Here is a 57671-nt window from a genome sequence, read left to right as displayed (position 1 = left end):
TGACCTGAATCAACGTTGTGACGATTGCCGCAGGGAGGAAATCAACTTTCGCCACATGTGTGTCCTTTTGCGAACACACGAAGCCGCAGCCACTGTCTTTCGGCGCGACATGTCAGCGCTTGCTGCTTGGCCTCTCGCAAGGCCACCGGACGCGGGACGTCGGCTGCGCCTCCGCCGTCCGGCAGATGCCGTCAGATGTCCAGGGTCGTGTCGCGCTCCCAGGCGGTGAAGTGGCCGCAATAGGCGTCCCAGTCGTCATGCCTGAGTTTCAGGTAGGCGGAGGAGAACGCCGCACCCATCGCTGCCGTCAGGCGCGTGTCGGCCTCGAACGCGCGCAGGGCATCGAGCAGGTTCAGCGGCAGCTTCGGCGCGTCTGTGACGAGGTGGCCGTCGCGGTACATGTCGATGTCGTGGTGCGGGCCGGGATCGGCATCGGTCGCGAGCCCGTCGAGGCCGGCGGCGATGATGGCCGCCTGCAGAAGGTACGGGTTCGCCGCGCCGTCCGGCAGCCGCAGTTCGAACCGCCCGGGGCCCGGCACACGCACCATGTGTGTTCGGTTATTGCCCGTCCAGGTCACGCTATTGGGCGCCCATGTTGCACCGGAGAGCGTCCGGGGCGCGTTTATGCGCTTGTAGGAGTTCACCGTCGGGTTGGTGATGGCGGCGAGCGCGGTCGCATGGGCCATGATGCCGCCGAGGAAGGCGCGCCCCTTGGCCGAAAGGCCGAACGGCATCGAGGGATCGGCGAAGGCGTTGGCGGTGCCGTCGCCGTTCCAGACCGACACGTGGGTGTGGCAGCCGTTGCCGGTCAGCCCCTTGAACGGCTTCGGCATGAAGGTCGCGCGCAGCCCGTGCTTCTCGGCGACCGACTTGACCATGAACTTGAAGAACGAGTGCTTGTCGGCCGTCGCCAGCGCGTCGTCGAACTCCCAGTTCATCTCGAACTGGCCGTTCGCGTCCTCGTGATCGTTCTGATAGGGCTTCCAGCCGAGCGCGAGCATGGCATCGCAGATCTCGGCGATCACGTCGAAGCGCCGCATCACCGCCTGCTGGTCGTAGCAGGGCTTCTCGGCGGTATCGAAGCCGTCGGAGATCGCCGAGCCGTCGGGCAGGATGAGGAAGAACTCCGCCTCTACACCGGTCTTCACCCGCAGTCCCGCCGATGCCGCCTCGGCAACAAGACGCTTCAGCACCACTCGTGGCGCCTGGGCGACCGGCTCGCCCTCCATGAAGCAGTCGGCCGCGACCCAGGCGACGTCGGGCTTCCACGGCAACTGGATCACCGAGGCCGGATCGGGCATCGCGAACAGGTCGGGATGGGCCGGGCTGAGATCCAGCCAAGTGGCGAAACCGGCGAACCCGGCTCCCTCGCGCTGCATGTCGGCGATCGCCGCCGCCGGCACGAGCTTGGCGCGCTGGCCGCCGAACAGGTCGGTGTAGCTGATCATGAAATAGCGGATGCCGCGCTCGGCGGCATAGGTCGAAAGATCGGTGGTCACGGCGCATTCCCCTCGAATGGCGGCGTCACGGACAGGCGGTGGAAGGCTTATCGTTGTCTCCTGATCGGTTTGGGGCGCCCGGTCTTCACGCCGAAAAGTCCCCGTACCGCCGTCTTCCGCGCAGTCTGCCGCCGCGCTCGAAGAAGCGAACCGTTATCGCGGACCCGGCCGGCGCCCTCTCCCGGGGCACCGGTCCGGCCCGTCAGAACCCGCTCTTGCCGGGATACCAGTCGGTGCCGGCGAGCGGCACCCGCGCCATGGCCGCGGCCTCCATGGTCAACGCGCAGAGGTCCTCCGGTTCCAGATTGTGCAGGCTGTTGTGGCCGCAGGCCCGCGCGATGGTCTGGGCCTCCAGCGTCATCACCTTGAGGTAGTTGGCGAGCCGGCGGCCGGCGGCGACGGGATCGAGGCGGCTCGCGAGCGCCGGGTCCTGCGTGGTGATGCCCGCCGGATCGCGTCCCTCGTGCCAGTCGTCGTAGGCCCCGGCCGTCGATCCCAGCGCCTGGTATTCGGCCTCCCATTTCGGATCGTTGTCGCCGATCGCGACGAGCGCGGCCGTTCCGATGGAGACGGCGTCGGCACCGAGCGCCATCGCCTTCGCCACGTCGGCGCCGTTGCGGATGCCGCCGGACACGATGAGCTGGACCTTGCGGTGGAGGCCGAGGTCCTGCAGCGCCTGCACGGCGGGGCGGATGCAGGCGAGCGTCGGCTGGCCGACATGCTCGATGAATACATCCTGCGTGGCCGCGGTGCCCCCCTGCATGCCATCGAGCACCACCACGTCCGCGCCCGCCTTCACCGCGAGCGCGGTGTCGTAATAGGGCCGCGCGCCGCCGACCTTCACATAGATCGGCTTCTCCCAGTCGGTGATTTCGCGCAGTTCGAGGATCTTGATCTCAAGATCGTCCGGGCCGGTCCAGTCCGGATGACGGCAGGCGGAGCGCTGGTCGATGCCCTTCGGCAGGATGCGCATCTCCGCGACGCGATCGGAAATCTTCTGCCCGAGCAGCATGCCCCCGCCGCCCGGCTTGGCGCCCTGCCCCACCACCACCTCGATGGCGTCGGCGCGGCGCAGGTCCTTCGGGTTCATGCCGTAGCGCGAGGGCAGGTACTGGTAGACGAGGATATCGGAGTGCCCGCGCTCCTCGTCGGTCATGCCGCCGTCGCCGGTGGTGGTCGACGTGCCGGAGAGCGTCGCCCCGCGGCCGAGCGCTTCCTTGGCCTGCGCCGAAAGCGCGCCGAAACTCATGCCCGCGATGGTGATCGGGATCTTCAGATGGATCGGCTTTTTCGCGAAGCGCGTGCCGAGCGTGACCGAGGTGTCGCAGCGCTCGCGATAGCCTTCGAGCGGATAGCGCGAGATCGAAGCCCCGAGAAACAGCAGGTCGTCGAAATGCGGCAGCTTGCGCTTGGTGCCGCCGCCACGGATGTCGTAGATGCCGGTCGCCGCGGCACGCCGGATTTCCGCGAGCGTGTGGTCGTCGAAGGTGGCCGACTTGCGCGGCGGCGTCTGCGGGTTGTGGTAGCTCATGGACCGCGATCCTCGCTTAGAGCGCCTTCCGATCGGACAGTGTCATCCGATCGAGAAGAAATCGCTCCAGATTCAAAAGCTTGCGCATATCCTTGTCGCTCAGACCGGTTCGATCTGAACGGGTCATGCTCAGTACGCATCCGCGTTGTCGATGTGGAAGGTGTAGAGCCGCCGCGCCGAGCCGTAGCGGCGGAAGGACGCCGGATCGGCATCAGCGCCCGCCCGGGCGAGCAGGTCGGCGAGGAGCGCGAGGTGCTCAGGCCGCATCTCCTTCTCGATGCAATCGGCCCCGAGGCTCTTGACGCTGCCGCGCACGAACAGGCGCGCCTCGTAGAGGCTGTCGCCCAGCGCCTCGCCGGCATCGCCCAGCACGACGAGGTTGCCCGCCTGCGCCATGAACGCCGACATGTGGCCGATGGAGCCGTGCACGACGATGTCGATGCCCTTCATCGAGATGCCGCAGCGTGAGGCGGCGTTGCCCTTGACGACGAGCAGGCCGCCGCGTCCGGTCGCGCCGGCATATTGCGAGGCATCGCCCTCGATGACGACGGTGCCGGACATCATGTTCTCCGCCACGCCGGGCCCCGCCGACCCGTGGACCGTGACGTTGCCGCCGTCGTTCATGCCGGCGCAATAGTAGCCGACCGAGCCGTGAACCTTCACCGTCACCGGCGCATTGATGCCCACCGCCACGGCGTGATGGCCGCGCGGGTTCGTCACCTCGAACACGGTGTCGTTGGCCCCGTCATTGAGGCCATGGAGCGCGCTGTTGAGGTCGCGAAGCGGCGTGACCGAGAGATCGAAGACGGGCATGGCGATGCTCTGAAAGGGCCGGAGGAAGCGGAGCGCGGGCGAAAGGCGGGCGGGCTCGCGGGAACGCGGACGCGGGATCAAGCGGCCGTGCGGTGGTCCCAGAAATAGACGGTTGCCGGCTCAGGCTCCCAGATCCGCGCGGTCTCTATGCCGGGCAGACCGACGAGTGCGCGATACTCGGAGCCGAATGCGACATAGCGGTCGGTCTCGGCCATCACCGCCGGCTTGCAGGCGATCGGATCGCGCAGCACGCCGAAGCCGGAGCGGGTGCCGACCACGAAAGTGTAGAAGCCATCGAGATCGCCGAGGGCGCCCTCCAGCGCCTCGCCGAGATTCTTGCCCGAGGCCATCTCGGCCGTGAGATAGGCGGCGGCGACCTCGGAATCGTTCTCCGTCTCGAAGCGCATGCCTTCCCGCGTGAGTTCGCGGCGCAGGTTGTTGTGGTTCGACAGCGAGCCGTTGTGCACGAGGCACTGGTCCGGCCCGGTCGAGAACGGGTGGGCGCCGAGCGTCGTCACCGCGGATTCCGTCGCCATTCGGGTGTGACCGATGCCGTGGGTGCCGGCCATCGCCGCGATGCCGAAGCGGGCGAGCACATCCCGGGGCAGGCCGACTTCCTTGTAGATCTCGACATTCTCCCCGACGCCCATCACGCGGATCGCCGGGGCGACCGTGCCAAGCGCCGCGCGGACGGCTTCCGCATGAGCAGCGGGAACGGTGATGACGGCGTGGGTGCTCTTGATCGCGACCCTCGCGGTGCCCTCGGACGCCGGCGCGAGCGCCGCCTCAAGGCCCGGGAAGTCCGCTTCGGGCTGCGGCGACTGGACCGTGATCTTCACCGCGCCATCCGTGCCCGCACCGTAGATCGCGATGCCGGCGGAGTCCGGTCCCCGGTCGGTCATGGTAACGAGCATCGCCGAGAGCAGCGCGCCGAGTTCAGGCTCCAACGTCCTGTCCTTCAGGAACAACCCGACAATGCCGCACATGGCGCCTTCCTCCGGCCTCGCATCCCTTCACGAGGGATGCCAAAATTCCGGCAACGCCGCAAGCCTTCAGGCGAATATAATTTTCACTGAAAGAATAATTTTGCCCGCCTCAGGCAGGCGCGTCCGGTGGCACGGCGGGACGGGCGCCCCGGGCCATCGCGGGCGACTGGCCGAAAGCGCTGCGGAAACACCGGGCGAAATGGCCGGGGCTGGAGAAGCCGACAGCGAAGGCGATTTCGGCGACCGAGAGCGGGCTTTCCCTGAGCAGCCGGCCGGCATGTTCCAGCCGCAGCCGGCGGTGGATTTCCGCGGCCCCCGCGCCGAGGTGGCGCGCGAACAACCGGTCGAGCTGGCGCGGGCTTACCCCGGCGAGGCGTGCCATCGCCGCCCTCGGCAGCGGCACCGCGATGCTCGCCTCCATCTTCTCCAGCACCGCGACGAGGCCGGGATGGCTGACGCCGTAGCGTTCGCACAGCGAGGCGCGTTGCGGACCGGCCGCGCCCGCAACCTCGGTGTGGAGATACCAGTCCGACACGCGGCGCGCGAAGCCCTCTCCCATCCGCGCCGCAATCAGGGCGTGCATCATGTCGAGCGGCGCCACGCCGCCGCCGCAGGTCAACCGGTCGCGGTCGATCACAAAGCGGGCTTGTTCCGGCACGAGCGCCGGGAAGGCTTCGCGCAGGGCCGGCGCGTGCTCCCAATGAACGGTGAAGCGCCGCTCGCGCAACAGCCCCGCCGCCGCCAGCACATAGGGGCCGCCGGAGATGCCGCCGATCCGCACGCCCTCGCTCGCAAGCTGCCGCAGCGCGGCGTGGACCGCCGGCCGGTGCCATGCAGCCGGCGAGCCGCCGGCGCAGACGAAGGCGATATCGAGACCGGCCTCGCGCCCCGGCAGCGGATGCACCGGCACCGTCGCGCCGCCGGAGCTTGCGACCGGGCCGCCCGCCTCGCCGAACGCTGCGACCTCGAACAACGGCCGGCCGGCGAGGATGTTGGCCGCCCGAAGCGGCTCCGTCGCCGCCGCATAGGACATCAGCGCGAAGCCCGGCAGCAGGATGAAGCCGATGCGCTGCACCGGCCCGGTGGCGGCGCCGTTCGGCAGCGAAGGACGGGCACCAGCGGCCGGAGAATCCGAACGAGCCATGGCGGAGGCAGCTTTCCCGAGGAGATGTCTCGAAACTATCGCGAAGCGTCTCTTTCCTGCAAGCCAGCGACGACCGTCCGCGCGATGATGGCCCACCCCAACCGGCGGAGCCGCAATGCGTTATTCTGCCCTGTCCCTGTTGCTGAACGGCCTTTCCGGCAACCGCGGCTGGAAACCGGCCTGGCGCACGCCCGCGCCGAAACCCCGCTACGACGTGGTGATCGTGGGCGGCGGCGGGCACGGCCTCGCCACGGCCTATTATCTCGCGAAGGAATACGGCGTCGCCAACGTGGCGGTGCTGGAGAAGGGCTGGCTCGGCAGCGGCAATATAGGGCGCAACACCACCATCATCCGCTCGAACTACCTGCTCGCCGGCAACAATCCGTTCTACGAGCTTTCGATGAAGCTGTGGGAGGGGCTGGAGCGGGACTTCAACTTCAACGCCATGGTCTCGCAGCGCGGTGTGCTGAACCTGTTCCATTCCGACGCCCAGCGCGACGCCTACACCCGCCGCGGCAACGCCATGCGCCTGCATGGCGTCGATGCCGAACTGCTCGACCGCGAGGCCGTGCGGGAACGGCTGCCGTTCCTCGATTTCGACAATGCCCGCTTCCCCATCAAGGGCGGCCTGCTGCAGCCGCGCGGCGGCACCGTGCGCCACGATGCCGTGGCGTGGGGCTACGCGCGCGGTGCCTCGGCGCGCGGTGTCGACATCATCCCGCACTGCGAGGTCACCGGCATCCGCCGGGAAGGCGGCCGCGTCACCGGGGTGGAGACGACACGCGGCTTCATCGGCGCGGGCAAACTGGCGCTCGCCACCGCCGGCAATTCGAGCCAGACCGCCGGAATGGCCGGGCTGACGCTGCCGATCGAAAGCCATGTGCTGCAGGCGTTCGTCTCCGAGGGACTGAAGCCGATGATCGACACGGTCATCACCTTCGGGGCCGGGCACTTCTACGTCTCGCAATCCGACAAGGGCGGGCTCGTGTTCGGCGGCGATATCGACGGCTACAATTCCTATGCCCAGCGCGGCAACCTCGCGCTCGTCGAGCACGTCGCCGAGGCCGGCGTTGCCATGATCCCGGCGCTGTCGCGGCTGCGCATCCTCCGGTCCTGGGGCGGCATCATGGATATGTCGATGGACGGCTCGCCGATCATCGACCGCACGCCGCTCGACAATCTCTATCTCAATGCCGGCTGGTGCTATGGCGGCTTCAAGGCGACGCCGGCCTCCGGACTGTGCTTCGCCCACCTGATCGCGCGCGGCGAGCCGCATGAGACCGCGCGCGCGTTCCGCCTCGACCGCTTCGCGCGCGGCGCGCTGATCGACGAGAAGGGTGCCGGCGCCCAGCCGAACCTGCACTGAGAACCTGCACTGAAACGACCGACACTCACCCGACCCGCACCGTGACGATGCCGATCTTCCGGGGACGACGACGATGGCGAGCCTGATCCACTGCCCGCATTGCGGCCCGCGCCCGCGGGAGGAGTTCACCGTTCGCGGTGCCGCCATGCAGCGGCCGATGCCGGATGATTCATGGGATGATTGGTTCGCCTATGTCTATCTGCGCGAAAACCCGCGCGGACCGCACCGCGAGCACTGGCAGCACACCGGCGGATGCCGCCGCTGGCTGGAGGTGACGCGGAACACCGCGACGCACGAGACCCTGTCCGTCCGCGACGCCGCGCTCGGAACGGAGGCGCGGCCATGACCTCCTTCCGCCTGCCCAACGGCGGCCGGATCGACCGCGGCCGCACCCTCGCCTTCCGCTTCGACGGCGAGGCGCTGTCCGGCCATCCCGGCGACACGCTGGCTTCGGCGCTGCTCGCCGGCGGGCGGGTGCTGATGGGGCGCTCGTTCAAATATCACCGTCCGCGCGGCGTCTACACCGCCGGAGCGGCCGAGCCGAATGCGCTCGTCACCGTCGGCAGCGGCGGGCGCCGCGCGCCGAACACCCGCGCGACCATGGTGGAACTCACCGACGGGCTCGTCGCCGAAAGCCAGAACCGCTGGCCGTCGCTCGGCTTCGACCTCGGCGCGGCGAGCGGGCTCGTCGCGCCGTTCCTCTCGGCCGGGTTCTACTACAAGACCTTCATGTGGCCGGCGGGGTTCTGGGAGAAGCTCTACGAGCCGCTGATCCGCCGCGCCGCCGGCCTCGGCCGGGCGGGCATCGATCCGGACCCCGACCGCTACGAGAAGACGTGGGCGCATTGCGACCTGCTCGTCATCGGCGCCGGCCCGACGGGCCTCGCCGCCGCGCTCACCGCCGGCCGCGCCGGAGCGAACGTCATCGTGATGGACGAAGGCAGCGAACCCGGCGGCTCGCTGCTCGCCGAGAGCGCGACCGTCGGCGATCTGGCGGCGGACCGGTTCCTCGCCGGCACGCTCGCCGAACTCGACGGCCTCGACAATGTCCGCGTGCTGCCGCGCACGACGGTGTTCGGCTGGTACGACGACATGGTGTTCGGCGCGGTCGAGCGGATCGGCGCGCCGGAGGGCGCTTCCCCGACCGCGCCGGCCGAGCGGCTGTGGCGGGTGGCCGCCCGCCGCGCGGTGCTCGCGACCGGCGCCGAGGAACGGCCGCTCGTGTTCGGCGGCAACGACAGGCCGGGCGTGATGCAGGCCGGCGCCGCAATCGGCTATGCCCGCCGCTACGGCGTCGCGGTCGGCCGCAGGGTGGCGGTGTTCGCCAACGGCGACGCCGGTGCGCGCGCCGCCGCCGATCTCGCAGCCGCCGGCATCGACGTCGTCGCGCTGATCGATTCCCGTGCGGAGAGCCGCACGGCGTCGCTGCCGGGCGTGGAGCGTTGCCTCGCCGGCGCCGTGGTCACCGGCACGTTCGGGCGCAAGGGGCTGACAGGTCTCGCCATCCGCGACGGCAGCCGCACGGAGCGCATCGCGGTGGACGCCCTCGCGGTTTCCGGTGGTTTCAGCCCGCGCATCCATCTCGCGTGCCACCGCGGCGCCAAGCCGCGCTGGAGCGAGGACCACGGCGCGTTCCTCGCGCCCGCCGATCTCGGAGGCCTCCGGCCGGCCGGCGCGGCGGCGGGAGAGACGACGCTTGCCGCCTGCCTCGCGGACGGCGCGGCGGCGGCCGTGGCGCTGCTTGCCGATCTCGGCCGCACGGCCGCGCCGGCCGCATTCCCGGTGATCGGGGGCGACTGGTCGCCCGCGCCGGCGCGTCCGCTGTGGCAGGTTCCGGGAGCGCAGGGAAAGGCGTTCGTCGATTTCCAGAACGACGTCCACACCGGCGACCTCGCGCTCGCGGTGCGCGAGGGCTACGGCCACGTCGAACTCGCCAAGCGCTACACCACCAACGGCATGGCGACCGACCAGGGCAAGCTTTCCAACCTCAACGCCATCGGCATCCTGGCGCAAGCGCGCGGCGTCTCCCCGGCGGAGGTCGGCACCACCACCTTCCGGCCGTTCTACACGCCCGTGTCGTTCGGTGCGCTGGCGGGGCCGGCGCGCGGCCCGCAATTCCAGCCGGTGCGCCGCTCGCCGCTGCACGGCTGGGCGGAGCGGCATGGCGCGCTCTTCGTCGAGGCGGGGCTGTGGTATCGCTCGGCCTATTTTCCGCGGCCCGGAGAAACGGAATGGCGCGAGAGCGTCGACCGCGAGGCGCTGGCGGTGCGCAGGGACGCCGGCCTCTGCGACGTCTCCACCCTCGGCAAGATCGAGATCGCCGGGCCGGACGCGGCGCTGCTGCTCGACCGGGTCTATTGCAATGCCTTCGCCTCCCTGCCGGTCGGCAAGGCACGCTACGGGCTGATGCTGCGGGAAGACGGCTTCGTCTATGACGACGGCACCACCAGCCGGTTCGGCGACGGCCACTTCTTCATGACGACCACCACCGCCCAGGCGGCGGGCGTGCTGGCGCACCTCGAATTCGCGGCGCAGGTACTGTGGCCCGATCTCGACGTACGCATCGCGAGCGTCACCGACCAGTGGGCGCAGATGGCGATCGCGGGGCCGAAGTCCCGCGCGATCCTGCAGGCGGCGGTGGACGAGGACATCTCCGAAGGAGCGATGCCCGCGCTCGGCGCCCAGGAGGTGACGCTGTTCGGCGGCCGCATCGCGGCGCGGCTGTTCCGCATCTCGTTCTCCGGCGAACTCGCCTATGAGCTCGCGGTGCCCGCCGGGGATGGCGCCGCCGTCGCGGAGGCGCTGATGCAGATCGGCGCGCCCCACGGGCTGACGCCCTACGGCACGGAAGCGATGGGCGTGCTCCGGATCGAGAAGGGCCACGTCACCCATGCCGAGATCAACGGCACCGTCACCCCGCAAGACCTCGGCCTCGGCCGGATGGTGTCGAAGACGAAGCCGGATTTCATCGGCAAGGCGATGCTCGTCCGGGAAGGGCTGCAGGCCGCCGACCGCCCGGCGCTCGTCGGCGTGCGCCCGCTCGATGCCGGGGCGGCCTTCAAGGCCGGCGCCCACATCCTGCCGAAAGGCGCGGCGCCGTCGCTCGAGAGCGATCTCGGCTATGTGACGTCGAGTTGCTTCTCCCCCCATATTGGCACGACCATCGGGCTCGCCCTCGTCAGCGGCGGGCGCGAGCGCCATGGCGAGGAGGTGGTGGTCTGGAACGCGCTCGCCGGCTCGTTCGTGCCGGCCGTCCTCACCGAGCCGGTGTTCGTGAATTCGGGCGGCGATGAGCTGGACCGCCCGGCCTCGCTCGTCGCGCCCGTCGATACGGGGGAAATGGGCCGCGAACCGGCGCTGCCGGCGAGCCCCCTCGGCGATCCGGGAACCGTGGTGCTGACGGCGCTTCCCGACGGCCACGTTCTCCAGATCCTCGCTCCGCCGGCGATGGATGCCGGCGGGCTCGCGCCGCGGCTTGCTGCGGCCGGCAACCGCAGCCCTCATGCGGTGCGCGGGCTTGCGCCCGGCCAATGGCTCGTGGTGGGCGATGCTCCGCTTTCCGCGGAAGAGGTCCGCGCAAAGGCGAGCGCCCTTGCCGATGTCGCCACGGTGCTCGACCAGAGCCATGGGCGTGTGCGCCTGTCGCTGTCGGGGCCGATGGCGGAAGCGGTGCTGGCACGGGGCAGCGGTCTCGATGTCTCGCGGGCGTCATTTCCGGTCGGCCGTTGCGGGCAGACGCTGTTTGGCGCCATCGGCATCCACCTCACCCGCGTCGGCACGGAGGCATTCGAGATCATGGTGCTGCGAAGCTATGCCGGAAGCCTGTGGCGGGCCCTTGCCCCGCTCGTGGAGGCGCCGGCGGGCTGATTCACCCGGCCAGCGCTCTCAGTCGTGGATGTAGGGCACGGGCTCGATGGCGTTCACGGCGTGGAAGGCGTCGAGACGTTCCATCGCCTTCTGGCGCGACGCACTGAGATGATGCAGCAGGCCACCAGCGGCACGCTCGCCGTCGGTCTCCATCAGCGCGCGGATGATGTCGAGGTGCTCGTCCATGAACGGATCGATGTGGCGGTCGTGCGAGAGCGCCGCCTGGATGTGCTTGCCGGCGACGAGAAGGCACCGCGCGCGACGCAGCGCCTCCAGGATCTCGGAATTGCGGCCGTAGCCGATGCAGCGGACGTGGAGATCGGTCTCCAGCACATCGAGTTCGGCGACGTCGAGGCGCGGATAGGCCGCGTTCACGGCTTCGAGCCGTGCCGCCATCGCCGTCAGTTCAGCAGGCGGCACATGCCCCGCGGCGCTGCGGATCGCCACCGGCTCCAGAAGCTCGCGCAGCTCATAGAGATCGTTGAAGCGGTCGGCGTCGAGCGGTACCAGGTACCAGTGGGACTTGTCGTCCTTGGCGATGATGCCCGCGGCCTGCGCCTGCATCAGCACGTCGCGCGCCACCGTGCGGCCGACGCCGAAATGGCGGGCGAGGGCGAGTTCGTTGACGCGGAACCGGCCGAACACCGAACGCAGGATCAGCGCCCGCTCGACATCGTAATAGAGCTTCCGGCCGGCATTCTGCCAGCTTCCGACCTTGCCGCCGTTCTCGCCGTCCGCCGCGTCGAGCCCGAGCATCGCCGCCGTCACCGGCACGCGGTTCGGCGGCGCGCCGCCGTCTCCGACCATCATGCCGCGTCCGTCGAACCGGCTGACGAGCCCTTCCTGCGCAAGCAGCGCGAGCGCCTGCTTGATCGGCGAGCGGCTCGAGCCGAACAGCGCCGCGAGCGGCCCTTCCAGCAGGACCGTGCCCATGCCGAGCGCGCCAATGGCAATGGCGCCGCGCAGCACGCCCGCGATGGTGGCATAGGCGGGCCCGTCCCGCTCGAACGCAGGGGCGGGCCCGTCGCCCGCCGCCGTCCCGCCCTCTGCTTCGCCGGTCACGCCCTCGTCCATGTCTACGTCATGTCCACGCTTGCCCGCGCGCGCCGGCCGGACAGGCCGGCCGTCAGGTGACGGCGCCGAGCGGCCAGGGAACGAACTCGTTGTCGCCGTAGTCGAAGGTTTCGCTCAGCGAGTGCTCGCCCGAGGCGACCGCTAGGACACGCTCGAAGATCCGTCGCCCGGCGGCCTCAATGGTGTCGTCGCCCGTGACGATGCCCCCGCAATTGATGTCCATATCCTCTTCCATATGCTCGTACATCTCGGTGTTGGTCGCAATCTTGATGCACGGCGCGGGCTTGTAGCCGGAGACCGAACCCCGGCCCGTCGTGAAACAGACGATGTTGCAGCCGCCGGCTACTTGCCCCGTCACGGCGACCGGGTCGTAGCCGGGCGTGTCCATGAACACGAAGCCGGTGCGGTCGATCAGTTCGGCATATTCGTAGACCGCCTCCAGCGGCATCGAGCCACCCTTGGCGACGGCCCCGAGCGACTTTTCAAGGATGGTGGTCAACCCGCCTGCCTTGTTGCCGTGGGAGGGATTGTTGTTGAGCTCCGCGCCGTTCTTCGCGGTGTAGTCGCGCCACCACTCGATGCGGCTGATCAGCTTCTCGGCCACGTCAGGGGTGACTGCGCGGCGCGTGAGGAGGTGTTCCGCGCCGTAGATCTCGGGCGTCTCGCTCAAGACCGCCGTTCCGCCGTTCTGCACGATGAGATCCGCCGCATAGCCGAGCGCGGGGTTCGCGGAGATGCCGGAATAACCGTCAGAGCCGCCGCACTGCAGCGCCACCTTGAGGCCGGACAGCGGCTGGGTGGTGCGCGGCACCTTCGCAGCCTCGTCCAGCATCTCGTTCACGATCTCGATGGCGGCCGCGATGGTCTTGCGGGTGCCGCCGCTGCGCTGGATCGTGAGGCTGCGCAGCATCGGCCCCTCGGTCAGGGCACTGCGGCCCATGACGAGGTCGATCTGGTTGGTCTCGCAGCCGAGGCCGATCATGACGATACCGGCGAAGTTCGGATTGCGGGCGTAGCCGCCGAGGGTGCGCGACAGGAAGCGATAGCCCTCGCCGGCCGTGTTGATCGCGCATCCGCCGCCGTGGGTGAGCGCCACGACACCGTCGACGTTCTGGCGCCCGGCCATGCCGCCGCCGCGGTTGAAGTGATCGGCGACCGCCTTGGCGACCGTCGCGGAGCAGTTCACCGAGGTGACGAGGCCGATATAGTTGCGCGTGCCGACCTGGCCGTCTGGCCGCAGATAGCCCTGGAAGGTGGCGCGCTCCGCCTCCGGCAGCAGCGGGGTCGGCCGGGCATCGGCGCAGAACTCATGGGCGACGTCGCCGTCGCGCATTTCCATGTTTTGGAGGTGGACGTGCTCGCCCGGCGCGATGGCGCGGGTGGCGTAGCCGATGAGCTGGCCGTACTTCCGCACCACGGCGCCGGCCGCGATCGGCGCGATGGCGACCTTGTGCCCGCGCGGCACGTCGCCGGCGGCGACACCCCCCTCCTGCCCCAGCGGCGTACCGGCCGCAACCGCCCACCGGGCCACGGCGACATTGTCCTGCGGGTTCAGTCGAATGACCGGCGAACTCACGGACGGCGCGGCGGACGTCGAGGCGGAAGACATGGAAGCAGAAGACATGAAAGCGTCCTCGGGGGGCTGGCCCGTCCCCGGACGGGCATGGAGTGATCAGGCCCGCCGGCGGCGGATCCACGGTTACCGGCCTGCCTGGGGCCGCTGACGTCAGTGTCGATCTCTGGTCCGCCCTCGCGGGCCGTCGCCAAGGATGACGACCGGGGCAAGAGCGATGATACCATCCATTTTATGGCTATTGCACGCAATGTTCAATGATGTTGGATCGATTCAAGTCAAGCCTCATCATCCACGGCGCGTGGCTGACGATCGCCATGACACCGTGCTCGATCGTTGCCGGCTTTGTCGTCGGCACGTTTTGCGCGGTCGGCGGCATGCACGATCCGCAGCCCTCGCCCACGGGGCGAACCCCCGGCCGGAAGGGGGATCGGGCGTTTAACATTAATCCCATCTAAACACGACCATCTTCGCCGGAGGGGACATCTCATGGGAGCCGGAAGGCGGCATCTCAGGGGAGGAAGACCATGATCTTCGCCCCTCCCCCCAACTTTCGCACCGCCTCGTCACGGGCTCGCCAGCGCGGCGGCCTCCGCCGCAGACACGCTCGCCACCGTCAAGGAGCGCGGTCGGATCATCGTCGGCATGGCCGTGGTGCACCCCGCCCTACGGCGTGCCGGACGCCATCGCCAGGGAGACCGGGGTCGGATGTCGACACCCCCACAGGCCGCTCGTCGAACACCTCGGCGTGACGCTGGAGATCGTCCAGACCTCGGGCTCGAACCGCGTGGCATTCCTGCTCGCCAGGAAGAATCGACGTCGTGATCGTCTCGTTCACGATCAGGCCGGCCCCCAAGGAAGGTGGCGGACTCTTCCCCGCAGGCGTGACGGCCGCTCCGCGGGACGGCAGCAAGCCCCACCGCCCGGGCACTCGTGCGGGACAGCGGCCGGGCGCGGGCGAGCGGCCGGTGGGCCTTGAAGCGGTGCGGCATCGCACCGAGCCCTGCGCAGGCTGTGCATCGCGCGGCCGTTTCAGTGCTTTTCGGCAGCCGCCAAGGTGGCCTTCGCGGCGCGAACGCCTTATTGATGAGCGGCGGGATGATCCGCAGCGATGCCGTGCGCCCTCCCCTGGACGCACCGCATCGGATGACCCGCGGGGCTTCTGGACCTGGCAGACGAGGTGCGGCCGCCGGCGCGGCGCTTGGGATGACCAGCGCGGCGCTTGGGACGACGCACCTCCGCGAGCCTGTCCACCCGCATGGCGGCCTCTCAGAAACAAGGAAGACATCATGGCAGTCGCAGAGTTGGCGATCGAAGGCGCCCTGCTGATCGGGAGCGACATCCGTCGCGGCACCGCCGGCGAAATCCGCGCAACCGAGGCGCGCACGGGCACGAAGCTGTCCCCCGGCTTCGGCGGCGCGACCGCGGCCGACCTCGAACAGGCCTGCGCGCTTGCGGAGGCGGCGTTCGACACGTTCCGCAATGCGCCCCTCGAAACCCGCGCCCGTTTCCTTGAGACGGTCGCCGAGGAGATCCTCGCGATCGGGGATATCCTCGTTGAGCGCGCGATGGCCGAGACCGGGTTGCCGCGCGGCCGCATCGAGGGCGAGCGCGGCCGCACCGTCGGCCAGCTTCGCCTGTTCGCCGGCGTTGTCCGCGACGGCGGCTTCCTCGACGTCCGCATCGACCCGGCGCTGCCGGATCGCAAGCCGCTGCCGCGTCCCGACCTGCGGCTGATAAACCAGCCCCTCGGTCCCGTCGCGGTGTTCGGCGCGTCGAATTTCCCGCTGGCGTTCTCTGTCGCCGGCGGCGACACCGCCTCGGCCTTCGCCGCCGGCTGCCCGGTGATCGTGAAGGCGCACTCGGCCCATCCCGGCACCTCCGAGCTGGTCGGCCGTGCCGTGCAGCGTGCGGTTGCCGCCTGCGGCCTGCCGGAAGGCACCTTCTCGCTCCTGTTCGACAGCTCCCGCACCATCGGGCAGGCGCTGGTCGCCGACCACCGCATCAAGGCGGTGGGCTTCACCGGCTCGCGCGGCGGCGGCACCTCGCTGATGGCGATTTCGGCCGCCCGCGCCGAGCCGATCCCGGTCTATGCCGAAATGAGCAGCATCAATCCGGTGGTGCTCCTGCCCAGCGCACTCGCCAGCCGCGGCGCGGCCATCGGCAAGGCGTTCGTCGGCTCGCTCACCCTCGGCGCCGGCCAGTTCTGCACCAATCCGGGCCTCGTGCTCGCCATCGACGGCCCCGGCCTCGACAGCTTCATCGCGGCCGCGAGCGAGGCGCTTGCCGCCTGCGAGGCGCAGACGATGCTCACCCCGGGCATCCTGTCGGCCTATTGCGCGGGCGTCGAAGCGCTGGCCGGCCATGCCGCGGTGAAGACCGTCGGCAAGGGCAAGGCGGGCGAGGCGCTGACCGGCGGCGCGCAGCTGTTCGAAACCACCGCGGAGGCGTTCCTCGCCGACCATGCCCTGCAGGCCGAGGTCTTCGGCGCGGCCTCGCTGGTGGTGCGCTGCCCGGACGAAGCGGCGCTGCACGCGGTGCTCGCCGCGCTCGAAGGCCAGCTCACCGGTGCGATCCACCTCGACGACGCCGACACCGAGATCGCCGCCCGTCTGATGCCGCTGATGGAACGCAAGGTCGGCCGCGTGCTGATGAACGGCTTCGGCACCGGCGTCGAGGTCTGCCATGCCATGGTGCACGGCGGCCCGTTCCCGTCCACCGCCGATGGCCGCTCGACGTCCGTCGGCAGCCTCGCCATCGCCCGCTTCCTGCGCCCGGTCTCCTACCAGGACGTGCCGCAGAAGCTCCTGCCGGAAGCCCTCCGCGACGGCAACCCGCTGCGTCTTCCGCGCCGCATCGACGGCCGGCTGACGCTTCCGGAAGCCTGACGACCGGCCACCCCGGAGCCTTCCATGCGGAGGCACCGGGGCGCCCCGCACCCCGGCGGAAAGCCGGCCGTTCTCAGACCCGCTCGATCAGCGCCATGGCGGCCGCAGGGTTCGCGACCTTGTGGCCGCTGATGACGTAGAGATAGACGTCCCGTTCGACGCGCTCGACGGCGTCGCGGTCGACATAGTCGAGCCCGTCCGGCGCCTCGCCGGCGGCCCACGCGGCGGCGCGCTTCGCCCAAAGGTCGAGCGCGTCATCCGGGTAGCCGCGCTCCTCGCCCTCGGTCGTCCCCATCACGCGGGCATAGACGAACGGCGCCGTGGGGTCGGCGATCTGGGGATAATGGCTGTCGCCGGCCATCACGATCGCCACGCCATGAGCCCGGGCGAGCGCGGTGAATTCGGGCACGCGAAAGCTGTCGTGCCGCACTTCCACGGCGTGGCGCAGCCTGAGGCCGTCGACGCTCTCCGGCAGCAGCTTCAGGAAGGCCTCGAAGTCCTCGGCATCGAATTTCTTCGTCGGCATGAACTGCCAGTTGATCGGGCCGAGCTTGTGCTTCAGCTCCGTCACGCCGCTTTCGAAGAAGCGGGCGATGGTCTGGCCCGCATCCGCCAGCACCCGGCGGTTCGTAGAAAAGCGCGGCGCCTTCAGCGAGAACACGAAGTCGTCCGGCGTTTCTTCATACCACTTGGCGAAGCTCTCGGGCTTCTGCGAGCCATAGTAGGTGCCATTGACTTCGATCGAGGTGAGCCGGCGGCTGGCATATTCCAGCTCGCGCTTCTGCGGATGCTTCGCCGGATAGAACGGTCCGCGCCACGGCTCGTAGGTCCAGCCGCCGATGCCGATTCTGATCATGGTCGCCGCTCCATTCCGCCCGCCGCCATTTCGGTTCCAGCCGCGATGCCCGCGACCCTCGCCTGAAACCGCATCGTCCACAACACGGTTCCGGACGGCGGACGGTAGCGGCACGGAAGCCCGTGGGAAAGCCCCGCGGGCAGTGAGGTTGCCGGCGCCGGTGGAGAAAGACCGGCGGCCGTCGACCCTGGAGCCTCCCGACGATGTCGGCGCCACACGGCGCCGGACGTCAGCCGAAATAGCGGACGCGAACCGCGTCGATCGCCACGGCGATGAAGATCATGCAGCCACCGATGATGCCGACATAGAACGAGGGCACCGAGATGATCGCGAGGCCGACCTGAATGACGGTGAGCAACAGCACGCCGCCGAGCACGCCGATCACGTTACCGCGGCCGCCGAACACGCTGACGCCGCCGATGATGGGCGCCGCGATGGCATAGAGCAGGTAGCTGGACCCCTGGTTCGAGGTGATGGCCATCTGCCACGAGGCCAGCAGGAAACCCGCGACGCCGGCGAGGAAGCCGGAGAGCGTGTAGGTGATGACCTTGATGCGGTCGACGCGGATGCCGGCCGATTTGGACGCGACCGGATTGCCACCGACGGCATAGATGCTGCGGCCAAGGATCGTGAAGCGCAGCAGCACGCCGAGCCCGACGAGCGCCACCACGAACACCAGCGGCATCACGGGCCAGCCCCCGGCGAAGGTCGCCTGACCGATCCAGATATAGCCGTCCGAGAAGTTCGTCAGCGTCTTGCCCTGGGTGATCGCGAGTAGCGCGCCCTGGAGGATGATCATCATCGCCAGCGTCTCGATCAGCGAGACCATCTTCAGCTTGGTGATGCACAGGCCGTTGAAGAAACCGATGGCGGTGGCGACCGCGATGCCGAGCAGCATCGCCGGCATCCAGGGCAGGCCGAGATCGGAATAGGCGAGCGCCCCGATGGCGGCGGAGAAGCCGGCATTTGCGGGAATCGAGAGGTCGATCTCCGCCACCAGCAGCGGCAGCGCCACGGCAATGCCGAGCGTACCGAGCACGGTCGCCTGGACCATGATGTTCTGGAGGTTGAAGACCGTCAGGAAGAACTCGTTGAAGAAGCCGAAGATCAGCACGAGTGCGACCAGCCAGATCCACACCACGTTGTGGAGGATCCAGCCGAGCACGCTGTGCGACTCTCCCGAGCCGCCGCGCGGGGCCGCCTTCGGCGCTGCCAGGGTGCCATTGGTCATTTTGTTTCCTCCTGTAGTGTCCCGCCGCGGCGTCATTGCGGTGCGTCCGCACATCGGGCGCGGCCGGACCGGCCCGGCATCGCCGTTTCGAACGGCAGAGCTGCGGGCGCCGTCATGCCTGGACCATGCGGCGCAGGCGCTCGGTCGAGATGGCGTCGCCGGAGAGCGTCTCGCGGATCGCGCCGTGCTCGAAGATGCAGATGCGGTCCGCGGCGCGGACCAGTTCGTCGGTGTCGGTCGACACCATGATGACCGCGACCCCGGTCCGGCTGAGCCGGTCGATGATCCGCAGCACGTCCTGTTTGACGCCGATGTCGATGCCGCGTGTCGGCTCGTCGACGATCAGCAGGCGCGGCTCGGTGGCGAGCACGCGGCCGAGGCAAACCTTCTGCTGGTTGCCGCCGCTCAGCGTGTCCACCGCGACCTGGGGGCCCGGCGCCTTGATGCCCATCGCCTGGAAATAACGCTCGACGACACGGGCCTCCGCCGCGCTGTCGATGAACCCGGCGCGGCTGCGCGAGCCGAGCGAGGACATGGCGATGTTGTCGGCGATCGACATCTGCGACACCGAACCTTCGCGGCGGCGGTCGTCGGAGAGATAGGCGATGCCGGCCGCAAACGCGTCGCTCGGATCACGCGGCAGCGCGACCGCGGCGGCATCGCCGAGCCTGATCGTTCCCGCGCGCGTCGGATTCAGCCCGAAGATGGCGCGGGCAAGTTCTTTAGCGCCGGCGCCCGGCAGGCCGGTGAAGCCGACGATCTCGCCCGGCGCGATATCGAGCGCGGCGAGGTCGACATGCTCCGCCACGACGCCGCGCAGGGAAACGAGCGGCGCCTTGCCATCGTGGGAGACGCGCTCGCGCTGGAACAGCGCCAGCCCGCGGCCGAGCACCAGTTCGGAAAGCTGCTCGGAGGTCATGGCCCCGATATCGTCGGAGCCGCCCGCGAGCGAGCCGTCCCTGAGCACCGAGACCGCGTCGCAGATGTCGAGGATCTCGTCGTTGTAGTGCGAGATGAAGATGAAGGTGACGCCTTCGGCCTTGAGGCGGCGCATGAAGTCGAACAGCACGCGGCGGTCGGTGACCGTGAGAGCCGCCGTCGGCTCGTCGAGGATGATGACCTTGCCGCCGGAGAACATCGCCCGGAGGATATTGAGCTTGCGGCGCGCCACGGCATCGAGCCTGCCCGCCCGGGCCTTCGGGTTGATGCCGCTGCCTTCGAGCATCCGCGCCGCATCCGCATTGAGCCTGCGCCAGCTGACGAAGCCGCCGGGCCCGCTCGGCCAGATGCCGAGCATCAGGTTCTCCGCCGCCGACAGATGGTCGACGATCATCGGCTCCTGGGTCACCAGGAAGACGCCCGCCTCCTCCATCGCCCGCACGTCGGTGTTCTCCAGCACCCGGCCATTGAGCGCGATGGTGCCGCCGCTCGGCGTGTGCTGGCCGGAGATGATGCCGACGAGCGTGCTCTTGCCGGCACCGTTCTCGCCGAGCAGGCCATGGATGGAACCCCGCCGCACAGCGATCGAGACGCCGCGCAGCGCGTGCACCGCGCCGTAGCTCTTGCTGAGATTGTCGACCCTCAGGATGAAATCGTCTTCCGGCGCAGGCCGGGCATTGTGCAGCATCGGATGGTTCTCCTCGCGCCGGCGGACGGGCAGAAGATGCGTGCCCGCCCGGGATCGGCCCAACGCCGGGCGTGAAACGCCGCTATGCGACACGGCGGGCGCGGCGGAACTCCCGCAGGGAGATCAGACCGCGACGGTCGCCGTTCGGACCAGAGTCCGTTCCGGCCGTTTCGTTCCCGCGCGGTCTCGCCACGCTCCAGATTCGCGCGACAGACCCAGGCTTGCGGGACAGACACGGAAGCCGGCCTTCGGGCGCACGCCCGAAAGCCGGCCATTCCGCTGGTCCGGGCCGATCAAGTGTAGGGAATGCCCCACTTCTTCTCGGCGATCGCGCCCCAGTGACGGGCGTCCGCCGCATTCGCCGCATCGATGACGAAGGGCGGAATGATCAAGGTCGGCCCCGTCTTGCCTTCGACGATATCGCCCTTCTCCCAGAAGTAGTTCTTGTTTTCGTAGACGCCGATCGGAACCGGCTCGCCCTTCATCGCGTGCTTGCCGAGCATCTCGACTGCGATCTCGCCGTAGGCGATGGGGTCCTGCGAGACGCAGGCATCCATGTAGCCTTCCTGGATCCACTTCAGTGCGATCGGCTCGCCGTCGATGTTGACGAAGATCACGTGACCTTCTTCACCGACCTTCTTCCAGCGTCCCTTCTGCTGCAGCGCCGTGACGATGCCGCGCGAGGGCGAGTCGCTGGGCGCATGCACGGCGTCGAGGTCCGGGAACTCCGACAGCGTCGCGAGCGTCACCGACAGCATCTGGTCGAGCTGACCTTCGGTCGGACGGGCAAGATACTTGATGTCCGGGTACTTGGCGAACTCGGCATCCATGCCCTCCTTGCGCAGGCGCCACGCGACAGAGGCGAGCGCGCCGAAGCAGTTGAGCACCGTACCCTTCGGGCTGCCATACTTCTTGACGAGACGGGAGATGATCTCCTTCGCCGCCATTTCGCCGCCGAGGCGGTTGTCGAAGCTGACGGTGATCGCGACGTCGCCGCCGTCGGCCGGCGTGTCGATGATGCCGACGGGGATCTTGCGCTGGTTGTAGCGCCGAATGGCGCTGACGATGGCCTGGCTGTCGATCGGATCGGACACGATCGCCTGCGGGTTCGACAGCATCAGGCTCTGCCACTGCTCGAGCTGGCGCGTGTTGTCGAAGCTGGCGTTGGTCGACTGGAAGCGCCACTTGTTCGCCAGAACGGCCCGCTTCACCGCTTCTTCCTGGATGACGAAGAAGTAGTAGTCGAGGCTCTTGTTCGAATACGGAACGAAGATGTTTTCCTGCGCGAACGCCGCGCCGCCGCCCATGGCGGCGCCAGCCACGGCGCCGAGGCCGAGCGCGGCACCGCCGGCGAGGACGCCGCGCCGGGTCACTCCGGTTGTACGAGTCATTTCGGAATTCCTCCCTTGTTGTCGTTATTGATAGTAATACTACATACGCTGAATTTCTGTCAAGCACTCGGACAAAGCCGCACCGCAGATTCACGCGCCGAAAAACACGGAACTACCTGAGGCACGGCGCAATAAATCTGTCTTTTGCGCCGCCACCACCGATCGGCCGCGCTCCGATTGCTCGGACCTAGTAAATACGAAGTTTTACTACATTATCGCATCGAAACGTAGGACGTGCCGTCGAAGCAGCCGACCACCATGCCGGCCGCCTCGCGCGTGAAGAGACCGTTCTCGACGACGCCGGGAATGCGGTTCAGCTCGATTTCGAGCTTCGCGGGCTCCGAGATCGCGCCGCACCGGCAATCGAGGATGAAGTTGCCGCTGTCGGTGACGACGGGCTGGCCGTCCCGCATCCGCCGAACGATCGGAACGCCGGAAAGGCCGTGCGCGGCGAGGGTGTTCGCCACCATCCGCTCCGTCTGCTTCCAGGCGAACTGCACCACCTCGACCGGCAGCGGGAACTTGCCGATCTGGTCGACGATCTTGCTCTCGTCGCAGATGCAGATCATCCGCTTGGAGGCGTGGGCGACGATCTTCTCCCACAACAGGCACGCGCCACCGCCCTTGATCATATTGAGCTGGCGGTCGACCTCGTCCGGCCCGTCGATGGTCAGGTCGATCTCGCCGATATCGTTGGGATCGACGATCTGGATGCCGACCTCGCGCGCGACGTCGTTGGTGGAGCGCGAGGTGGTGGTGCAGGTCAGCTTCATGCCGCCGGCGACGTGCTTGCCGAGCTCACGCACGAAGAAGTGCGACGTGGTGCCGGAGCCGAGCCCGAGCTTCATGCCGTCGCGCACGAATTCCTCGATCACGCGCCGCCCGGCAACCTTCTTCGCCTCGTCCTGTGCGCTCATGTGCGTCCTCCACTCTTTTCTTTGCGATGTCGCTCGCGGCACCCCGCCGGTACGCCATCAACGGGCGAGGCGTCAGCCGCGGATGAAGTCGTCGGGGCTATGCCGCCCCAGGGCGACGGTCAGATCTTGTCCGTCTGCCAGGAATCGAGCGCCGGAAGCTGATCCGGGAACTCGCTGCCGCCGATGATGGCGATGGCCGTCACCAGCATGTTGATGACGAGGTGGTGATTGAGGCGCGAGGCGAGCGGCGTCATCAGCTCGGTGCGGTCGTAGGGCAGCACCGCGATCACCACGTCGGACACCCGGGCGAGCGGGCTGTCGGCCGCCGCGATCGAGACCACCCGGCCGCCGCCGGCGCGCGCCGCGATCGCCACCTCCACCATCTGCTTGGTGTGGCCGGACTGCGAGAAGATCAGCGCCACCTCGCCAGGCCGCGCGCTTTCCGCATGCATCCACTGCTTCTTGCCGCCGAGCAGCGCCTGGCAGCGCATACCGAGCCGCTGGAACTTGTGCTCGGCATCGAGCGCGGTGACCTCGGAGATGCCGGTGGCGTAGATGCCGGTCCAGGTCGCGGCATGGAGGATCTTCGCGCCTTCCTCGACCTGCTGCGGCGCCAGATCCTCAAGCAGCCGCTGGATGGCGTTGAGGGAATTGCGGCAGGTCTTGCGCACGATGTTGTCGATGCCGTCGCCCTGCACGATCTGCTCGTAGGCGAACGGCGCCGAGGGCACGAGGCTCTGGGCGAGGTGCAGCTTGAAGTCCTGATAGCCCTCGAAACCGAACCGGCGGCAGAACCGCATGATGGTCGGATCGCTGACCGAGCAAGTCTGCGACAGACGCGCCATGCTCATGTGGATCACTTCGCCGGGCGAGGTGCTGACGAAGGCGGCGACGCGCTGCTCGGCGGCGCCCATCGTCGCCTGCTCCTGAAGGATGCGCTGCAACAGGCTGACCGTCACCTGCCCGTCCCCCGTCATTCGCCGGCCGCCGCGATGCGCGGGCCGTGCTGCATGAGATCGCGAAGCCGGGTCAGGCGCTGGGACGCCGACACGCCGACGAGTGCGCCGCCGCCCCAGGGCACCACGAAGAACGGCACGCCGGCCGCCGCCGCCGTCCTCTGGTCGACGCCGGTGTCGCCGACATAGGCCCAGCTGCCGTCCTCGAGCCCCATCGCCTCGGCGACCGCGATCAGGTGGCGCGGATCGGGCTTGCACGCCGGCACGGCATCGGCCCCGAGCGCGACGTCGAACAGCGTGTCGAGGCCGAGGATGGCGAGAATCGACTGGGTGAGCGCATGGGGCTTGTTGGTGCAGATGCCGAGTCGGAAGCCGGCGGCGCGCAGCGCCACCAGGTCCTCGCGCACGTGGTCATAGAACCGCGTCAGGTCCGCCGGCCGCTCGGTGTAGTGGCGGATATAGCCGTCGACGGCGGCGGCGACGGTTTCGTCGTCGGACGGCAGGCCGAGATCGAGCATCATGTCGAGCAGCAGCCGCCGCGGTCCGTTGCCGATGAAGCCCTCGACATAGTCGGTCTCGAGCTGCGGCCAGCCCTGCGCGGCGAAATAGCGGTTCACCGAGGCTGCGATGTCGGGCGCGCTGTTTATGAGCGTGCCGTCGAGATCGAAAATCAGCGCGGAATAGGTCGCGCCGCCATCGAGCGGCGCAGGCCTCTCAGCAGTCAACGGCAGGGATTCTCTCTCCTCGCGTGAAGCCGGATCAGACATCGGCCCCTCCTTCGAAGGCAGGATCGCTCAAGGCGACGAAGCTCTCCCTCAGGGCCGAATAGAGCCCACGATAAATGTCGTTGGCGCGGGCGTAGATCCGCCCGGCGTCCGCCGTCGGATGCTCGCGCGTCAGGTCGCGGCAGGTCGCGGCGGCGGTTCCCGCGTCGGGCCAGATGCCGATACCGACTCCGGCGACGAGCGCTGCGCCGAAGGCCGCGCCTTCCGCCGCCCCCTCGGTGGTGACGACATCGCACCCGAACATGTCGGCCTGCATCTGGCGCCACAGCGGCGAGCGCGCGCCGCCCCCGGAGGCCTTCACGATGGTGCCGGCGATGCCCATCGGCCGCATCAGCGCGTACATGTCGACGAAGGCATGAACCACGCCCTCCATGACGCTGCGCGCGACATCGCCGCGCGTGTGCCGCGCCGTCAGGCCGACGAACGCGCCTCGCGCCTGGGGATCGGGATGCGGGCAGCGCTCGCCGTTGAGATAGGGCAGGAACAGGAGGCCCCGCGCGCCGGCCGGGCTCGCCGCCGCCTCCGCCACGATCTCGTCAAACGCCGGGAGCGCGCCGGTGCCGAAGCCGGCGGTCATGACCTGCCGGAACCAGCCCATGGCCCCGCCGGCATTCATCGAAACGCCCATGCAGTGCCACTTGTCCGGCGCGACATTGCAGAACACCTGAAGCCGGCCGTCCGGGTTCGGCTGGGGCGCATCGAGCGCGGCGGCGAGGATGCCGGCGGTGCCGATGGTGGTCTGAAGTTCGCCGGGCGCGATCACGCCGGAGCCGATGGTCTGGATGACGCTGTCACCGCCGCCGCCCGCGACGGGGATGCCGGCAGGCAGGCCGAACAGTGCCGCACCCCGCGCGTCGATCCGCCCGGTGATGACGTGGGATTCGTGTGCCGGCGGCAGCAGCCGGGCATCGATGCCGATCCGCCCGATCAGGTCGTCTGCCCAGCGGCGCGTGCGAACGTCGAACAGCCCGGTGCCGGAGGCGTCGGACACCTCGGTCGCCCGCTCCCCGGTCAAACGGAAGCGCAGATAGTCCTTCGGGTTCAGCACATGGCGCAGCCTGGCGAAAAGCTCGGGTTCGTGACGCTGCATCCAGACGATCTTGCCGCCGGTATAGCCGATCAGCATGCGGTTGTTGACCGCCGCCAGCATGCCCTCAAGTCCGCCGGCCGCCTCGGTGATCTCGGCGCATTCGGCCGCGTTGCGCTGGTCGTTCCAGAGCAGCGCGGGGCGAAGCACGTTCATGTCCGCGTCGAGCGGCGTCAGCCCGTGCATCTGGCCGGACAGCCCGACCGCGAGAATCTCGACCGCGCCGGCCTTGGCGAGCGCACCGGCGACCGCGGCGCGGGCGCCCTCGATCCAGAGTTCCGGGTCCTGCTCCGTCCAGCCGGGCCGTGGCTGCGACAGCCCGTAGGTCGCGGTATCGGCCGCGATCACCCGGCCCTGCGGATCGAGCAGCAGCGCCTTGCAGCCGGAAGTGCCGATATCGATGCCGAGGATCACGGAGGTCATGGATCAGGCTCCGACGCCGTGGTGCAGGCGAACGTGCTTGAAGTTGAAATATTCGAGCAGGCCCTCGCGCCCGTGCTCGTAGCCGACGCCGCTCTGCTTCCGCCCGCCATAGGGCGCGTTCATGATGCCGGCATCGACATTGTTGATGGCGACGTTGCCGTAATCGAGCCCCATCGACAGGCGCTGGATCTCGACGAGATCGCGCGCGTAGGCATAGGAGGCCAGACCGTAGGGCGTGTCGTTGGCCTTCTCGATCGCCTCGTCCAGGCTGTCATAGGGCGCGACGCCGACGAGCGGACCGAAGGTCTCCTCCGTCATCACCAGCATGTCGTGGGTGCAGTCGCCGACGACGGTCGGGCGGAAGAAGAACCCGCGGGCGAATTCCTCGCCTTGCGGCGCGCTGCCGCCCGCCACGAGCCGGGCGCCCTTCGCCAGCGCATCGGCGAGGTGCGCCTGGGTCTTCTCCAGCGGTTCGGCCGAGGCCATGGCACCGACATCGGCATTCGGCCGCTCGATGCCGTTGCCGATGGTCAGCCGGTCGGCCGCCGCGCCGAGCGCGGAGAGGAAGCCCTCATAATGCTGGCGGGCGACATAGATGCGGTTAATCGCGATGCAGATCTGGCCCATGTTGCGGAAGCTGCGGCGGGTCGCTCCCTTCACCGCGGCCGCGATGTCGGCGCTTTCCGTCACGATCAACGGACAGTTGCCGCCGAGTTCGAGCGACAGGCGCTTGACCACGGGGCTGCTGTTCTGGATGTGCAGGCCGACGCGGCTCGACCCGGTGAAGGCGATCTTGTCGACGCCGGGATGATCGACGAGCGCCTGCCCGACCACCGAACCCTTGCCCGTCACCACGTTGACGACGCCGGCCGGGATTTTGGCCTCCGCCACCTTGGCCGCGATGGCGAGCGCGGTGAACGGCGTCAGCTCGGCCGGCTTGATGACGATGGTGCAGCCCGCGGCGAGGCTGGCGCAGAGCTTCCAGCCGACGAGCTCGGCCGGGTAGTTCCAGGGAGTGATGGCGCCGACCACGCCGATCGGCTCGCGCACGACGAGGCTCTGGAAGCCCGGCTGGTCGTTCGGCACGATCTCGCCGAGCACCCGTGTCGCTTCCTCGGCATAGAAATGGCAGGCCTCGGCGAGCTTCAGGATTTCGCCCCGCGCCTCGTTGAGCGGCTTGCCCTGCTCCAGCGTCATGATGCGCGCCATCGCGTCGGCGTCGGCGGCGATCAGGTCGCCGAGTCGGTGCAGCGCCTCGGCGCGGCGGCGCGGCACCAGCGCGGCCCAGGGGCGGAACGCCCGGCGGGCGGCGGCGACGGCGGCCTCGACTTCCTCGGGCGTGGCGGCGGCGATCTGACCCAGACTCTCGCCCGTCGCCGGGTTCACGACCGGCAGCCGCCCGCCCGTTCCGGCGCAAAAGGCGCCGTCGATGAACAGGTTGCCGTCGAGGGCGCGAAGGGTCTGATCGGACATCGGGCGTTTCCAGCTGATTGCTCTTGAGCTGACACTATATAGAAATACTACTAGATCGCAAGAGGGTGGCAGCCACGACCGCGACCGCGGCCCGCCTCGGGATGCGGAAGCGCTACATCTCTTTTATCTATATTTTTCAATTTTCTAACTGAGTTTCCGCGGCGAGTGGCGCCGGAATCGCTACGCAGCGGACGCCCGCAAACACCGGGTTTTACCGATTTCCCGCGCAAGGGCTTGACCGTAGCTTTCCCACATATGTAGTTTCACTATATCAATTTGGAGGAGACACCCATGCTGCCAGAACGTCCCGATTCGGCCCGTCTCGTCGGTCGCGTCTGGAGGCCGGACAAGGCCGGCCCGTCGGTCGTGATCGTGCGCGACGGCCTCGTGATCGATGTGACCGAAGCGGTCGTCTGCGTCGCCGATTTCCTGGACGACAGCCCGGCCGAACGTTTCGATAGCCTCGAAGGAGAGGTACTCGGCAAACCGGAAGATCTGGTGCTCGATCCCCCGGCGATGGGTTACGGCGCCGACCGGCCGTGCCTGCTCGCCCCCATCGACTTCCAGGCGATCAAGGCCTGCGGCGTCACCTTCGCCCAGAGCATGATCGAACGCGTCATCGACGAGCGCACCTCCGGCGATCCGACGCGGGCGGATGCCCTGCGCCGCCGCATCGGCGCGCTGATCGGCGGCAATCTCGCCAACATCGAGGCAGGCTCCCGGCAGGCCGCCGAGGTAAAGGCCGCGCTGATCGCAGAGGGGCTTTGGTCGCAATATCTCGAAGTCGGCATCGGTCCGGATGCCGAGGTCTTCACCAAGACGCAGCCGATGGCCGCCGTGGGTCATGGCGCGGAAGTCGGCATCAACCCGATCTCGGCCTGGAACAATCCCGAGCCGGAGATCGTGCTCGCGGTCGACAGTGCCGGCACCATCCGCGGCGCGACGCTCGGCAACGACGTCAACCTGCGCGATGTCGAAGGCCGCTCCGCGCTGCTTCTTGGCAAGGCGAAGGACAACAACGCCTCGTGCTCCATAGGCCCCTTCATCCGCCTGTTCGATGACGGCTTCACCCTCGCCGACCTCGAAAAGGCCGAGCTGGCTATGAAGGTGACCGGAAGCGACGGCTTCGAGATGACCGGCCGCTCCAACATGGCCGAGATCAGCCGCAAGCCCGCGACCCTCGTCGCCCAGACGATGAACGCGAGCCACCAGTACCCAGACGGCTTCGTGCTGTTCCTCGGCACCATGTTCGCCCCGACCCAGGACCGGGCGGAACCCGGCAGCGGCTTCACCCATCGGGCCGGTGACGTGGTCGAAATCTCGACGCCACTGCTCGGCACCCTGCGCAATACCGTGACGCAGAGTGACAAGGCTGCGCCATGGCGCTTCGGCACGCGCGCGCTGATGCGCAATCTCGCCGCGCGGGGGCTGCTGCGATGACGGCGAAACGGCTGGTCGTCACCGACCAGGCGTTCGGCAATGTCCGCCACGAGCAGGCGGCCGCGGCGGCAGCCGGCGCGGCCTTCGACGAGTACCATTGCCGCTCGGAGGAGGAGACACTTGCCGCCGTCGCCGGCGCCGACGCCGTGCTCAACAATTTCGCGCCGATGACGCGCCGCGTGCTCGCGGCGCTGAAGCCCGGCGCGGCGGTGGTGCGCTATGGCGTCGGGGTCGACAATGTCGACCTCGATGCCGCCCGCGACCTCGGCATCCGCGTCTGCAATGTGCCGGACTACGGCGTCGAGGAGGTGGCCGATCACGCCGCCGCGATGACGCTGGCGCTGAGCCGTCGCATCCCGCGCTTCGACGGCGCCGTGCACGAGGGCCGCTGGAAGATCACCGAGATCGTCCACGACCTGCGCTCGCTGCGCGACACCACCGTCGGGCTGGTCGGCATGGGCCGCATCGCGCAGGCCTACGCGCGGCGGATGGCCGCCTTCGGCTGCCACCTGATCGGCTATGACCCTTTCGTGCCGGCAGAGCAGGCGCATCGCCTCGGCATCGAGCCGGCGGATCTCGGCCGCGTCATCGCCGAAGCCGGCGTGCTCTCTCTGCACCTGCCGCTGACCGCCGAGACACGACACCTGATCGATGCCGATGCCATCGCCCGGCTGCCGAAGGGGGCGATCGTCATCAACGCCTCCCGCGGCGGACTGGTCGACGAGACGGCGCTCGCCGCGGCTCTGACCTCGGGCCATCTCGCCGGTGCCGGGCTCGACGTGTTCGAGATCGAGCCGCTGCCGCCCCACTCCCCGCTCCGCCGCGCGCCGAACGTCTTGATGTCGCCGCATGCGGCCTTCTATTCGGATGCCTCGGTGGACGCGCTGCAAAGGCTCGCAGCCGAAGAAGCGCTGCGGGCGCTGCGCGGGGAACCGCTGCGCTGTCCGCTGACATGAGAACAGACAAAGGAAGGGGGAGGACATGACCGAAGGCAGCCCTATCGACTATCGCGGGCGGCAGGATCTCGCCGGCCGGCTCGCGCTCGTCACCGGCGCGGGACAGGGCATCGGCGCCGCCTGCGCCGAGGCGCTGGCCGCCACCGGCGCCGAAGTCGTCTGCACCGACATCGATCCCGCCCGTGCCGAGGCGACCGCGGCGGCGCTGGTCGCCCGCGGCCATGCCGCCCGCGCGGCCGCGCTCGACGTCACCGACAGCGCCGCGATCGATGCGCTCGCGGCCTCGCTGCCACCGCTCGACGTGCTCGTCTGCAATGCCGGCATCGTCTCGAACACCCCGGCGGAAGAGATGTCGGACGCAGAATGGCAGCGCGTCATCGACGTCAACCTGACCGGCGTGTTCCGCACCTGCCGCGGCTTCGGCCGGCGGATGCTGGAGGCCGGGCGCGGTTCGATCGTGAACATCGGCTCGATGTCGGCCGAGATCGTCAACACGCCCCAGCCGCAGTGCCATTACAACGCCTCGAAGGCCGGCGTGCACCACCTGACCCGGTCACTCGCGGTCGAGTGGGCGAAGCGCGGAGTGCGCGTCAACGCCGTCGCCCCGACCTATATCGAGACGCCGCTGCTCCACGGGCTCGAAAGCCAGCCCGGTCTGATCGAGCGCTGGCTCGACCTGACACCGATGGGTCGGATGGGCAAACCCTCTGAAATCGCTTCGGTTGTGCAGTTCCTTGCCTCCGACGCATCGAGCCTGATGACCGGCGCGATCCTGCGCGCGGACGCCGGCTACACCTGCCTGTGAGGATGTGATGGCGAGGGCTCTGGTTCTGGAACGGCCGCGCGAACTCCGGCTGCGCGAGATCGACCTGCCGCAGAATGTCGGACCGGGCGATGTGCGCATCCGCATGGACGTCGTCGGCATCTGCGGCAGCGACGTTCACTATTACCGCCATGGCCGCATCGGCCCCTTCGTGGTCGAGGCGCCGATGGTGCTCGGCCATGAGGGCGCCGGCACGGTGGTGGAGATCGGCGACCGCGTCGCCGGCCTCAAGCCGGGCGACCGGGTCTGCGTCGAGCCGGGTATCCCCGACTTCTCCAGCCGGGCGAGCCGGATCGGGCTCTACAATCTCGATCCGTCGCTGACCTTCTGGGCGACGCCGCCGGTGCACGGCTGCCTGACGCCGGAAGTGGTTCATCCCGCTTCGCTTTGCTACCGGCTGCCGGACGGCGTCAGCCAGGCCGAGGGCGCGATGGTGGAGCCGCTGGCCGTCGGGCTGCAGGCCGTCCACAAGGTGGGCGTGGCGGCAGGCGATGTGGCACTTGTCCTCGGTGCCGGGCCGATCGGAATCCTGGTCGCGCTTTCGGCGCTTGCGGCAGGCTGCGCGCGGGTGCTGATCTTCGATCCCGCCCAAGAGAAGATGCGGATCGCCGCCGGCTATGACGGGATCGTGCCGCTCGCGGCCGACCCGGCCGGGCTCGCCGGGCAGGTGATGGCCGCGACCGGAGGCTGGGGCGTCGACATCGTGTTCGAGTGCTCCGGCGCCGCGCGCGCCTACGACGAAGCCGCGCCGTGCCTGCGGCCGGGGGGTGCGCTGGTCTGTGTCGGCATGGCCGCGGGCCCGGTTCCGATCGACATGGTGGCCTTGATGGTCAAGGAAATCCGCGTCGTGACGGTATTCCGCTACGCCAATGTCTACGACCGCGCCATCGCGCTGATGGAAAGCGGCAAGATCGACGTCAAGCCGCTGATCTCGGCGACCTACGGCTTCGAGGACAGCGTGGCGGCCTTCGAGCGCGCCGACGCGGCGCTGCCGCAGGACGTGAAGATCCAGATCACGCTCGACTGAGCGTCCCGGAGCGCCGCCCGCCCGTCGAAGACCGATCGAAACGACATCGCCCGGCCGGGAGCTCCCGGCCGGGCGATCTGCATTCCGGCACACGCGAATGAGCGGCTCATGCGCGGTCCGCGGACCGCGCATGCACGCTTCAGGCGCGCCTATTTCTCGACGAATGCGCGCTCGACGACGAAGTCGCCGGGCGTCGAGGTGTTGCCTTCCTCGAAACCGCGCGCCTCGAGCATGGTCTTCAGCTCCGACAGCATCTGGGGGCTGCCGCAGAGCATCACGCGATCCTCGTCCTTGTTGAAGGGCGGCAGGCCGAGATCGGAAAACAGCTTGCCGCTTTCGATGAGCTGGGTGATCCGGCCCTGGTTGCGGAACGGCTCGCGGGTGACCGTCGGATAGTAGCGCAGGCCCGCCGAGACGAGTTCGCCGAGGATCTCGTCGTTCGGCAGCTCGGTGGTGAGGTAGTCGTGATAGGCGAGCTCGGCGACCTCGCGCACCCCGTGGACGAGGATGACGGTCTCGAACTTCTCGTAGGTCTCGGGATCGCTGATGATCGAGAGGAACGGCGCGAGGCCGGTGCCGGTCCCGAGCAGGTAGAGACGCTTGCCGGGCAGCAGGTAGTCGGTCACCAGCGTTCCGGTCGGCTTGCGGCCGACAATGATCATGTCGTCCGGCTTGATATGCTGGAGCCGCGAGGTCAGCGGACCGTTCTCGACCTTGATGCTGAGGAACTCGAGATAGTCGGCATGATTGGCGCTGGCGATGGAGTAGGCCCGAAGCAGCGGCCGCCCGTCGACATTGAGGCCGATCATGGTGAAGTGACCGTTGGAGAAGCGCAGAGACGGGTCTCGCGTCGTCCTGAAGCTGAACAGGCGATCGGTCCAATGATGGACGTCGAGAACCTTCTCTTCATGGAAGGCAGCCATCGGCAGGGTCTCTCCCGGAATTTCAAGGCGGCGCGCGGGGGATTCCGCCACGGGAGCCGTGCCGTGGGGACTGCGCAGAGCCGGACAGGCTGTTCGAATAGCGGAAATCAACGTCGAAATCAGGCATTTTCGTTCTCTCTTTTACCGAAAAAACGAAATCAGATCCTAATGGACGATGATGCCGGCCGCGCATCTGCACCTGGGATTGCAGCGGCGCCACCGCGCGGTCAGGCGCTCCCGATCATGCGCCGGCGCGAGCCGGGGGATACGCGGCGTTTCGCCGTGGACGCGCGATGCGCCAGGCGGTTGATCGCCTCGTTGAAAGGGAATCCCCGCCCGCGGAGCCGGCTCATCGGGCCCCGAGGAAATGGACTTCTGACGGATTGCGCCGGGATGACCGCTCGATCACTGGGATGCCATGCATCAACAGGATAAATCTTATCGGATAAAACTCCGACAATGGAACAATATACCACAGATTTATCATAAATGACTTTGTCATGAAATATACATCGATCGGAATGCGATACAACCGATGTATTGATACCCAATTTGAGGACAAACAATCATGCGAAATCCGTCTCATCCATGGACGTCATTTCCCGTCCCGAGTATCTTCTGGCCGGGGTTCTGACGCCGGTCCGCGCCGGATCGCGTCCGTATGACGGCCTTGGGGGAATATCGTGACCGCTTCCGCGCGTTCTTTCCGTCTCACGCTGCTTCAGGCAACCATGCTCGCGGGCCCGATGCTGGGCTTCGCCGCACCCATGCCCGCCGCGGCACAGGCCGTGACCTGCACGGTGAACGGCAGCCCCACCGGCTGCCTGACCGACAATTCCACCTGGGTTACCTCCACGTCACAGGGCGGCAACGGAAGCGACAGCGGCGACAACGACTATCCCGGCGGCAACGGGGGTGGCGGCACCACCAGCACCATCACCAACCCGTCCGGCAACACCTCCGGCCTCGCGCTCTACAGCAACGCCAGCGGCGGCAGCGGCGGCCAGGGCGCGCCGGCGGGCCTGGACGGCGATCACCCCACCCAGGGTCCGTCCGATGGGGGCAACGGCGGCAACGGTGGCTCGGCGACGGCCATCAATGGCGGCACGATCTCCATTCCAGGAAGTTCCCCGCGCTCCGGGCTCAATGCCTGGGCCGACGGCGGTGGCGGCGGGAGCAGCCAGAGTGGGTCGGGCTGGAACGGTGGCGCCGACGGCGGCATCGGCGGCAACGGCGGCAGTGCCACCGCGACCAACAACGGCCAGATCTCGACGATCTCGTCCGCCTCCTCCGGCATTCTGGCGCACTCCGCGGGTGGCGCGGGTGGAAGCGGCGGCGGAAGCGGCTTCGAATCCGGCGCCGGCAACGGCGGCAATGGCGGCAACGGCGGATCCGCCACCGGAATCAACAATGGCCAGATCACCACGGCCGGAAGCGACGCGGCGGCGCTCTACATCTTCGTCGACGGCGGCGCCGGAGAGGCGGCGGTCGGTTCGGGGAACTCCTATTCCGGCGGCAATCCCGGCGCGGGTGGCAATGCCGGCGGCTATGCGGCCATCCAGAACGGCACCGTGACCCAAGGCTATGCCGTCGACGCGACCAACGCGGCATCGGTCGGGCAGAATTCCGGCACCCTGATCACGTCCGGAACCTCGTCGGCCGGCATCTGGGCGACGGCGTATGGCGGCGCCGGCGGTGCAGGCACCGCCAATGAGGGGAACGGCATCGCGGGCGGCAATGCCGGGAACGGCGGCACCGTCTATGGCAGCAATTCGGGCACCATCACCACGTCCGGCGGACTTTCGTTCGGCGTCGGCGTGAGCGCAGCGGGCGGCACCGGCGGCGCGGGCGGCGTGGGCGAATCGTCCGGCCGCGACTCGTTCTACGGCGCCGGCGCCATTGGCGGAACGGGCGGCAACGGCGGCATCGCCACGGTTACGACGACGACCACGTCGGTGATCACGACCACGGGCGCAACGAGCTTCGGGCTCTATGCCGATGCCTATGGCGGCGCGGGCGGCGCGGGCGGCGACGGGCTCTCGGTCGGCGGCGCAGGCGGCGCGGGCGGCACGGGCGGGACCGCGATCATCAACGCCGCCGGGTCCATCACGACCTCGGGCAGCGGCGCACCGGCGATCGGCGCCTTCGCCAACGGCGGCGCCGGTGGCGCCAGCATGGGGCAGACCACGCCGGGACAGGGCGGGACCGGCGGTAACGCCGGCACGGCCTACGTGACCGCCAACCTTTCGGCCGCATCTGCCACCACGGCGATGGTGACCGGCGGCAACGCGGCCGGAATCGCCGTCTATGCGCTTGGTGGCGCAGGCGGCGACGGCGCCACCGGAGGCACCGGCGGCTCGGGCGGCAGCGCGACGGCCCTTGTCACCGGATTCCTTTCGACCAGCGGCTCCACGGCGTCCGCCGTATGGGTCGCCAGCGACAGCGGCGCGGCCGGTACGTCGGCGTCGAACAGCGGTGCCAACGGTGGATCTGCCGCCTCCTACACGGCCTCTACCGTGACGGTGGGGAACCAGGCAGGTCTGCTGACGCAGATTTTGACGACCGGCGCGAATTCGTCCGCCGTCGGCGTCACCAGCCTCGGCGGTGCCGGGTCCGCCGGCCTCGATTCCGATGCGAACGGAGGCAACGGCGGCAACGGCGGCACGATCACCGTCACGACCTGGGCCAATTCGACCCTCTCGACGACGAATACCGGGTCGATCGGGCTCTACGCCCTCTCAAGCGGCGGCGACGGCGGCGGCGGCTACGCCAACAGCATGGGCACCAGCGGTAACGCCGGCAACGGTGGCAACGCGGGCAGCATCACCATCACCAATGCCGCCGTCATCAACACGGCGCTCGACAATTCGGCCGCCATGTTCATCGAGAGCACGGGCGGCAACGGCGGGGATGGATCGCAGGGCGCCGCCGGCGGCAACGGCGGCAACGGCGGCGCCGTGACGCTGTCGAATGCCGCGCAGCTGACGACGAACGGATCGTCCTCGGCGGGCATTTCCGTCAACACCACGGGCGGCGCGACCGGCAGTTCCGACTACGGCTGGGTCGTCATCACAGACAATCCCGCGGGCAATGGCGGCGCGATCACGATCACGACCACCACGGCCTCCAGCATCACAACACTCGGCGCGACCGAATCCCCGGGCATCTATGCCGTGTCCGCGGGCGGCGTGGGCGGCGATGCCAACAACGAGACCACGTTCCCGTTCTCGCAGGGCTCCGGCGGCAACGCCGGCACCATCACACTGAACTATGCCGGCACGATCTCGACGGCCGGCACTTACTCGCCGGGCATCGAGGCGGTGGCGACCGGCGGCAGCGCCCTGCTCAACCAGTATGTTCAAGGAGCGGTGCCGCTCGGCGGCAACGGCGAGGCGATCACCTTCCAGTCGACCGATCCCAATGGTTCCGTGTCGACCGCAGGCAGCAACTCGGCCGGTATCGATCTCGACAGCTCGGGCGGCGCGGGTGGCAACGGCGACAATGCCGGGCAGGCCGGCAACGTGTCCGTCACCTTCATCGGCACCGTGAAGACGACGGGGGCGGGCGCTTCGCCGGGCATCTCCGTCACCGCCAACGGCGGCGCGGGCGGCGCGCTCGCCGCGGACGCAGGCGCCGGCGGAGCGGCGGGCGTGGTGACGTTCACCCTGGGCGACAGCACAGGCGACACCACCTCCATCACGACCGCCGGAACGACCTCACCCGGCATCGTGATCTCGGCTCAGGGCGGCGACGGCGGCGACGTCGACCAGGCGCCCGCGTTCCACAGCTCCAGCAACGGCGGCGAAGGCGGCAGCGGCGCTTCGGTTACCCTCAGCACGATGGCCAACACGTCGATCACCACCACCGGCGCGTCTTCGCCCGGCATCTCGATCACCAGCGAAGGCGGAGCGGGCGGCACCGGCGGCAGCGATGTCTACGAGTCGAGCGGCACGGGTGGCAACGGCGGAGCCGGCGGGCAGATCACCATCCTCTCCGCATCGAGCATCAATACGTCGGGGGCCAGTTCCTACGGCATCTTCGCCTCCAGCGCGGGCGGCGTGGGCGGCGACGGCGGCCTGAACGCGAGCCTCGGCGACTCCACGGGCGGATCGGGCGGCAACGGCGGCTCGGATTCCTTCACCGGCCAGAATCCGAACGCGATCTCCATCGGCAACACCGGCACCATCATGACGACCGGGACGTCGGCCATCGGCATCCTCGCCCAGAGCGCGGGCGGCGGCGGCGGCGGCGGCGCCCAGGGCGACGGCTGGGTTTCCCAGGGCGGCAATGCCGGAACCGCGGCCAGCGGCGGCGGCGTCCAGGTCAACAACGCGGCGCTGATCATGACCGGCGGCGACAGCGCCTACGGCATCAACGCGATTTCGATCGGCGGCGGCGGTGCCAACGGCGGCAACGCCGGCTCGTTCGGCCTGGTGTTCTCCGAAGCCGTCGGCGGCGGCGCGAGCGGCGGCGGCACGGGCGGCGCGGTCTCCATTACGAACACAGGAACCGGTGCGATCACGACCGCAGGCGCGGCCGCAGCGGGCCTGTTCGGCATCAGCATCGGCGGCGGCGGCGGCGTCGGCGGCTCGGTCGACGCCAACGCGGCGAGCTTCGCGATCCCGAGCGTCGCCATCGCCATCGGCGCCAACGGCGGCGTGGGCGGCAACGGCGGCACCGTCGACATCACCAACCAGGGCGTCATCTCGACAACGGGCCTCGACGCCTATGGCATCGAGGCGATCAGCGTGGGCGGCGGTGGCGGTGCCGGCGGCCAGTCCAGTTCGTCGGCCTACTCGGTGCCATACGGCAAATATCCCAACGGCTCCGTCGCCGTTTCCCTCGGCGGCAACGGTTCGAACGGCGGCAACGGCGAAAGCGTGACCGTGACCAACACGGGCAGCGAGATCTCCACCATCGGCGACCAGTCGATGGCCATCGCCGCCTACAGCATCGGCGGCGGCGGCGGCAACGGCGGCAACGCGACGTCCTACACCTACACCTACGGCATGGGCTACCAGCTGGGCGTAGGCGTGGCGCTCGGCGGCCAGGCGGCCGACAGCGGCGGCACCGGCGGCACCGTGACCGTGACAACCAGCGGCGCGCTGACCACGGCGGGTTTCGCGTCGGACGCGATCTATGCCGCCAGCATCGGCGGTGGCGGCGGCGCCGGCGGCATGGGCTCGTCCTATGCCTCGACCAGCCTGCCGGTGCAGGGCGTCGCGGGCGACATTCCGCTGTCGTTCGGCACAACCGCGAGCTTCGAACTCGGCGTCGGCGGCAAGGGCGGCAGCGGCGGTGCGGGCGGCCAGGCACAGGTGACCAATTCGGGCTCGATCACGACGACGGGCATCGATTCCCGCGGCATATTCGTGCAGTCCATCGGTGGCGGCGGCGGTTCGGGCGGCGCCGGAAATGCGACCGGTGCCACCCAGTACAGCGTCAATCTCGGGATCGGCGCGACGGGCGGGAGCGCCGGAAACGGCTACATCGCCGAAGCGACCAATAACGGCACCATCACCACTTCGGCCGACGGATCTCACGGCATCGAGGTGCAGTCCATCGGTGGCGGCGGCGGTTCGGGCGGCACATCCTCCGCCGACCGCGACGGCACCCAGCTCGGCACCCTCGCGAAGCTGCTCGGCACCAGCGTGATCAAATCGCTGATCAGCGATATCGGCCAGAATCTCGGCCTGCTGAAGCAAGAGATCAATTCGGACCCGGTGAAGAACATCAGCGTGTCCATGAACCTGTCGGTCGGCGGCCAGGGCGGCGCCGCGGGCGACGGCTACGAGGCCACCGCGACCAACAACGGCACCATCATCACCAGCGGCGACGTGGCGAGCGGCCTGTTCGTGCAGTCGATCGGCGGCGGCGGCGGCAATGGCGGAGCGGCGACGGTCTCCGGCGGCGCGATCGCCAATCTCGACGGAGCGGCCGGCGGCTCGGGCGGCGCGGCAGGCAACGGCGGCACGGCGACGGCGATCAACAACGACACCGTCCGCACGTCCGGCGACGGCTCGTTCGGCATGTTCGTGCAGTCGATCGGCGGCGGCGGCGGAGCGACGGGCCTCGCGACCGACGCCTCGACGCTGTCGATCAATCCGAGCGTCGACAACGGCACGCTGCATGTCGGCGGCTATTCCGGCCCGACCGGCAACACCCAGGTCCCGCAGAACGGCTCTTCCGGCACCGGCGGCACGGCGATCGCGACCAATTCCGGCACGATCCAGACGGGCGGCGAGGAATCCCACGGCATCGCCGCGCAATCGATCGGCGGCGGCGGCGGTCTTTTCATCATCAACCCGGCCGATACCGTCAGCACCTACGAGGACGATCCCGACTACGCGGCGCTGCTGACCCAGATCGCCCAGACGCTGGCGGCCGACGGCATCGACCTGACGTCCTACGCCCAGGCCTACCAGCAGGCGCTTTCGACGGCTTCCGGCACGATCAATCTGGAGATCGGCGGCTCCACCGACAGCGGCGGCAACGGCGGCGCGGCGCAGGTGACGAACAACGGTACGATCGCCACCGCGGGCAACGGCGCGTTCGGCGTTCTCGCCCAGTCGATCGGCGGCGGCGGCGGCTTCGCGGCGGACGGCAGCGGCACCAATCTCGCCCTCACCTTCACGGGCACGTTCGGCGGCGGCCAGGGCGACGGCGGCCCGGTGTCTATCGCGCTCGCCGACAAGAGCACGATCTCCACCACCGGGACCGGCGCGGTCGGTGTGTTCGCCCAGTCGATCGGCGGCGGCGGCGGCTATACCGGGGCGCTCAACGGCAGCGGCATGACCTACGCCACCTTCCTCTCCGGCAGCACGCTTGCGAACGGGGTCGGCGGCGACATCAGCATCACCAACGGCACCGGCGGCACGACGACGATCACCACCACCGGCCCCAATGCCCACGGCATCTTCGCCCAGAGCCTTTCGGGCGGCGGCGGCGCGGTCGGCTCCACGGGCGGCATCGCCATCCCCTCCACCTCCGGCGTCTCGAGCCGCAGCGGATCGATCGACGTTTCCGGCGTCCCCGACACGAACAACCCGAGCCACACGCCCGGGACGATCACGATCGACCTCGCTGGGACGATTTCGGCGACGGGCACGGGATCGGTCGGCATCTACGCCCAGAGCGGCGTGCAGGGAACCAACGGCGCCATCGACCCGAATGCCGGATACACCGGCACCATCGGCGTGACCTTCACAGGCGCGCTGACGGGCGGCTCGGGCACCGGCGCGGCGATCGAACTCGACGGCGGCAGCACGAACACCATCACCATCGGCGCCGGCAGCAGGGTTTCGGCGGGCTCCGGCACCGCCATCCTCGGCTCGTTCGGCTCGGAAACCGTGACCAACAACGGCACGGTGACCGGCGACGTCAACCTCGTCACCGGCGGCACGAGCGAGACGAACACCTTCGACAACAACGGCACCTACGTCACGGCCGGGACCAACACCGTCAATCTCGGCAGCCAGGGCACCTTCAACAACTACGGCACGATGAATGTCGGCGGGACCGGCGCCATCGTCACGGCCAACCTCACCGGAGCGTTCGTCCAGACCAGGGACGGCACGCTGGCGGTCGACATCAATGCCCTCGCCAGCCAGACCGCCGATCTCGTCAACGTCTCCGGCACAGCGAATGTCGGCGGCCAGGTCGAGGTCAACGTGGTGAAGAACCTGCTGCCGGCGACCTACACGGTGCTGAATTCCACCGATGCGCTCGCGGTCGACGACGCGGCGGGCATCAAGCCGCCCTCGGTCTACCTGCCGATCACCTGGACCGTGGCGCAGAACGGCAACGCGATGACGGTCTCGCCGTCGGTGAACTTCACGCCGCAGGGCCTGCCGCTCAATTCCAACGAGGCGGCCTATGCGCAGCACCTGCAGTCGACCTGGAACGCGGGCGGCTCGGCGGCGCTGGCGCCGGCCTATGGCGAACTCGCCAACCTGACCTCGGCGAGCGCCTATCAGGCGGCGCTCGCCTCCGGCTCGCCGGAAACCTTCGGCTCGGCCGCCTCGGCCAGGACCGGCTCGTCGCGCGCGGCGATGTCGGCGGTGATGAGCTGCCCGGCCTTCGTCGGCACCGGCACGCTGCTCCAGGAAGGCGAGTGCACCTGGGCGCGCGTCATCGCCGGCAACGCCCGGCAGTTCTCGACCTCGACCGCCGCCGGCTACAGCGTGGATTCGGTGACCTACCGCGCCGGCCTTCAGAAGGAGATCATGCCCGACTGGTTCCTGGGCCTGTCGGCCGCCTACGATACCGGCTGGTTCTCGGGCAATAACGGCTGGGCGAGCGCCAACAGCCAGGGCTTCGACGTCTCGGCCGCGCTGAAGCACCAGATCGGCCCGTGGCTGATCTCGGGCGCGGTCGATATCGGCTACGGCTGGTACGACAACACCCGCACCGTGCAGGTCGGCGACCGGCTGCACGAAGGCACCGCGGCCTCGAACGTGTTCAACGCCTCCGGCCGGCTGCGCGTGAACTACGAGATCCCGTTCGCGAACTGGTACCTGAAGCCCTATGCCGACTTCGACCTGATCTATACCTCGATGCCGAGCTTCTCGGAGACGGGGGCCGGCGGCTTCAACTGGAAGGTCCACTCCGCCAACAACACCACGTTCGCCTTCAGCCCGAACGTGGAGATCGGCGCCCGCTACGACCTCGGCGACGACCTGACGCTGAGGCCCTACGGCACGCTCGGCGCCACGTTCCTGACGAACACCGACTGGCAGACCGTCGCCTCCCTCGCCGGCGCGCCGACGGCGGCCGGGACCTTCAAGACGACGTCGGAGATCCCGAATGCGCTCGCCGACCTCGGCGTCGGCGTGCAGCTCATCAGCAAGAAGGGGCTGGAACTCCGGCTCGACTACGACACCCAGATCGGATCGGACTATTTCTCCCAGACCGGCAGCGCCCGTGTCTCGTTCCGGTTCTGACGTCCGACGACACCGGCCGGACGACGGCGCGTCAGCGCCGGAGAAATTCGCCCGAAGGCGCGAAGCGGCTTGCAAAGCGCGGACGCTTCGCCACACTCCCGCGCGCCGACACCCGGCACCGTGCGTCCAGCCGCGAGGAGTTCAGAGCCATGGAAACCGTCTCCACCTCCAGGAGCTTCGAAGGCGTCCAGGGCGTCTATCGCCACGCCAGCGAGGCGACCGGCTGCGACATGACCTTCGCCGTGTTCGTGCCGCCCCAGGCCGCGAAAGGACCGGTGCCGGTGCTGTGGTACCTCTCGGGCCTGACCTGCACCCACCAGAACGTGATGGACAAGGGCGAGTACCGCCGCCATGCCGCCGAGCACGGCATCGCCATCGTCTGCCCCGACACCAGCCCGCGCGGCGCCGACATTCCCGACGAGAAGGACAACTGGCAGTTCGGCAGCGGCGCAGGGTTCTATCTCGATGCCACCGAGGCGCCGTTCGCCCGCAACTATCGCATGGCGACCTACATCGCCGAGGAACTGCCCGCGCTGGTGGCCGCGCAGTTCCCGGTCGACATGACCAGGCAGGGCATCTTCGGCCATTCGATGGGCGGGCACGGCGCCATCACGCTCGCCCTGAAGAACCCCGGCCGGTTCAAGTCCGTCTCCGCCTTCGCCCCCATCGCGCAGCCCTCGACCGCCGGGTGGTCGCGCCCCGCGTTCGAGAAATATCTCGGCGCCGACGAGGCGGCGTGGCGGGCCTACGATTCCACCCTGCTGATCGAGGACGGCCACCGGGTGGACGAACTTCTGGTCGACCAGGGCACCGCCGACAGCTTCCTGAACGACGGCCTGCGGCCGTGGCTGCTCGAGGAGGCCTGCCGCAAGGCCGGCATCGCGCTGACGCTCAACATGCGCGAAGGCTACGATCACTCCTATTTCTTCATTTCGACCTTCATGGGCGACCACATCCGCTGGCACGCCGACCGGCTCTGACCGGGACGCTGCGGCGGACGCACGATCCCGACAGCCGGGTGGCGCCCGATGTGCGCTGCCGCCCGGCTCAAGCCGTCGGCGCGTGCCCGCGCCGAGCCCGCACCTGCCGCGGCGCGACGGTCGCGGCGCCCGGCAGCCAGACCGCCTCCGCCCGCGTTTCACACGACGCCCGGCACAGGCCGGCAGGGGCCATCCGAGGCCGATTCCAACCCGGAGACGCCCCATGACCGGCCGCCCGGCGCGGCGCGGCAGGCCTTCGCGCGACATTTTTCCGCCGGGAGATCGCCTTTCTTTCTAGGCACTTATGGCCAGATGGAGATGGTATTGGGGCATTTGCCCATATTTTGGGGTGGAACCGATCGGCGAGATGCACTGTTTTAGTAGCGCATCGTCCTGCATTACGAGGTGCCGCTCACCGATGACATCGCCATCCGCGCAACCACTCCCTTCGAGAGATCGAGACGCCGGAGACAGCCCGGCGGGCAATACGCGAGACGGGCTTTCAGACGAGGAATTGGACGCAGCAGAGTGCGCATTCTTCTTCGATGTCGACGGTACGTTGCTTGATATCGCCGAGCGGCCGGAGGGGGTTCACGTTCCCGCGGCGCTGGTGTCCGACCTCCACGCACTTCACCGCAGAGCCGGCGGCGCCCTGGCGCTCGTGAGCGGCCGCCCGGTCCGCGAGCTGGATACTCTGTTCGCCCCGCTGCGGCTGCCGGCGGCCGGGGTGCACGGCATCGAGCTGCGGCCGGATACGGGTGCGGAGATCGACGTGCGCGCCCCGCGCATCGACGACGGACTTCGAACCGCCATCGGCGCGGTCACGAACCGGTGGCGCGGCGTCTTCGCCGAGGACAAGGGCGTCGGCCTCGCCGTGCACTACCGCGCCGAGCCGGACGCCGGCCCGGCCCTGAAACATGCACTCGCCGACATCGTGGCCGGGCGCGACGACCTCGCCATCCTGCCCGGCCACATGGTGTTCGAGATCAAGCCCTCCGGCCATCACAAGGGCGGCGCCGTCGAGGCGCTCATGAAGCGGCCGCCGTTCGCCGGGCGGTTCCCGGTGTTCTTCGGAGACGACGTGACCGACGAGGACGGCTTCGCCGCCGCCCTCGCCGCAGGCGGCACGGCATTCGCGGTCGGACGGAGCTTTCCGGGCGCCCGCACCAGCCTTTCCGACGCCGCCGCCGTGCGTCGCCTCGTCCATCGCCTCGCGCAGGCTCAACCCGCAGAGCGGAGGATCTGAACCGTGTCTCGTCTGTTCGTCGTTTCCAATCGCGTCGCCATCCCGGACCCCGGCAGCAAGGCCGCTGCCGGCGGGCTTGCGGTTGCCGTCAATGCCGCCCTCAAGGGCCGGTCGGGCGTGTGGTTCGGGTGGAGCGGCAACATCGCCGAGGAACCGTCGGCGGAACCCACCATCACGCGGAAAGGCAAGCTGACCTACGCGGTCATCGACCTGAAGGACGCCGATTTCCAGGAATATTACAACGGTTTCGCCAACCGTGTGCTGTGGCCGATCCTGCATTACCGGGTCGACCTGGCGGAGTTCCAGCGCTCCGACCTCTCCGGCTATTTCCGCGTCAACGAGATCTTCGCCGATCACGTCTCGAAGACCGTGGCGAAGGACGATGTGGTCTGGGTGCACGACTACCACATGATGCCGGTGGCGCGGTATCTGCGCGCGCGCGGGCACACCAACCGCATCGGCTTCTTCCTGCACATTCCGATGCCGCCGCCGGAGCTGATCCAGGCCCTGCCCCGCCATGCCGAAGTGATCGGCGCGCTGTCCTATTACGATCTGGTGGGTTTCCAGACGGCGACCGACCGCGACAATTTCGGCCGCTATCTCGAGACCCTCGGCGCGACGGCGATCGACGACGACGGCCTCTACCAGATCGGCAACCGGCAGGTGCGCATCGGCGCCTTTCCGGTTTCGATCGAGACGGACGCCTTCGCCAGGCGCGCCCGCCACGCGACACGAACGGCCTACATCAAGAGCTTCCGCGAGAGCCTCGGCAGCCGGAAGCTGATTCTCGGCGTCGACCGTCTCGACTATTCCAAGGGGATTCCGCAGCGCCTGGAAGCCTACGAGACGCTGCTGCGCACCGCGCCGGAGTGGCACGACCGCATGACGTTCGTGCAGATCACGCCGAAGAGCCGGACGCAGGTCCCGGAATATGCCGAGATGGACCGCTTCATCTCCACCAAGGCCGGGCAGATCAACGGGCTCTATGGCGACGTGGCCTGGACGCCGCTGCGCTATGTCAACAAGACCTACTCGCGCTCGGCGCTCGCCGGCTTCTACCGCGCCGCCAATGTCGGCCTCGTCACGCCGCTGCGTGACGGCATGAACCTCGTCGCCAAGGAGTTCGTCGCCGCACAGGACCCGGAGGATCCGGGCGTGCTGGTGCTGTCGCAGTTCGCCGGCGCGGCGCCGGAGCTGTCGAACGGCGCGCTGATCGTGAACCCCCACGAAATCGAGGGCATGGCGATGGCGCTGCGCCGGGCGCTGGAGATGCCCCTCGACGAGCGCCGCGCGCGCCACGCGCGAATGATGGCCGTGGTGATGCAGAACGACATCGATGCCTGGGCGCGGCTGTTCCTGGAGGCCCTGGAGCCGCCGAAGCCCCCATCGGCGCGGTCTTCCGCAACCGCAGAGACATCGCCCGTTCCCCCGGCGCTGCTGCGCGGCGGGGGGCCGGCCTCGAACTGGATTCAGGTCTAGAGCGCTTTCCGGTCGGACGGGATTGTCCGAGCGACCAGAAAGCGCTCCAGATTCAATGGCTTGAGCATATCCTTGTCGTTCAGATCGGTTCGATCTGAACGGGATATGCAGAGCGCTTTTCGGTCGGACCGGATTGTCCGAGCGGCGGTAAATCACGCCAGATTCAATGCTTTGAACCTATCCGTCCGGGTCGGCGCGATCCGGAACGGAAGAGACGTGCCCAAGTGACTGAAGCCGGACGGCTTTCGTGCCGACCGGGGTCGTCATCCTGTCGGAAGACGGTCCAGCGCATCCCTCTGTTGTGAGGTTCGCCCATGACTGACGCTGCTGCACGCGCGGTGACGCGCGATGACGTCGTGAAGGCCTATGAACTCATCCTCGGCAGGCCGCCGGAGAGCGAGGAAGCGGTGCGGTCTCATCTCGGCGCCCGCGATCTCTCGGATTTGAGAAGGCAGTTCTTCCATTCCGAGGAATTCCGGACCGGCTCGGGCGGAATGGGATCGGGCGCGTCCGTTCTCGGCCGGCACATGACGGCGCCGCCGGCAGCGCTCCAGCTCGACGGCCCGCCGGACCAGCTTGCCGCCATGCTCGCCCGCGTCGGCGAGACATGGCGCCAGCTCGGCGAGGAAGAACCGCACTGGTCGGTGCTGACCAGCGACGACTATCGCCAGGACAAGCTCGCCGAGCACATCGACGCATTCTACGCCTCCGGCCGGCAGAGCGTGGCGCTCCTGAAGGCCGCGCTGAAGCGGGCGGACCGCACGATCGATCCGTCGTGGACCGCGTTCGAGCTCGGATGCGGCGTCGGGAGGATCACCGCGGCCCTCGCGGGGGACGTGACGCGGGTGATCGGCTGCGATATCTCGCGGCCGCATCTTGAGATCGCCCGCCGTTATGCCGAGCAGCACGGCATCGGCAACATCGACTTCCGGCATCTCGACGGATTCGACGTGCTCGACCGGCTGGAACCCTTCGACCTGTTCTTCTCGCTGATCGTGCTGCAGCACAATCCGCCCCCGGTGATCGGCTACATCCTCGACCGGATCTTCGCGGCCTTGAAGCCGGGCGGGTTCGCGTTCTTTCAGGTGCCGACCTACTGCCTCGGCTACCGGTTCGTGTGGGACGAATACCTTGCCAGGCCGATCGACGGCATGGAGATGCACATGTTCCCGCAGGCCGCGCTGTTCGAACTGTTCGCGCGGCACGGGATGATCTGCATCGAGGTGCAGGAGGATGCGTTCACGGCGGACACGACCGCGTTCGTTTCCAACACCTTCCTGGTGCGCAAGAGCGCGGCGCACGACGCCTGAGTGCCCGGCGCACGCCGGGCGGCTGTCGCGCGGGTTCAGGATTCCAGCGGCGACTCGTCCTCCGACAGGGCATCGGAATCGAGCCGTCGCGGGCGCCCGACCCAGCGTTCCTTCGATGCCTGAAGATGCATCCGCATCGCGGACTGGGCGAGCAAGGGGTCGCTCGCTTCAAGGGCCGCATAGATCGCCTCATGCTCCGCGACCGCGCGGTTCCACGTCTCCGGTGTCTCGAACCGCGCGCTGAGCTGCATCGAGATCGGACTGTGGCGCTCGTCGAACAGGTCGCCGACGATGCGGGCCAGCACCGAGTTTCCCGATTGCGCCGCGATGGCGAGATGAAAGCGCCGGTCGTGCTCCAGCGGCTTTCGCCCCTCGGCGATGTCCGCCTTCATGCTGGCGAGCGTGTCCCGCAACTCCGCCAGCGTCTCGGGCGTCATCCGCGCACACGCCATCATCACGACCGCGCCCTCGACCGCCGCGCGCGCCTGAACCAGCTCCGACGGGCTTTCGCCCATCGGCCATGGTGAAGGGTGCGACCGCCCCGGGGTCGTGGCGACATAAACCCCCGAACCCATGCGGATCTCGACACTGCCCTCGATCTCAAGCGCGATCAGCGCTTCGCGCAGGGACGGGCGCGAAACGCCGAGCTGCTGGGCGAGTTCGCGCTCGGCCGGAAGCCGCGTGCCGGAGGCGAAATCGCCGGTGTGGATCAGGGCGCGGATCTGGTCTGCGACCTGCTGATAGAGCCGCCGCGATTCGACGAACTTGGGCTGTTGCACCGTTTCTCCCTTCCGCCTCCGTCACGGGTCCGCTCGCGGATCTGTCGGAGGCGCTTTTGATTTTGGCCTTACCATAAGCCGGGCCGATTGGCCTGACAACATGTTGGCGTCCAAGGCGATATGCACGTTCTTTCAGCGTCTTGCCGCGCAGACGGCGGCCTGTTCCGGCTTCAATCCAGAATTGGCTTGACCATAATAAGCGCCGGCCGTATTCGTTTCGCAGATTGGCTTGACCAGCCAGCAAACCATCAACCCGCAAAGCACGGGGCCGCATCGGGCAAAGCCTGAGGCGAGTTGTCATGGGGAGGAAGGATGCCGGGACTCCTGTCACGTCTCAGCGACCGATTCGGCCCGACGTCGGCGCCCGCCGGCGAGGCCGCCGGAGCAGCCTCGCCCGCCGACGCCCGTCTCGGCGAGACTATCCTCTCGCTGGAGGGGATCACCAAGGAATTTCCGGGCGTCAAGGCGCTGAGCGACGTGCAGTTCGACCTGCGCCGCGGCGAGGTTCATGCGCTCTGCGGCGAGAACGGCGCAGGCAAGTCGACGCTGATGAAGATCCTCAGCGGGCTCTACCAGCCGAATGCCGGCCGGATCATCTACAAGGGTGAGGAGCGCCGGTTCGCCTCGTCGCTGGAGGCGGAAGCCGCCGGTATCGCCATCATCCACCAGGAACTGAACCTCGTCCCGCACCTCTCGGTCGCAGAGAACATCTATCTCGCCCGCGAGCCGCGCCGCGGCCCGTTCGTGAACCGGGCCAAGCTGCGCACCGATGCGAAGCGCTGCCTCGACCGGCTCGGCGTCGACATCGATCCCGGCGCGCTGACCCGCACGCTGTCGGTGGCCCAGTGCCAGATGGTCGAGATCGCCAAGGCGCTGTCGCTCGACGCCGAGGTTCTGATCATGGACGAGCCGACCTCGTCCCTGACCGAGTCCGAGACCTCGCTCCTGTTCAAGGTCATCCACGAGCTGAAGCGCTCCGGCGTCGGCATCGTCTACATCTCCCACCGCCTGGACGAGATGGCGGAGATCGTCGACCGCGTGACCGTGCTGCGCGACGGCCGCTACGTCTCCACCGACGACTTCAAGGCGACGACCGTCGACGAGATCGTGTCGCGCATGGTCGGGCGCTCGCTGGAGGAGAAGTTCCCGGAGCGCATCTCGGTGCCGACCGAGGACGTGCTGATGCGCGTCGAGGGGCTGACCCGCAAGGGCGCGTTCGAGAACGTGAGCTTCACGCTGCGGCGCGGCGAGATCCTCGGCTTCGCCGGGCTGATGGGCGCGGGACGCACCGAGGTTGCCCGGGCGATCTTCGGCGCCGACCCGCTCGAGTCCGGCTCGGTGTTCCTCGGCGACCGCAAGCTCTCGATCCAGTCGCCGCAGGACGCGATCCGGGAAGGCTTCGCCTACCTCTCCGAGGACCGCAAGAGCCAGGGTCTGGCGATCAAGATGTCGGTCGCGGTCAACACCACCATGGCGAACATGGAGGGCGTTTCCAGCCGCGGCCTGATCGATTTCGGCAAGGAAGCCGAGGTCGCCCGGACCTATGTCGACCTTCTGAACATCCGCACGCCGTCGATCCATCAGGTCGCGCGGCTGCTCTCCGGCGGCAACCAGCAGAAGATCATCATCGGCAAGTGGCTGTTCCGGCAGTCGAAGATCATGTTCTTCGACGAGCCGACCCGCGGCATCGACGTCGGCGCGAAGTTCGCGATCTACAAGATCATGGACGAACTCGCCTCCCAGGGCATCGGCGTCGTCATGATCAGCTCGGAACTGCCGGAAATTCTCGGCCTGACCGACCGCGTCGCCGTTTTCCACGAGGGTCATCTCACGGGCATCCTCAATACGCGCGAGACGAGCCAGGAAGAAATCATGCACTACGCCTCTGGCCACGTCCGGGCGGCGCACTGAAGGGTGCCAGGTTAAGCGTCATGAACGACAAGCAGAAAGATCTGATCCAGAAGTTCGCGGCCCTCGGCAGCCTGATCGCCCTGACCGCGATCTTCGCCACGACGAGCGAAGCCTTCTTCACCGTCAACAACGCCATGACGGTCGCCTTGCAGGTGACGTCGATCGCGCTGCTCGGCATCGGCGCGACCTGCGTCATCATCACCGGCGGCATCGACCTCTCGGTCGGCTCGGTGCTGGCGCTGGCCGGCGTCGCCGCGGCGCTGGCGGTGAAGGAACTCGGCCTGCCGGTTCCGCTCGCCATGCTCATCGGCATCCTGGTCGGCACCGCCTGCGGCTTCATCAACGGCATCCTCGTGACCCGCATGAAGCTGCCGCCGTTCATCGCCACGCTCGGCATGATGATGGTGGCGCGCGGCATCGCGCTCGAAATCACCGGCGCGCGGGCCGTGTCCGGTCTCGGCGACGCCTTCGGCGAACTCGGCAACGGCGCCCTGTTCCGCATCGTCACCATCGGCGACGACGGCTTCCCGAACGTGACGTTCCCCGGCATCCCCTACCCGGTCATCCTGATGGTGGTGATCGCCATCGCGGTGTCGCTGATGCTGACGCGCACCGTGCTCGGCCGCCACATCTACTCGGTCGGCTCCAATGTCGAGGCGGCCCGGCTCTCCGGCGTCAACGTCACCCGCGTCACCAACTTCACCTACATCCTGTCGGGCACGCTCGCGGGCCTCACGGGCTGCGTGCTGATGTCCCGCCTCGTCACGGCGCAGCCGAACGAGGGCATCGCCTACGAGCTCGACGCCATCGCCAGCGCGGTGATCGGCGGCACCTCGCTCATCGGCGGCGTCGGCACCATCTCGGGCACCGCCATCGGCGCGTTCGTGATCGGCATCCTGCGCAACGGCCTGAACATGAACGGCGTCTCGGCCTTCACCCAGCAGATCATCATCGGCCTCGTCATCCTCGGCACGGTCTGGATCGACCAGCTCCGCAACCGCCGCTGACGACGGCACGGCGCCGGGCCTTGCCCGGCGCACTGGAACGCTGCGGGCGCTCGGGGCGCCCGCGGACAAGAAGGAAGGTCAACTTCCCGCACGCTCAGCCTTTCATTTATATCCCATCAAATGCTGAAGTCTGGAGGAATATCAATGCGTAAGCTTATCGTCGGCGCGCTCGCGTCCGTCGCCGCCATCTGGGCGTTCTCTTCTTCCGCGCAGGCCGCGGACAAGGAAATCGCCGTCATCGTCAAGACCGTGAACTCCACCTTCTGGCAGAACGTCCAGAAGGGCGCGAACGCGGCCCTCAAGGACCTCAGCGGCTACACCATGACCTTCCAGGGTCCGGCCGCCGAATCCGCCATCGCCGACCAGGTCAACATGGTCGAGAACGCGGTGAACCGCCATGTGGCCGGCATCGTGCTCGCCCCGTCCGATCCCGACGCGCTCGTCCCGGCCATCAAGAAGGCCTGGGAAGCCCGCATCCCGGTGATCCTGATCGACTCGCAGGTCGCCGAAAGCGGCGACCAGTACTATCAGGCGCTGCTTTCGACCGATAACCGCAAGGCCGGCGAACTCTGCGCCAAGGCGCTGATCGAGCGCATCGGCACCGAGGGCAAGATCGCGATCATGTCCTATGTCGCGGGCGCCGGTTCCGAGATCGGCCGCGTCGGCGGCTTCACCGACTACATCAAGGCGAACTCCAAGCTCGAGATCGTCGGCCCGTTCTACTCGCAGTCGCAGATGGCGACCGCGCTGAACCAGACCACCGACGTGCTGTCGTCCAACCCGGACCTGAAGGGCATCTTCGGCGCCAACGAGCCGACCGCCATCGGCATGGGCCGCGCGCTGGTGCAGACCGGCAAGGCCGGCAAGGTCGTCGGCGTCGGCTTCGACGGCAACGAGGACCTGCAGAACTTCGTGCGTGACGGGACGCTCGCCGCCATCGCCGTGCAGGGCTCGTTCCAGATGGGCCAGCTCGGCCTCGAGACCGTCGCCAAGGTGATCGACAAGCAGAAGGTGGAGAAGCACATCGACACCGGTGTCGTGATCGTCACCAAGGAGAACATCGACAGCCCCGCGGCGCAGAACGTCCTGTACTGACGCCCGCTCGGACTGTCGGTATCGCCCGCGGCTTCGGCCGCGGGCGGTATCCGCGTCGATCGGATTGCAGCCCGGCCGGCTTCAATCCCGTCGACGCCATCCGGTTCGGCCCGGCCGCGGCCGAACCCCGCGACCGAACCCGGCCCGTGAAATCGCCGTCGCATCCATTTGCGGTGCCGCGGCCGGCCATGATTTGATGGCCGGCGCGGTGCCGGTGAGGCAGGCTCGCGGCCGGTGGCGCGACGGCGCCCGTCGAGGTTTGATCCATGCGGATTGATGCACACCAGCACTTCTGGCTCATGCGCGACCGGGTCGGCGAATGGCCGCCGCAGGATCTCGCCGCGATCTACCGCGATTTCCTGCCGCCGGATCTGGAGCCGACGCTCGACGCGGCCGGGGTCGACGGCACCGTGGTGGTGCAGTCCCTGCCGACGGTGGCCGACACCCGGTTCATGCTGGGCCTCGCGGACGACCATTGCTTCATCCTCGGCGTCGTCGGCTGGGTCGACCTCAAGGCCGCCGACGCCCCGGCCCGGATCGCGGAACTCGCCGCCCACCCGAAGCTGAAGGCGCTGCGGCCGATGCTGCAATCGCTGCCGGATGCCGACTGGATCGACGATCCCGCGCTCGATCCGGCCGTGGAAGCCATGATCGCCCACGATCTGCGGTTCGACGCGCTGGTGTTTCCACAGCATCTCGCCGCGCTGGCGCGGTTCGCGGAGCGGCATCCCGCGCTTCCGATCGTGATCGACCACGGCGCGAAGCCGTTCATCGCCACCGGCGCGTTCAGTTTCTGGCGCAGCGCTATGGCGCGGCTCGCGGCGATGCCGCAGGTCTCGTGCAAGCTCTCCGGTCTCCTGACCGAGGCCGGGGACCGGCGCGACCTGCCGTCGCTGCGGCCCTATATCGAGACGATCCTCGAACTGTTCGGCCGTGACCGCGTGCTCTGGGGCAGCGACTGGCCGGTCGTGCGCCTCGCCGGCACCTACGAGGCGTGGCTCGACATGTGCCTGCGCCTCGTGCCCGAGGCCGACCACGATGCCGTGTTCGGGGGAAATGCCCGCACGTTCTACCGGCTCGATGCGCCCGGCGCGCGCCCGGCCGTCCCCAGCAAGTCCCCCTCCTCCGTTCCGATCGAGTGATCCCCATGTTGACGATTACCTGCGAAACGCCCCGCACCCTGACCGCGAGCGACACGGCGAAGCCGGCCCGCGGCGAAGGCGAGGTTCTGGTGCGCATCAAGCGCATCGGCGTGTGCGGAACGGACCTGCACATCTTCACCGGCAACCAGCCCTATCTGTCCTATCCGCGCGTGATGGGCCACGAGCTGTCGGGCGTGGTCGAGGAGGCGCCGGAAGGATCGGTGCTCGAAGCCGGCGATCCGGTCTACGTCATCCCCTACCTGTCGTGCGGCCAGTGCCGGGCCTGCCGGATCGGCAAGACCAACTGCTGCCGGAACCTGCAGGTGCTGGGCGTGCACCGCGACGGCGGCATGACCGAATATCTGAGCCTGCCGCAGCAGTTCGTGTGCAAGGCCGAGGGCATCACCCTCGACCAGGCGGCGATGATCGAGTTCCTCGCGATCGGCGCCCATGCGGTGCGGCGCGGCGCGGTCCATGCCGACCAGCACGTGCTGGTGGTCGGCGCCGGCCCGATCGGCATGGCGGTGGCGATCTTCGCCGGCCTGCGCGGCGCGGCCGTCACCGTGCTCGACACCCGGGCCGACCGCCTCGCCTTCTGCGCCGCCCATCTCAACGTCGCGCACACCGTGCAGATCGGCGAGACGGACATCGACGACCTGTCCCGCGTCACCGGCGGCGACTTCTTCGACGTGGTGTTCGACGCGACCGGCAATCCCAAGGCGATGGAACGCGGCTTCCGCTTCGTCGGCCACGGCGGCGCCTATGTGCTCGTCTCCATCGTCTCCAGCGACATCACCTTCTCCGATCCGGAATTCCACAAGCGCGAGACCACGCTGCTCGGCAGCCGCAACGCGACGGTGGAGGATTTCGAGACCGTGATGGCGGCGATGCGGGCGGGTCGCATCCCCTCCGACGCGCTCAACACCCACCGCATGACGCTCGCCGAGGTGCCGGCGCTTTTCTCCGGGCTGCTCGATCCCGCCGCAGGGGTCGTCAAGGCGATCATCGAGGTCTGATGTCCACGCTCTCCACTCCCATTCTCCAGTTCGGCACCAGCCGCTTCCTGCAGGCCCACGCCGACCTGTTCGTTTCCGAGGCGATGGAGGCGGGCGAGGCCCTCGGCCCCGTCGCCGTGGTGCAGACGACCGCGAGCCCGGAAAGCGCCGCACGCATCGCCGCGATGGCGGACGGAGCGGGCTATCCCGTCCGCATCCGAGGCCTGAAGGCGGGAAGCCGCATCGACGAGGAGCGGCGCGGCCGCGCCGTGCGCCGCGCCTTGCAGGCCGACCGTGACTGGGCGGAGGTGCGCCGCATCGCCGTCGAAGAGGCGGCCGTGATCCTCTCCAACACGGGCGACCGCGGGTTCGACCTCGACGAGCGCGACGATGCCGCGCTGATCGCCGACCCCACGCGGGTGCCGCGCAGCTTCCCGGCGAAGCTGGCCGTGCTGCTGTTCGCACGCTGGCAGAAGCGCCCGGACGCGCCGATCTCGCTGTTCCCCTGCGAGCTCGTCTCCCGCAACGGCGACCGGCTGCGCGATCTCGTGGCGGGGCTCGCCGGTGCATGGGGCCTTTCGGAGGGGTTCGTCGCCTACCTGCACGAACGCTGCCGGTGGGCGAACAGCCTCGTCGACCGCATCGTGTCCGAACCGATCCAGCCGGTCGGCGCGGTCGCCGAGCCCTACGCGCTGTGGGCCATCGAGGCGCAGGACGGGCTCGTGCTGCCCTGCCGCCACGAGGCCATCGTCGTGACCGACGACCTGCCGCGCTATGAGCGGCTGAAGCTGCACCTGCTGAATCTCGGCCACACCTATCTGGCCGAGCGCTGGCTGGAAGGCGGCCGCGCCGCCGACGAGACCGTGCTGCAGATCATGAACGATCCCGCGATCCGCGCCGACCTCGAGGCGGTGTGGGCGGAAGAGGTGCTGCCGGTGTTCGCGGCCGAAGGTCTGGGCGAGGAAGCCGCGGCCTATGCCGGCGAAGTGCGCGACCGCTTCCTCAATCCGTTCCTGGCGCACCGCATCGCCGACATCGCGCAGAACCATGCGGAGAAGAAGCGCCGCCGCCTCGCGCCGGTGATCGCGCTCGCCGAGCAGCACGGGCTCGACATTCCCCAGACCCGGCTGCGCGCCGCCTGCGCTGGGCTCTGACGCCGCGCGGTCTTCCGGGACGCGACGGTTCACCGCCGCGCCCCCCGCGCCCGCCGACCGGATGAAATCGCCCGGCGGCGTGAAATCGCGTCGGTATCCGGAGCCTCGGCATCTCGTGATCACTCAGACCGCTTCGATCTGGACGCATTATGCTCTAGGCATAGTCCGGCATGAATCACGGTTCGACTGATCGCCATGGAAAAGATGCTTCCATGACCGTCGAACCGGGCGGGAAGACGGGATAGGACGAGCGATGTCGCAGGCCGAGCCAACCCACGGCGCTCCGGGTGCCCGCATGACCGGGGGCCGGGGCTTGAGCCGTCGGCGGATGGTTCTGGCCGGTGCCCTCGCTGCGGTTGCCCTATGGCTGCTGTGGGCGGTGCTGTCGTTCGGGCTTTCGGCGCGGTTCGCCGCGGAAGGCGAGCCGGAACGGGCGCTGTTCTGGCAGGGCGACAATTCCGACGCGCTGGTGCAGTTGGCGCGGCGCGACGCGGAACAGGGGCAGCTCGACGCCGCCCGCCGTTCGGCTCTCGCCGCCTTGCGGGCCGATCCGCTGGAGTACCGGGCGCTCGACGTTCTTTCCGACATCGCCCGCCGGAGCGGCGATCCCGGTCAGGCCGACACGCTGATGCGGCTTGCCGCGGCGCGGATGTTCCACGACAGCGGCCTGCAGGCCCGGCTCGTCGCCAGCATGCTGGAACAGGGCGACATCGAGGGCGCGATCTATCGCACCGACGCGCTGGCGCGCACCTATCCCGAGCTTCAGCCGGACCTGTTCAGGCTGCTCGCGGCCTTGGCCGCGTCCCCGCAGATCCGGCCGCTCGTCGAAGCCCGCCTCGCCCTCGATCCGCCGTGGCGGTCGGCATTCCTCGCGAGCCTCGTGCAGCAGCAGCCCGATACGAGCACGCTCACCGCCCTGATCACCGGGCTGCAGGCGAGCAACGCGCCGCCGACCGAAGCGGAGAAACTGAACTACATCGCCCAGCTCGTGAAGGCAGCCCAGTACAAGGCGGCGCATGATTTCTGGCTTGGCACGCTCGACGGCGCAACAAGGGCGCTTGTCGAACGCTCGCTGCTGGTCAACGGTGATTTCAAGCAGAAGAACGACGGGTCGCCGTTCTTCTGGCAGATCGGAAAGCTGCCGAACGTCGATATCCGCATCCTGCGCAAGAATTTCCGGGACGAGGACAATGCGCTGCGGATCGAGTTCATGGGCGGCCGCGTCACTTTCCAGCACCTCTTCCAGACGCTGGTGCTGCCGCCCGGCTCCTATGAGCTGCAGGGACAGGTCAGCATGACCCGGCTCAAGGTCGAGCGTGGCCTCGTCTGGCGGCTCTATTGCCTCGAGCCGGACGCGCGGCGGATGCTCGGCCAGACGAGCGGCTTCTCCGGTTCGAGTCCGTGGACCGGCTTCAAGTTCGCGTTCGTGGTGCCGGACGACAAGTGCGCCGCGCAGCGGCTCGACCTTGTGATCAATGCCAAGACGAACCTGGACCGGGAGATCTCGGGCCGCATCGAGTTCTCCAACATGCGGATCGACCGCGTCGAGCCGGCGGACGACGAGGTCCCGCAGGAGGCCGCTCCACAGGACGCCGCTCCGCAGGATGCTGGCTCGAAGGACGCCGGCCCGCAGGAGGCTGCCCCGCAGCCGTGAGGACTGCCAGTCGTCGCGCTCACGCGAATGCGTGTCAATTTCGCAACAACCTGTCCGCTTTCGCGTCCGGCCGCGCCACGCACCGGCGCGCGCGGTTCGGCGCGCCCCGGGGCCTATCCCGCTCAAAGGAATGCGCTTTCGACGATGGCCGCGACGCGGGTCCGCCTAGAGCGGAGAGGTAGACTGGAATCTATATAAACTACTGTTCTTGCAAAAGAATCGGCTGTTGCGCACACAGGATGCGTGCGCTTGGCCTGCCGGGCTTCTCCATGCGGCGGCGCGCACCAGATCGCAACCGAAAGCGCACGGCCGACGCAGGCGACCCCGCCGGCGACGCCGCCGCTTCGGCCGGCAGCTTTCGAGGTGTCCGAGCGGGAAGGCCCTGGTGATGGCGTTTCGACCGAGAATGCAGACGCGGCTGGAAGGCGTCACCGTCGTCGACGACCTGCGCTATCGCGACTGGCACGGCGTCGTTGCCGACGTCTGGAACGTGTCCCTCGCCCGGGGTGCCCGGGGCGAATATGTCTCGCCCGATCCGCGCATGTTCATCGTGCTCGACAAGTCGGGCGCCGGCGATATCCGGCTCGGCACCACGCCCGAGACGACGCGGGAACTGGGCGGCGCCGGCGGGCAGGCCATCAGCTACATTCCCGCCGATGTCCGGATCTGGTCGCGCGTGGAGGACGATTGCCGTCTGCGTCACCTCGACCTGCATTTCGACATGGCCGCCATCGGCGAGCGGTTCGACGAGGCCATCGACCGCGCGGTGGTGGAAACCCCGCGGATCGCCTTCTCCGACGAGCGGGTGCTCAGCATCGCGCGCCTGATCGCCGCCGAGTGCCTGCATCCCGGCGAGCTGCACGGCCTCTACGGCGACAGCCTGACCACGGCGCTGTTCGTCGCCGCCTTCCAGATCGGCCGCAAGAAGGAGCGCAAGCACGTCCAGCTTCCGCCGTGGCAGCTGCGGCGGGCGACCGACTACATCCTGTCCCACTGCATGCGCACGATCCGCCTGCAGGAACTCGCGGACCTGACCGGCCTGTCCCAGTCCCATTTCTGCCGCGCATTCAAGGCCTCGACCGGCGTGCCGCCGCACCAGTGGCAGATGCAGGCGCGCCTTTCGAAGGTCAAGGACCTGCTGGCGCGGCGCGATCTGTCGCTGACGGACGTGGCGGTCGCGAGCGGCTTTTCGGATCAGGCCCACTTCACGCGGGTGTTCCGGCGCATGGTCGGGACCACGCCGGCGATGTGGCGGCGCAATCGCGGCGCGGGGAACCGCGCCCCCGACCGGCACGACGAATACGCTCAATAACGTTCAACG

The 57671-nt window shown here is 68.6% G+C and carries 39 protein-coding genes and 1 pseudogene; 22 read left to right on the top strand and 18 right to left on the bottom strand.

Features of this window, described 5'->3' with window-relative positions; all coding sequences use genetic code 11:
- Window positions 1–191 precede the first annotated feature (191 nt).
- The 5 genes from glnT to BUF17_RS19375 all read right to left on the bottom strand — a co-directional run bounded on the left by glnT (window position 192) and on the right by BUF17_RS19375 (window position 5862).
- Window positions 192–1499, bottom strand: coding sequence for a type III glutamate--ammonia ligase (glnT, locus tag BUF17_RS19395; protein ID WP_073631831.1), 1308 nt, complete (start codon window positions 1497–1499; stop codon window positions 192–194).
- A 202-nt stretch (window positions 1500–1701) separates the two neighbouring features.
- Entirely contained in the window at window positions 1702–3030 is a 1329-nt protein-coding gene (locus tag BUF17_RS19390; protein WP_073631829.1) for an FMN-binding glutamate synthase family protein, read from the bottom strand.
- 129 nt (window positions 3031–3159) lie between these two features.
- The gene (locus tag BUF17_RS19385; protein ID WP_073631864.1) at window positions 3160–3843 is read right to left on the bottom strand and encodes a GltB/FmdC/FwdC-like GXGXG domain-containing protein; all 684 of its coding nucleotides are present in this window, start codon (window positions 3841–3843) and stop codon (window positions 3160–3162) included.
- 77 nt (window positions 3844–3920) lie between these two features.
- A complete protein-coding gene (locus tag BUF17_RS19380; RefSeq protein WP_073631825.1) occupies window positions 3921–4829 on the bottom strand; it encodes a class II glutamine amidotransferase in 909 nt (302 codons plus the stop codon).
- Window positions 4830–4938: 109 nt separating this feature from the next.
- On the bottom strand, window positions 4939–5862 hold the full coding sequence (locus tag BUF17_RS19375; protein ID WP_084564968.1) for a GlxA family transcriptional regulator: 924 nt from the start codon (window positions 5860–5862) through the stop codon (window positions 4939–4941).
- A gap of 226 nt (window positions 5863–6088) precedes the next feature.
- Between BUF17_RS19375 and BUF17_RS19370 the strand changes: the two genes are divergently transcribed.
- From BUF17_RS19370 to BUF17_RS23340, 4 genes and pseudogenes are all read left to right on the top strand, one after another.
- The gene (locus tag BUF17_RS19370; protein WP_073631824.1) at window positions 6089–7339 is read left to right on the top strand and encodes a sarcosine oxidase subunit beta family protein; all 1251 of its coding nucleotides are present in this window, start codon (window positions 6089–6091) and stop codon (window positions 7337–7339) included.
- A gap of 73 nt (window positions 7340–7412) precedes the next feature.
- Entirely contained in the window at window positions 7413–7685 is a 273-nt protein-coding gene (locus BUF17_RS19365) for a sarcosine oxidase subunit delta (RefSeq protein WP_073631822.1), read from the top strand.
- Window positions 7682–10636, top strand: a pseudogene (locus BUF17_RS19360) (sarcosine oxidase subunit alpha family protein); the annotation flags it as partial. The gene BUF17_RS19365 and the pseudogene BUF17_RS19360, both read left to right, overlap by 4 nt.
- 42 nt (window positions 10637–10678) lie before the next feature.
- The gene (locus BUF17_RS23340) at window positions 10679–11206 is read left to right on the top strand and encodes a sarcosine oxidase subunit gamma family protein (protein ID WP_342186284.1); all 528 of its coding nucleotides are present in this window, start codon (window positions 10679–10681) and stop codon (window positions 11204–11206) included.
- A gap of 18 nt (window positions 11207–11224) precedes the next feature.
- Here the strand turns inward: BUF17_RS23340 and BUF17_RS19355 are convergent, their stop codons facing one another.
- On the bottom strand, window positions 11225–12280 hold the full coding sequence (locus BUF17_RS19355) for a GntR family transcriptional regulator (protein WP_084564962.1): 1056 nt from the start codon (window positions 12278–12280) through the stop codon (window positions 11225–11227).
- Between the two features lie 52 nt (window positions 12281–12332).
- Window positions 12333–13904 (bottom strand): UxaA family hydrolase, encoded by a 1572-nt coding sequence (locus tag BUF17_RS19350; RefSeq protein WP_175563752.1) that lies wholly within the window; start codon window positions 13902–13904, stop codon window positions 12333–12335.
- Window positions 13905–15157: 1253 nt separating this feature from the next.
- Between BUF17_RS19350 and BUF17_RS19340 the strand changes: the two genes are divergently transcribed.
- Complete coding sequence (locus BUF17_RS19340; RefSeq protein WP_073631858.1) at window positions 15158–16741, top strand: aldehyde dehydrogenase (NADP(+)); 1584 nt, start codon at window positions 15158–15160, stop codon at window positions 16739–16741.
- A 73-nt stretch (window positions 16742–16814) separates the two neighbouring features.
- On the opposite strand, the gene BUF17_RS19335 is transcribed toward BUF17_RS19340, so the two are convergent.
- The 9 genes from BUF17_RS19335 to BUF17_RS19295 all read right to left on the bottom strand — a co-directional run bounded on the left by BUF17_RS19335 (window position 16815) and on the right by BUF17_RS19295 (window position 27487).
- The gene (locus tag BUF17_RS19335; protein ID WP_073631813.1) at window positions 16815–17597 is read right to left on the bottom strand and encodes a DUF72 domain-containing protein; all 783 of its coding nucleotides are present in this window, start codon (window positions 17595–17597) and stop codon (window positions 16815–16817) included.
- A 229-nt stretch (window positions 17598–17826) separates the two neighbouring features.
- Window positions 17827–18828, bottom strand: coding sequence for an ABC transporter permease (locus BUF17_RS19330; RefSeq protein ID WP_084564960.1), 1002 nt, complete (start codon window positions 18826–18828; stop codon window positions 17827–17829).
- A gap of 112 nt (window positions 18829–18940) precedes the next feature.
- Window positions 18941–20455 carry a sugar ABC transporter ATP-binding protein gene (locus BUF17_RS19325; protein ID WP_073631811.1) on the bottom strand — a complete coding sequence of 505 codons (1515 nt, stop codon included), beginning with the start codon at window positions 20453–20455 and terminating at the stop codon, window positions 18941–18943.
- Between the two features lie 293 nt (window positions 20456–20748).
- A complete protein-coding gene (locus tag BUF17_RS19320; protein ID WP_073631809.1) occupies window positions 20749–21846 on the bottom strand; it encodes a sugar ABC transporter substrate-binding protein in 1098 nt (365 codons plus the stop codon).
- A gap of 212 nt (window positions 21847–22058) precedes the next feature.
- Window positions 22059–22763 carry a ribose 5-phosphate isomerase A gene (rpiA, locus tag BUF17_RS19315; RefSeq protein WP_073631807.1) on the bottom strand — a complete coding sequence of 235 codons (705 nt, stop codon included), beginning with the start codon at window positions 22761–22763 and terminating at the stop codon, window positions 22059–22061.
- Between the two features lie 119 nt (window positions 22764–22882).
- On the bottom strand, window positions 22883–23740 hold the full coding sequence (locus tag BUF17_RS19310) for a MurR/RpiR family transcriptional regulator (RefSeq protein WP_210215478.1): 858 nt from the start codon (window positions 23738–23740) through the stop codon (window positions 22883–22885).
- Complete coding sequence (locus tag BUF17_RS19305; RefSeq protein ID WP_073631803.1) at window positions 23737–24444, bottom strand: HAD-IA family hydrolase; 708 nt, start codon at window positions 24442–24444, stop codon at window positions 23737–23739. Before BUF17_RS19305 ends, BUF17_RS19310 begins: the two co-directional genes overlap by 4 nt.
- 34 nt (window positions 24445–24478) lie before the next feature.
- Window positions 24479–26014, bottom strand: a complete 1536-nt coding sequence (gene xylB / locus BUF17_RS19300; protein WP_073631801.1) for a xylulokinase — start codon at window positions 26012–26014, stop codon at window positions 24479–24481.
- A 3-nt stretch (window positions 26015–26017) separates the two neighbouring features.
- Window positions 26018–27487 (bottom strand): aldehyde dehydrogenase family protein, encoded by a 1470-nt coding sequence (locus tag BUF17_RS19295; protein ID WP_073631799.1) that lies wholly within the window; start codon window positions 27485–27487, stop codon window positions 26018–26020.
- A 291-nt stretch (window positions 27488–27778) separates the two neighbouring features.
- Here BUF17_RS19295 and BUF17_RS19290 point away from each other — a divergent pair, with 291 nt between their 5' ends.
- Genes BUF17_RS19290 through BUF17_RS19275 form a run of 4 tightly spaced genes read left to right on the top strand, consistent with a single transcriptional unit; the run spans window position 27779 to window position 31733 of the window.
- Window positions 27779–28927: a fumarylacetoacetate hydrolase family protein gene (locus BUF17_RS19290; protein WP_073631797.1), complete on the top strand. Its 1149-nt coding sequence runs from the start codon at window positions 27779–27781 to the stop codon at window positions 28925–28927.
- Window positions 28924–29883: a C-terminal binding protein gene (locus tag BUF17_RS19285; RefSeq protein ID WP_073631795.1), complete on the top strand. Its 960-nt coding sequence runs from the start codon at window positions 28924–28926 to the stop codon at window positions 29881–29883. The genes BUF17_RS19290 and BUF17_RS19285 overlap by 4 nt, the downstream gene beginning before the upstream one ends.
- Window positions 29884–29908: 25 nt before the next feature.
- Entirely contained in the window at window positions 29909–30688 is a 780-nt protein-coding gene (locus tag BUF17_RS19280) for an SDR family NAD(P)-dependent oxidoreductase (protein ID WP_073631793.1), read from the top strand.
- 7 nt (window positions 30689–30695) lie between these two features.
- Entirely contained in the window at window positions 30696–31733 is a 1038-nt protein-coding gene (locus BUF17_RS19275) for an NAD(P)-dependent alcohol dehydrogenase (RefSeq protein WP_073631791.1), read from the top strand.
- Window positions 31734–31882: 149 nt separating this feature from the next.
- Here the strand turns inward: BUF17_RS19275 and BUF17_RS19270 are convergent, their stop codons facing one another.
- Complete coding sequence (locus BUF17_RS19270) at window positions 31883–32656, bottom strand: ferredoxin--NADP reductase (protein WP_073631789.1); 774 nt, start codon at window positions 32654–32656, stop codon at window positions 31883–31885.
- Window positions 32657–33339: 683 nt separating this feature from the next.
- Here BUF17_RS19270 and BUF17_RS23030 point away from each other — a divergent pair.
- The 5 genes from BUF17_RS23030 (at window position 33340) to BUF17_RS19245 (ending at window position 46613) form a co-directional block, all read left to right on the top strand.
- Entirely contained in the window at window positions 33340–41598 is an 8259-nt protein-coding gene (locus tag BUF17_RS23030) for an autotransporter outer membrane beta-barrel domain-containing protein (protein ID WP_073631787.1), read from the top strand.
- A 149-nt stretch (window positions 41599–41747) separates the two neighbouring features.
- Window positions 41748–42578, top strand: coding sequence for an S-formylglutathione hydrolase (gene fghA / locus BUF17_RS19260; protein ID WP_073631785.1), 831 nt, complete (start codon window positions 41748–41750; stop codon window positions 42576–42578).
- A gap of 514 nt (window positions 42579–43092) precedes the next feature.
- Window positions 43093–43824 (top strand): trehalose-phosphatase, encoded by a 732-nt coding sequence (gene otsB, locus BUF17_RS19255; protein ID WP_073631783.1) that lies wholly within the window; start codon window positions 43093–43095, stop codon window positions 43822–43824.
- A gap of 3 nt (window positions 43825–43827) precedes the next feature.
- Complete coding sequence (gene otsA, locus BUF17_RS19250; protein ID WP_084564954.1) at window positions 43828–45303, top strand: alpha,alpha-trehalose-phosphate synthase (UDP-forming); 1476 nt, start codon at window positions 43828–43830, stop codon at window positions 45301–45303.
- 314 nt (window positions 45304–45617) lie between these two features.
- Window positions 45618–46613: a class I SAM-dependent methyltransferase gene (locus BUF17_RS19245; RefSeq protein ID WP_073631781.1), complete on the top strand. Its 996-nt coding sequence runs from the start codon at window positions 45618–45620 to the stop codon at window positions 46611–46613.
- 35 nt (window positions 46614–46648) lie between these two features.
- Here the strand turns inward: BUF17_RS19245 and BUF17_RS19240 are convergent, their stop codons facing one another.
- A complete protein-coding gene (locus BUF17_RS19240; RefSeq protein WP_073631779.1) occupies window positions 46649–47392 on the bottom strand; it encodes a FadR/GntR family transcriptional regulator in 744 nt (247 codons plus the stop codon).
- 312 nt (window positions 47393–47704) lie between these two features.
- On the opposite strand from BUF17_RS19240, the gene BUF17_RS19235 reads away from it, so the two are divergent.
- The 8 genes from BUF17_RS19235 (at window position 47705) to BUF17_RS19200 (ending at window position 57662) form a co-directional block, all read left to right on the top strand.
- A complete protein-coding gene (locus BUF17_RS19235) occupies window positions 47705–49303 on the top strand; it encodes a sugar ABC transporter ATP-binding protein (RefSeq protein ID WP_084564952.1) in 1599 nt (532 codons plus the stop codon).
- Between the two features lie 20 nt (window positions 49304–49323).
- Complete coding sequence (locus BUF17_RS19230) at window positions 49324–50310, top strand: ABC transporter permease (RefSeq protein ID WP_073631777.1); 987 nt, start codon at window positions 49324–49326, stop codon at window positions 50308–50310.
- Window positions 50311–50454: 144 nt separating this feature from the next.
- Window positions 50455–51405 (top strand): ABC transporter substrate-binding protein, encoded by a 951-nt coding sequence (locus BUF17_RS19225; protein ID WP_073631775.1) that lies wholly within the window; start codon window positions 50455–50457, stop codon window positions 51403–51405.
- A gap of 266 nt (window positions 51406–51671) precedes the next feature.
- On the top strand, window positions 51672–52547 hold the full coding sequence (locus BUF17_RS19220; protein WP_073631773.1) for an amidohydrolase family protein: 876 nt from the start codon (window positions 51672–51674) through the stop codon (window positions 52545–52547).
- A gap of 5 nt (window positions 52548–52552) precedes the next feature.
- On the top strand, window positions 52553–53563 hold the full coding sequence (locus BUF17_RS19215; RefSeq protein ID WP_073631771.1) for a zinc-binding alcohol dehydrogenase family protein: 1011 nt from the start codon (window positions 52553–52555) through the stop codon (window positions 53561–53563).
- The gene (locus tag BUF17_RS19210) at window positions 53563–54696 is read left to right on the top strand and encodes a mannitol dehydrogenase family protein (protein ID WP_073631768.1); all 1134 of its coding nucleotides are present in this window, start codon (window positions 53563–53565) and stop codon (window positions 54694–54696) included. The genes BUF17_RS19215 and BUF17_RS19210 overlap by 1 nt, the downstream gene beginning before the upstream one ends.
- A gap of 328 nt (window positions 54697–55024) precedes the next feature.
- Window positions 55025–56350, top strand: a complete 1326-nt coding sequence (locus tag BUF17_RS19205; protein ID WP_073631766.1) for a tetratricopeptide repeat protein — start codon at window positions 55025–55027, stop codon at window positions 56348–56350.
- 388 nt (window positions 56351–56738) lie between these two features.
- Window positions 56739–57662: a helix-turn-helix domain-containing protein gene (locus tag BUF17_RS19200; RefSeq protein WP_073631765.1), complete on the top strand. Its 924-nt coding sequence runs from the start codon at window positions 56739–56741 to the stop codon at window positions 57660–57662.
- Window positions 57663–57671: the final 9 nt, after the last annotated feature.

It is taken from the genome of Pseudoxanthobacter soli DSM 19599, from assembly GCF_900148505.1.
GTDB lineage: Bacteria > Pseudomonadota > Alphaproteobacteria > Rhizobiales > Segnochrobactraceae > Pseudoxanthobacter > Pseudoxanthobacter soli.
This window is presented reverse-complemented; position numbering and strand designations above follow the sequence as displayed.

What these genes read in the sequence shown, in the direction of transcription:
- BUF17_RS19390 (WP_073631829.1), bottom strand. Translation starts at nt 3,030, where the DNA reads ATGAGCTACCACAACCCGCAGACGCCGCCGCGCAAGTCGGCCACCTTC.
- BUF17_RS19350 (WP_175563752.1), bottom strand. Translation starts at nt 13,904, where the DNA reads ATGTCTTCTGCTTCCATGTCTTCCGCCTCGACGTCCGCCGCGCCGTCC.
- BUF17_RS19220 (WP_073631773.1), top strand. Translation starts at nt 51,672, where the DNA reads ATGCGGATTGATGCACACCAGCACTTCTGGCTCATGCGCGACCGGGTC.
- BUF17_RS19235 (WP_084564952.1), top strand. Translation starts at nt 47,705, where the DNA reads ATGCCGGGACTCCTGTCACGTCTCAGCGACCGATTCGGCCCGACGTCG.
- BUF17_RS19210 (WP_073631768.1), top strand. Translation starts at nt 53,563, where the DNA reads ATGTCCACGCTCTCCACTCCCATTCTCCAGTTCGGCACCAGCCGCTTC.
- fghA (WP_073631785.1), top strand. Translation starts at nt 41,748, where the DNA reads ATGGAAACCGTCTCCACCTCCAGGAGCTTCGAAGGCGTCCAGGGCGTC.
- BUF17_RS19335 (WP_073631813.1), bottom strand. Translation starts at nt 17,597, where the DNA reads ATGATCAGAATCGGCATCGGCGGCTGGACCTACGAGCCGTGGCGCGGA.
- xylB (WP_073631801.1), bottom strand. Translation starts at nt 26,014, where the DNA reads ATGACCTCCGTGATCCTCGGCATCGATATCGGCACTTCCGGCTGCAAG.
- BUF17_RS19285 (WP_073631795.1), top strand. Translation starts at nt 28,924, where the DNA reads ATGACGGCGAAACGGCTGGTCGTCACCGACCAGGCGTTCGGCAATGTC.
- BUF17_RS19290 (WP_073631797.1), top strand. Translation starts at nt 27,779, where the DNA reads ATGCTGCCAGAACGTCCCGATTCGGCCCGTCTCGTCGGTCGCGTCTGG.
- BUF17_RS19270 (WP_073631789.1), bottom strand. Translation starts at nt 32,656, where the DNA reads ATGGCTGCCTTCCATGAAGAGAAGGTTCTCGACGTCCATCATTGGACC.
- BUF17_RS19230 (WP_073631777.1), top strand. Translation starts at nt 49,324, where the DNA reads ATGAACGACAAGCAGAAAGATCTGATCCAGAAGTTCGCGGCCCTCGGC.
- BUF17_RS19295 (WP_073631799.1), bottom strand. Translation starts at nt 27,487, where the DNA reads ATGTCCGATCAGACCCTTCGCGCCCTCGACGGCAACCTGTTCATCGAC.
- BUF17_RS19325 (WP_073631811.1), bottom strand. Translation starts at nt 20,455, where the DNA reads ATGCTGCACAATGCCCGGCCTGCGCCGGAAGACGATTTCATCCTGAGG.
- BUF17_RS19280 (WP_073631793.1), top strand. Translation starts at nt 29,909, where the DNA reads ATGACCGAAGGCAGCCCTATCGACTATCGCGGGCGGCAGGATCTCGCC.
- BUF17_RS19275 (WP_073631791.1), top strand. Translation starts at nt 30,696, where the DNA reads ATGGCGAGGGCTCTGGTTCTGGAACGGCCGCGCGAACTCCGGCTGCGC.
- BUF17_RS19310 (WP_210215478.1), bottom strand. Translation starts at nt 23,740, where the DNA reads ATGACGGGGGACGGGCAGGTGACGGTCAGCCTGTTGCAGCGCATCCTT.
- BUF17_RS19330 (WP_084564960.1), bottom strand. Translation starts at nt 18,828, where the DNA reads ATGACCAATGGCACCCTGGCAGCGCCGAAGGCGGCCCCGCGCGGCGGC.
- BUF17_RS19370 (WP_073631824.1), top strand. Translation starts at nt 6,089, where the DNA reads ATGCGTTATTCTGCCCTGTCCCTGTTGCTGAACGGCCTTTCCGGCAAC.
- BUF17_RS19380 (WP_073631825.1), bottom strand. Translation starts at nt 4,829, where the DNA reads ATGTGCGGCATTGTCGGGTTGTTCCTGAAGGACAGGACGTTGGAGCCT.
- BUF17_RS23340 (WP_342186284.1), top strand. Translation starts at nt 10,679, where the DNA reads ATGGGCCGCGAACCGGCGCTGCCGGCGAGCCCCCTCGGCGATCCGGGA.
- BUF17_RS19320 (WP_073631809.1), bottom strand. Translation starts at nt 21,846, where the DNA reads ATGACTCGTACAACCGGAGTGACCCGGCGCGGCGTCCTCGCCGGCGGT.
- BUF17_RS19225 (WP_073631775.1), top strand. Translation starts at nt 50,455, where the DNA reads ATGCGTAAGCTTATCGTCGGCGCGCTCGCGTCCGTCGCCGCCATCTGG.
- rpiA (WP_073631807.1), bottom strand. Translation starts at nt 22,763, where the DNA reads ATGAGCGCACAGGACGAGGCGAAGAAGGTTGCCGGGCGGCGCGTGATC.
- BUF17_RS19205 (WP_073631766.1), top strand. Translation starts at nt 55,025, where the DNA reads ATGGTTCTGGCCGGTGCCCTCGCTGCGGTTGCCCTATGGCTGCTGTGG.
- BUF17_RS19215 (WP_073631771.1), top strand. Translation starts at nt 52,553, where the DNA reads ATGTTGACGATTACCTGCGAAACGCCCCGCACCCTGACCGCGAGCGAC.
- BUF17_RS19355 (WP_084564962.1), bottom strand. Translation starts at nt 12,280, where the DNA reads ATGGACGAGGGCGTGACCGGCGAAGCAGAGGGCGGGACGGCGGCGGGC.
- BUF17_RS19375 (WP_084564968.1), bottom strand. Translation starts at nt 5,862, where the DNA reads ATGTCCTATGCGGCGGCGACGGAGCCGCTTCGGGCGGCCAACATCCTC.
- BUF17_RS19200 (WP_073631765.1), top strand. Translation starts at nt 56,739, where the DNA reads ATGGCGTTTCGACCGAGAATGCAGACGCGGCTGGAAGGCGTCACCGTC.
- BUF17_RS19365 (WP_073631822.1), top strand. Translation starts at nt 7,413, where the DNA reads ATGGCGAGCCTGATCCACTGCCCGCATTGCGGCCCGCGCCCGCGGGAG.
- BUF17_RS19385 (WP_073631864.1), bottom strand. Translation starts at nt 3,843, where the DNA reads ATGCCCGTCTTCGATCTCTCGGTCACGCCGCTTCGCGACCTCAACAGC.
- BUF17_RS19245 (WP_073631781.1), top strand. Translation starts at nt 45,618, where the DNA reads ATGACTGACGCTGCTGCACGCGCGGTGACGCGCGATGACGTCGTGAAG.